This window comes from Streptomyces sp. NPDC046870 (assembly GCF_040704595.1).
GTDB classification, from domain to species: Bacteria; Actinomycetota; Actinomycetes; order Streptomycetales; family Streptomycetaceae; genus Streptomyces; species Streptomyces argyrophylli.
Genome location: NZ_JBEYXM010000002.1, coordinates 1 through 57073, shown reverse-complemented (window position 1 = coordinate 57073; position 57073 = coordinate 1). Strand labels below are relative to the sequence as shown.

The 57073-nt window shown below is 72.0% G+C and carries 50 protein-coding genes (1 of these 50 cut by a window edge); 22 read left to right on the top strand and 28 right to left on the bottom strand.

Translation table 11 applies throughout. The features are described 5' to 3' along the window. A protein-coding gene (gene nucS, locus AB0946_RS04705) for an endonuclease NucS (RefSeq protein ID WP_366759186.1) crosses the window boundary here: on the bottom strand, positions 1-207 show its 5' portion. The gene continues 465 nt to the left of window position 1, outside the view; only the first 207 of its 672 coding nucleotides appear in the window; the start codon lies at positions 205-207; its stop codon lies off the left edge, out of view. Between the two features lie 275 nt (positions 208-482). Between nucS and AB0946_RS04700 the strand changes: the two genes are divergently transcribed. Continuing rightward, positions 483-875: an SCO5389 family protein gene (locus AB0946_RS04700; protein ID WP_030656147.1), complete on the top strand. Its 393-nt coding sequence runs from the start codon at positions 483-485 to the stop codon at positions 873-875. 118 nt (positions 876-993) lie between these two features. Here the strand turns inward: AB0946_RS04700 and AB0946_RS04695 are convergent, their stop codons facing one another. Next, a complete protein-coding gene (locus AB0946_RS04695; protein ID WP_366759185.1) occupies positions 994-2022 on the bottom strand; it encodes an LLM class flavin-dependent oxidoreductase in 1029 nt (342 codons plus the stop codon). A gap of 233 nt (positions 2023-2255) precedes the next feature. Here AB0946_RS04695 and AB0946_RS04690 point away from each other — a divergent pair, with 233 nt between their 5' ends. Continuing rightward, complete coding sequence (locus tag AB0946_RS04690; RefSeq protein ID WP_366759184.1) at positions 2256-2588, top strand: ATP/GTP-binding protein; 333 nt, start codon at positions 2256-2258, stop codon at positions 2586-2588. Positions 2589-2613: 25 nt separating this feature from the next. On the opposite strand, the gene AB0946_RS04685 is transcribed toward AB0946_RS04690, so the two are convergent. From AB0946_RS04685 to mce, 7 genes are all read right to left on the bottom strand, one after another. Then, a complete protein-coding gene (locus tag AB0946_RS04685) occupies positions 2614-3498 on the bottom strand; it encodes an ABC transporter permease subunit (protein WP_366759183.1) in 885 nt (294 codons plus the stop codon). Continuing rightward, positions 3495-4814 (bottom strand): ATP-binding cassette domain-containing protein, encoded by a 1320-nt coding sequence (locus tag AB0946_RS04680; protein WP_366759182.1) that lies wholly within the window; start codon positions 4812-4814, stop codon positions 3495-3497. The genes AB0946_RS04685 and AB0946_RS04680 overlap by 4 nt, the downstream gene beginning before the upstream one ends. A 131-nt stretch (positions 4815-4945) precedes the next feature. Next, positions 4946-5719 carry an ABC transporter permease gene (locus tag AB0946_RS04675; protein WP_366759181.1) on the bottom strand — a complete coding sequence of 258 codons (774 nt, stop codon included), beginning with the start codon at positions 5717-5719 and terminating at the stop codon, positions 4946-4948. A gap of 4 nt (positions 5720-5723) precedes the next feature. Then, a complete protein-coding gene (locus tag AB0946_RS04670) occupies positions 5724-6677 on the bottom strand; it encodes an ATP-binding cassette domain-containing protein (protein WP_366759180.1) in 954 nt (317 codons plus the stop codon). A 600-nt stretch (positions 6678-7277) separates the two neighbouring features. Beyond that, positions 7278-8213: a cellulose-binding protein gene (locus AB0946_RS04665; RefSeq protein WP_171152757.1), complete on the bottom strand. Its 936-nt coding sequence runs from the start codon at positions 8211-8213 to the stop codon at positions 7278-7280. 187 nt (positions 8214-8400) lie between these two features. Continuing rightward, positions 8401-12501 carry a polarized growth protein Scy gene (gene scy, locus AB0946_RS04660; protein WP_366759179.1) on the bottom strand — a complete coding sequence of 1367 codons (4101 nt, stop codon included), beginning with the start codon at positions 12499-12501 and terminating at the stop codon, positions 8401-8403. A 206-nt stretch (positions 12502-12707) separates the two neighbouring features. Continuing rightward, positions 12708-13148, bottom strand: a complete 441-nt coding sequence (mce, locus tag AB0946_RS04655; protein WP_189891729.1) for a methylmalonyl-CoA epimerase — start codon at positions 13146-13148, stop codon at positions 12708-12710. Positions 13149-13297: 149 nt separating this feature from the next. Here mce and AB0946_RS04650 point away from each other — a divergent pair, with 149 nt between their 5' ends. The 3 genes from AB0946_RS04650 to AB0946_RS04640 all read left to right on the top strand — a co-directional run bounded on the left by AB0946_RS04650 (position 13298) and on the right by AB0946_RS04640 (position 17729). Continuing rightward, positions 13298-14506: an acetyl-CoA C-acetyltransferase gene (locus tag AB0946_RS04650; RefSeq protein WP_366759178.1), complete on the top strand. Its 1209-nt coding sequence runs from the start codon at positions 13298-13300 to the stop codon at positions 14504-14506. Between the two features lie 62 nt (positions 14507-14568). Continuing rightward, complete coding sequence (meaB, locus tag AB0946_RS04645) at positions 14569-15525, top strand: methylmalonyl Co-A mutase-associated GTPase MeaB (protein ID WP_366759177.1); 957 nt, start codon at positions 14569-14571, stop codon at positions 15523-15525. A 926-nt stretch (positions 15526-16451) separates the two neighbouring features. Beyond that, positions 16452-17729, top strand: coding sequence for an MFS transporter (locus tag AB0946_RS04640; protein ID WP_366759176.1), 1278 nt, complete (start codon positions 16452-16454; stop codon positions 17727-17729). A 50-nt stretch (positions 17730-17779) separates the two neighbouring features. Here the strand turns inward: AB0946_RS04640 and AB0946_RS04635 are convergent, their stop codons facing one another. From AB0946_RS04635 to AB0946_RS04620, 4 genes are all read right to left on the bottom strand, one after another. Then, positions 17780-18256 (bottom strand): MarR family transcriptional regulator, encoded by a 477-nt coding sequence (locus AB0946_RS04635; protein WP_366751848.1) that lies wholly within the window; start codon positions 18254-18256, stop codon positions 17780-17782. Positions 18257-18348: 92 nt separating this feature from the next. Next, the gene (locus AB0946_RS04630) at positions 18349-19158 is read right to left on the bottom strand and encodes an AIM24 family protein (RefSeq protein WP_366759175.1); all 810 of its coding nucleotides are present in this window, start codon (positions 19156-19158) and stop codon (positions 18349-18351) included. Then, positions 19155-19805, bottom strand: a complete 651-nt coding sequence (locus AB0946_RS04625; protein ID WP_366759174.1) for an AIM24 family protein — start codon at positions 19803-19805, stop codon at positions 19155-19157. The genes AB0946_RS04630 and AB0946_RS04625 overlap by 4 nt, the downstream gene beginning before the upstream one ends. A 1-nt stretch (position 19806) precedes the next feature. Beyond that, positions 19807-20439, bottom strand: a complete 633-nt coding sequence (locus AB0946_RS04620; protein WP_366759803.1) for an AIM24 family protein — start codon at positions 20437-20439, stop codon at positions 19807-19809. A gap of 153 nt (positions 20440-20592) precedes the next feature. On the opposite strand from AB0946_RS04620, the gene AB0946_RS04615 reads away from it, so the two are divergent. From AB0946_RS04615 to AB0946_RS04580, 8 genes are all read left to right on the top strand, one after another. Beyond that, positions 20593-20937, top strand: a complete 345-nt coding sequence (locus AB0946_RS04615; protein WP_366759173.1) for a DUF3817 domain-containing protein — start codon at positions 20593-20595, stop codon at positions 20935-20937. Next, positions 20934-21227: an MTH1187 family thiamine-binding protein gene (locus AB0946_RS04610; RefSeq protein ID WP_366759172.1), complete on the top strand. Its 294-nt coding sequence runs from the start codon at positions 20934-20936 to the stop codon at positions 21225-21227. Before AB0946_RS04615 ends, AB0946_RS04610 begins: the two co-directional genes overlap by 4 nt. A gap of 140 nt (positions 21228-21367) precedes the next feature. Next, entirely contained in the window at positions 21368-22120 is a 753-nt protein-coding gene (locus AB0946_RS04605; RefSeq protein WP_366759171.1) for a hypothetical protein, read from the top strand. Beyond that, positions 22117-22797: a DUF4166 domain-containing protein gene (locus AB0946_RS04600; RefSeq protein WP_366759170.1), complete on the top strand. Its 681-nt coding sequence runs from the start codon at positions 22117-22119 to the stop codon at positions 22795-22797. Before AB0946_RS04605 ends, AB0946_RS04600 begins: the two co-directional genes overlap by 4 nt. Further along, a complete protein-coding gene (locus AB0946_RS04595) occupies positions 22794-23444 on the top strand; it encodes a TetR/AcrR family transcriptional regulator (protein ID WP_366759169.1) in 651 nt (216 codons plus the stop codon). The genes AB0946_RS04600 and AB0946_RS04595 overlap by 4 nt, the downstream gene beginning before the upstream one ends. Positions 23445-23612: 168 nt before the next feature. Then, complete coding sequence (locus AB0946_RS04590; RefSeq protein ID WP_171152733.1) at positions 23613-24122, top strand: MarR family transcriptional regulator; 510 nt, start codon at positions 23613-23615, stop codon at positions 24120-24122. Positions 24123-24164: 42 nt separating this feature from the next. Further along, entirely contained in the window at positions 24165-24503 is a 339-nt protein-coding gene (locus AB0946_RS04585) for a DUF3817 domain-containing protein (protein ID WP_366759168.1), read from the top strand. A gap of 75 nt (positions 24504-24578) precedes the next feature. Further along, positions 24579-26279: a methylmalonyl-CoA mutase family protein gene (locus tag AB0946_RS04580; RefSeq protein WP_366759167.1), complete on the top strand. Its 1701-nt coding sequence runs from the start codon at positions 24579-24581 to the stop codon at positions 26277-26279. A 25-nt stretch (positions 26280-26304) separates the two neighbouring features. Here AB0946_RS04580 and AB0946_RS04575 read toward each other — a convergent pair whose 3' ends face one another. Further along, positions 26305-26985, bottom strand: coding sequence for a TetR/AcrR family transcriptional regulator (locus tag AB0946_RS04575; RefSeq protein ID WP_366759166.1), 681 nt, complete (start codon positions 26983-26985; stop codon positions 26305-26307). A 208-nt stretch (positions 26986-27193) separates the two neighbouring features. On the opposite strand from AB0946_RS04575, the gene AB0946_RS04570 reads away from it, so the two are divergent. From AB0946_RS04570 to AB0946_RS04555, 4 genes are all read left to right on the top strand, one after another. Beyond that, a complete protein-coding gene (locus AB0946_RS04570) occupies positions 27194-28165 on the top strand; it encodes a tetratricopeptide repeat protein (RefSeq protein WP_366759165.1) in 972 nt (323 codons plus the stop codon). Positions 28166-28841: 676 nt separating this feature from the next. Beyond that, positions 28842-29429, top strand: a complete 588-nt coding sequence (locus AB0946_RS04565) for a DUF6230 family protein (protein WP_366759164.1) — start codon at positions 28842-28844, stop codon at positions 29427-29429. A 117-nt stretch (positions 29430-29546) separates the two neighbouring features. Continuing rightward, complete coding sequence (locus AB0946_RS04560) at positions 29547-30137, top strand: DUF6114 domain-containing protein (protein WP_366759163.1); 591 nt, start codon at positions 29547-29549, stop codon at positions 30135-30137. A 94-nt stretch (positions 30138-30231) separates the two neighbouring features. After that, positions 30232-31638, top strand: coding sequence for a hypothetical protein (locus AB0946_RS04555; protein WP_366759162.1), 1407 nt, complete (start codon positions 30232-30234; stop codon positions 31636-31638). Between the two features lie 97 nt (positions 31639-31735). Here AB0946_RS04555 and pyk read toward each other — a convergent pair whose 3' ends face one another. The 3 genes from pyk to pta all read right to left on the bottom strand — a co-directional run bounded on the left by pyk (position 31736) and on the right by pta (position 36558). Next, positions 31736-33163: a pyruvate kinase gene (pyk, locus tag AB0946_RS04550; protein ID WP_366759161.1), complete on the bottom strand. Its 1428-nt coding sequence runs from the start codon at positions 33161-33163 to the stop codon at positions 31736-31738. An 84-nt stretch (positions 33164-33247) separates the two neighbouring features. Then, positions 33248-34456 (bottom strand): acetate kinase, encoded by a 1209-nt coding sequence (locus AB0946_RS04545; protein WP_366759802.1) that lies wholly within the window; start codon positions 34454-34456, stop codon positions 33248-33250. Beyond that, positions 34456-36558, bottom strand: a complete 2103-nt coding sequence (gene pta, locus AB0946_RS04540) for a phosphate acetyltransferase (RefSeq protein ID WP_366759160.1) — start codon at positions 36556-36558, stop codon at positions 34456-34458. Before pta ends, AB0946_RS04545 begins: the two co-directional genes overlap by 1 nt. Before the next feature lie 193 nt (positions 36559-36751). On the opposite strand from pta, the gene AB0946_RS04535 reads away from it, so the two are divergent. Then, complete coding sequence (locus AB0946_RS04535) at positions 36752-37777, top strand: ATP-dependent 6-phosphofructokinase (RefSeq protein ID WP_366759159.1); 1026 nt, start codon at positions 36752-36754, stop codon at positions 37775-37777. Here AB0946_RS04535 and AB0946_RS04530 read toward each other — a convergent pair. The 6 genes from AB0946_RS04530 to AB0946_RS04505 all read right to left on the bottom strand — a co-directional run bounded on the left by AB0946_RS04530 (position 37774) and on the right by AB0946_RS04505 (position 44156). Beyond that, positions 37774-38463 carry an XRE family transcriptional regulator gene (locus AB0946_RS04530; RefSeq protein WP_366759158.1) on the bottom strand — a complete coding sequence of 230 codons (690 nt, stop codon included), beginning with the start codon at positions 38461-38463 and terminating at the stop codon, positions 37774-37776. The two genes, AB0946_RS04535 and AB0946_RS04530, sit on opposite strands and share 4 nt — an antisense overlap. A gap of 116 nt (positions 38464-38579) precedes the next feature. Next, complete coding sequence (locus AB0946_RS04525; protein ID WP_366759157.1) at positions 38580-39407, bottom strand: carbohydrate ABC transporter permease; 828 nt, start codon at positions 39405-39407, stop codon at positions 38580-38582. After that, on the bottom strand, positions 39407-40267 hold the full coding sequence (locus AB0946_RS04520; protein ID WP_366759156.1) for a sugar ABC transporter permease: 861 nt from the start codon (positions 40265-40267) through the stop codon (positions 39407-39409). The genes AB0946_RS04525 and AB0946_RS04520 overlap by 1 nt, the downstream gene beginning before the upstream one ends. Then, entirely contained in the window at positions 40264-41649 is a 1386-nt protein-coding gene (locus AB0946_RS04515) for an extracellular solute-binding protein (protein WP_366759155.1), read from the bottom strand. Before AB0946_RS04515 ends, AB0946_RS04520 begins: the two co-directional genes overlap by 4 nt. Positions 41650-41844: 195 nt before the next feature. Further along, positions 41845-42540: a response regulator gene (locus tag AB0946_RS04510; RefSeq protein ID WP_366759154.1), complete on the bottom strand. Its 696-nt coding sequence runs from the start codon at positions 42538-42540 to the stop codon at positions 41845-41847. Beyond that, complete coding sequence (locus AB0946_RS04505) at positions 42537-44156, bottom strand: sensor histidine kinase (protein ID WP_366759153.1); 1620 nt, start codon at positions 44154-44156, stop codon at positions 42537-42539. The genes AB0946_RS04510 and AB0946_RS04505 overlap by 4 nt, the downstream gene beginning before the upstream one ends. Before the next feature lie 154 nt (positions 44157-44310). On the opposite strand from AB0946_RS04505, the gene AB0946_RS04500 reads away from it, so the two are divergent. Beyond that, complete coding sequence (locus tag AB0946_RS04500) at positions 44311-45699, top strand: cation:dicarboxylase symporter family transporter (protein WP_366759152.1); 1389 nt, start codon at positions 44311-44313, stop codon at positions 45697-45699. 129 nt (positions 45700-45828) lie between these two features. On the opposite strand, the gene AB0946_RS04495 is transcribed toward AB0946_RS04500, so the two are convergent. Next, on the bottom strand, positions 45829-46443 hold the full coding sequence (locus tag AB0946_RS04495; protein ID WP_366759151.1) for a TetR/AcrR family transcriptional regulator: 615 nt from the start codon (positions 46441-46443) through the stop codon (positions 45829-45831). A gap of 138 nt (positions 46444-46581) precedes the next feature. Between AB0946_RS04495 and AB0946_RS04490 the strand changes: the two genes are divergently transcribed. From AB0946_RS04490 to AB0946_RS04480, 3 genes are all read left to right on the top strand, one after another. After that, a complete protein-coding gene (locus AB0946_RS04490; protein ID WP_366759150.1) occupies positions 46582-48255 on the top strand; it encodes an MFS transporter in 1674 nt (557 codons plus the stop codon). Positions 48256-48359: 104 nt separating this feature from the next. Next, complete coding sequence (locus AB0946_RS04485) at positions 48360-49133, top strand: DUF2127 domain-containing protein (protein WP_366759801.1); 774 nt, start codon at positions 48360-48362, stop codon at positions 49131-49133. 181 nt (positions 49134-49314) lie between these two features. After that, the gene (locus tag AB0946_RS04480; RefSeq protein WP_366759800.1) at positions 49315-51555 is read left to right on the top strand and encodes an ATP-dependent DNA helicase; all 2241 of its coding nucleotides are present in this window, start codon (positions 49315-49317) and stop codon (positions 51553-51555) included. On the opposite strand, the gene AB0946_RS04475 is transcribed toward AB0946_RS04480, so the two are convergent. From AB0946_RS04475 to AB0946_RS04460, 4 genes are all read right to left on the bottom strand, one after another. Then, entirely contained in the window at positions 51542-52396 is an 855-nt protein-coding gene (locus tag AB0946_RS04475; RefSeq protein ID WP_366759149.1) for a hypothetical protein, read from the bottom strand. The two genes, AB0946_RS04480 and AB0946_RS04475, sit on opposite strands and share 14 nt — an antisense overlap. A 64-nt stretch (positions 52397-52460) precedes the next feature. After that, a complete protein-coding gene (glgB, locus tag AB0946_RS04470; protein WP_366759148.1) occupies positions 52461-54908 on the bottom strand; it encodes a 1,4-alpha-glucan branching enzyme in 2448 nt (815 codons plus the stop codon). Continuing rightward, on the bottom strand, positions 54905-56299 hold the full coding sequence (locus tag AB0946_RS04465; protein WP_366759147.1) for a maltokinase: 1395 nt from the start codon (positions 56297-56299) through the stop codon (positions 54905-54907). Before AB0946_RS04465 ends, glgB begins: the two co-directional genes overlap by 4 nt. A gap of 97 nt (positions 56300-56396) precedes the next feature. Further along, positions 56397-57073, bottom strand: a 677-nt coding sequence (locus AB0946_RS04460; RefSeq protein WP_366759146.1) for an alpha-glucosidase C-terminal domain-containing protein, incomplete at its 5' end; no start/stop codon positions are given.

Below are 57073 nucleotides of genomic sequence, written 5' to 3'. Positions count from 1 at the left end.
GACGGTCCACACGCCCTCGTCCTCGCCGGTGCCCTCCTTCAGCGTGCAGGGCGGCGACATCCAGTTGAGCGGCTTGTAGGCCCGGTCGTCGGCGTGGATGGAGACGCTGCCGTCCGCCTTGACCAGGATCAGTCGCGGGGCCGAGGGCAGGTGGGCGGTGAGCCGGCCGGCGTAGTCGACCGAGCAGCGGGCAATGACGAGACGCATGGTCGGCAACGCTACTCGACGCCCGCCGGTGCTCGCGATCCGTCCGCCCAGCTCCCAGTGGATCGCACCATTTGTCCCTTGAAACTCTTGTTCATCCCTGGCCGATTGTGGGCGTAACGGGATCGGTTCATATACGCATTCTGCTGGTGTGGTCACCTACGGTTGCCTACCGTAGGAACGGGAGGTTGCGGCCCCTGTACCGAGCGTGTTCGAAATCGCGAACTCCCTTATCTGTCCGGCAACCCCTGCTGTTCGGGGGTGCGAGAGGAGAACCCATGTCGCTCGACGTCTCACCGGCCCTACTCGAACAGGCCGAGCGAGGCGAGGTCGACGAAGCAGCATTCGTCGACTGCGTCCGGACCTCCCTGCCCTACGCATGGGAGATGATCAGCTCCCTGGTGGCCCAGCTGAAGGTGGACGGCGGACCCTTCGCCGACAACCAGACGCCCCCGCCGGACGAGCAGGCACGCGGTCAGCTGCTGCGTGCGCTCGCGAGTGACGCGATACGCGGCGCGTTGCAGCGGCACTTCGGTGTGCGACTGGCCTTCCAGAACTGCCACCGCGTGGCGGTGTTCCCCCTGGACGCCTCGGTGGACGAGACGTTGGCCCGCTTCACGTCGGTGCGCAGCCAGTTGCTCAACCAGTCGCCGGAGCTCCGGGACTGCTGACGCGCGGTTCCGGTACGGCCCGGACGGACAGCCGCCGGCTTGCCGCTCCACCCGCGGGGGAGGTGCATCGAGGACCAGGGCGGCAAGCCCCCCAGGTGGCCCCCGCGCGGCGGGCCGGTCAGCGCAGCTGGGGCAGCACCTCGGCGCCCAGGCGCCGTAGGTTCTCCTCCGTGGCCGCGAGGTCGCCCGAGCCCTCCACCAGGAGGGCGAAGCGGGAGATGCCGGTGCGCTCCGAGGTCGCCGCGAGCCGGTCGGCCGCGAGCCGCGGGGTGCCCACCGGGTGCAGTCCGCAGAGCAGTTCGGTGTAGGCGTACGGGTCGCGCATCGCGCGCGCCCGTCCGTCCACCGTCACATGGGCGTCCAGACCCTGCCGCAGCCAGCCGGGCATCGCCTTCAGCAGCGTCTCCACCGCGTCCGTGCGCCGGTCGGCGAGCTGGCAGACCCCGGCGGAGACATGGGCGGCGCCCGCGATCTCCCCGGCCGGCCGGCCCGCCGCGCGGGCGCAGCGCCGCCAGAGGGCGACCATCTCGGCCTTCTCCTCGTCCCCGACGTGCATGCCGAGCAGCATCGGCAGCCCGCGCTCGGCGGCCAGCCGTACGCTCGCCGGCGAGGTGCAGGCGAGGACGACCTCGGGGCCCGGCGTGTCCGTCAGGGCCTCCGTCGGGCGGGGGACGACCGGCACCTCGCGGAAGGTGTAGCGCTCCCCGGAGGCCGCCACGGACGGCTCGCCCAGCCAGCGCAACAGCAGATCGAGTGACTCCGGGAACCCGTGTTCGTACGCCTCCAGTCCCGCGCCGAACACCTCCAGGTCCACCCAGGGGCCGCCGCGCCCGACGCCCAGCGTGAACCGCCCGCCACTGGTCAGGTGCAGCAGGGCGGCCTGCTCGCCGAGGGCGACGGGGTGGGCCGTGGGCAGTACGCTGACGGCCGTGCCGACCCGGATGCGGCGGGTGCGGCCGAGCAGCAGCGCGGCCAGGGTGACCGCGGACGGGCATGTGCCGTAGGGCACGAAGTGGTGTTCGGCGAGCCAGACCGCGTCCAGCCCGGACTGCTCGGCGACCTCCGCCGAGCGGACGGCCCGGTGCAGGGCCTCGCCGGGACCCTGGCCCGGGAACTGGGCGGCCAGCACAAAGCTTCCTACGTGCATCGCATTTCCTGCTTCCTTGGCTCCGACCCGGAGCTCCCCCACCCGGCATAACCGTCTGACACGTGCCCAGGACACGGCCTGGCCGGAGGGATTTACGGATTGTCTGCAGAATAGGTCGCACGGGAGGGGGACTTGTACGGGTTGGTTCCCTACACGTACCCCACGCGTACCCGCCTCGGCGGCGCGTAGGCTGGATGGAGCCGAGCTTCCCGTACAGCCCCGAGAGGTGTCCCGTGTCCCCGCGTCGCAACCGACCGAAGGCAGCCGGATCGTCGGGCCGGAGCGCCGAGGACGACCCCGCCGGCCGGTACGGCGGCTGGCAGTCCACGGAGAGCTGGCAGGGCGAGGAGTGGAGCGTGCGCCACGTCGCCGGGGCCGGCGCGCAGGGCAAGACCTACCGCTGCCCGGGCTGCGACCAGCTGATCCCCTCCGCTGTCCCGCACGTGGTGGCCTGGCCGGAGTACGCGGGCGTCGACGACCGCCGGCACTGGCACAAGGCCTGCTGGAACGCGAAGGACCGCCGCACCACGCGGGTGCAGCGGTCCCGTAACGCGCCGAGGTTCTGAGCCGAACGGCCGCCCGTCCCGGCTCTTACACGTCCCGGCTCCGGAGCAGCGCGTACGCGCCCGCGTACACCGCCGCCGTCAGGCCGAGCATGATCCACAGCGGGTCCCAGCCGGACGGGCCGGACTCGGTCAGGGAGTTGGTGTAGAACACGCTCAGCTGGTTCGGGATCGAGTACTCGAAGAGCCACTGGCGGACCTTGTCCAGCGATTCCGTCGCCATGAACAGCGCGAGCACCAGCGGCGCGAGCACCACGCCGATCATGATCGTGATGGCGCCCGCCGAGTGCCGGATGACCGACCCGATGAGCAGCGAGAGCAGGCCGAGCAGCGCCAGGTAGAGGCTGACGCCGGCGGTGGCCTTGAACCAGTCGCCGCCGCTCGGGGTGCGGGCGCCGGTGTCCCCCAGCAGGGACGCGTGGACCATGGCCACGAAGGTGGAGGTGACCAGGGTGACGACGAAGGCGACGGCGAAGAACACGATCGACTTGGCGGCGAGCACCCGGGCCCGGCTGGGGCACGCCGTCATCGTCGTCCGGATCATGCCGGTGCCGTACTCCGACGCCGTCGTCAGCACACCGAGGGTGATGATGCAGATGCTGCCGAGGAGCAGGCCGAAGAAGCCGAACGAGAGCGGGTTCTCGCCGGACAGGCTGGTGGAGTCGGAGTTGGCCTCGACCAGTACGCCGGTCAGCAGGCCGATGCCGACGACGAGCAGCACGAACACGCCGAGCGTCCACATCGTGGAGCGCACCGACCTGATCTTCGTCCACTCCGAGGCCAGCGCGTGCCCGAGGTGGGTGCGCACGACCGGGATGGGCGAGGTGTAGCCGGGGTACGGCCCGCCGGGCGCCGCCTGCCAGTCAGGCGCGGCGGCCGGGGCCTGCGGCATGGGGGGCTGGTGGGTGCTCATCGGGCGTCCTCGGGCTGGGTCGGGTCGGCGGGGGCGGAGGCGGGGGCCGCGTCGGCGGCCGGGCTCGTGGCGGGGGCCGGGGGAGCCGCCTTGACCAGGGCGGGCGGCTGGCCCTGCGGCGCCTGCCCGGCCGGCTGAACCGGTGCCGGCGGCTGCCCCGGGGCGCTCGGCTGCGCGTACGGGTTGGCCGCTCCCGCCGGGCCACCGGGCGCCGTGCCCGGTGCGCCGTACCCGGCCGCCGGGGCGCCGCCGTACGGGCCCGCGGGAGGCGTACCGAAGGGCTGGCCGCCCTGCTGGGGCGGCGGCGGGGCGTACCAGCCGGGCTGGCCCTGGCCCGGTACCGGCATGGGCGGCTGGACGCCGGGCGGCAGCGGCTGCTGCAGGCCCGCCTTCTGGTCGACGGTGGAGCGGTAGTCCACGGCGCCCTGCGTCATCCGCATGTACGCCTCCTCCAGCGAGGCCTGGTGCGGGGACAGCTCCCACAGCCGGACGCCCGACTCGTGCGCGAGGTCGCTGATCCGGGGCAGCGGCAGTCCGGTGACCCGGAGCGCGCCGTCCTGCTCCGGCAGCACGTGGCCGCCGGCCTCGGTGAGCGCGGAGGACAGCTTCTCGCGCAGCTGCGGCTCGGTGTCCGGCGTGCGCACGCGCGCGAAGTCGGCCGAGTTGGCCGAGATGAAGTCCCTGACGCTCATGTCGGCGAGCAGCTGCCCGCGCCCGATGACGATGAGGTGGTCGGCGGTCAGCGCCATCTCGCTCATCAGGTGGGAGGAGACGAAGACCGTGCGGCCCTCGGCGGCGAGGGCCTTCATCAGGTTGCGGACCCAGAGGATGCCCTCGGGGTCGAGGCCGTTGACGGGCTCGTCGAACAGCAGCACCTGCGGGTCGCCGAGCAGCGCGGCGGCGATGCCGAGGCGCTGGCCCATGCCGAGCGAGAAGCCCTTGGAGCGCTTCCTGGCCACGTCCTGGAGGCCGACCACGCCGAGCACCTCGTCCACGCGCCGGGCCGGGATGCCGGAGAGCTGGGCGAGGCTCAGCAGGTGGTTGCGGGCGCTCCGGCCGCCGTGCACGGCCTTGGCGTCGAGCAGCGCGCCGACCTGCCGGGGGGCGTTGGGCAGCTTGCGGTACGGGTAGCCACCGATGGTGACCGCACCGGACGTGGGGTTGTCCAGCCCGAGGATCATCCGCATCGTCGTGGACTTGCCCGAGCCGTTGGGCCCGAGGAAGCCGGTCACGGCCCCTGGCCGCACCTGGAAGGAAAGGTTGTACACGGCGGTCTTGTCGCCGTAGCGCTTGGTCAGGCCGACAGCCTCGATCATGCTCCGCACCCATCGAAAGGTTCAGGACAGCGGGGCACACGCCCCCGTAAGGGTTAGGAGGATATCGAGGCGCTGACGGTTCCGCCCAAAAGAAAGTAAAGCCAGAGCACTACGGCGCGTGACGGCGTCGCCTACTGGGCGTCCCGGCGCCTGAGGAGGAGGTAGCCGCCCGCCAGCGCGGCGACCACCCACAGCGCCATGATCCCGAGCCCGGCCCAGGGACCGTAGGGCGTGTCGTCGGCCACGCGCGGCACCACCCGCATGATCCGGCTCCCGGCCTGGTCGGGCAGGAAGCGGCCGACCTTCTTGGTCGCGTCGACGTTGCCGAGGATGTTGGAGATCAGGAAGAAGAACGGCATCAGGATGCCGAGGGACAGCATCGGCGAGCGCAGCATCGCGGCGACCCCCATGGAGAACATCGCGATCAGGGCCATGTACAGCCCGCCGCCGAAGACCGCGCGCAGCACACCGGGGTCGCCGACGGCGGCCCGGTGGGAGCCGAGCACGGCCTGGCCGAGGAAGAACGCGGCGAAGCTCGTCACCATGCCGACGGCGAGCGCGAGCGCGGCGGCCACCGCGACCTTCCCGAACAGGAAGGTGCCGCGCCGGGGCACGGCCGCCAGCGAGGCCCGGATCATGCCGGTGCTGTACTCCGTGGAGACCACCAGCACCCCGAACACGATCATCGCGAGCTGGCCCAGGGTCATGCCCGCGAAACTGACCACCGTCGGATCGAAGGAGAGCCGCTCCCGCGCGGGCATGTTCGCGAACTGCCGGTTCGACAGCGCGCAGATGAGCATTCCGAGGGCGACGGTGACCACCACGGCCAGCGACAGCGTCCACACGGTGGACGCCACCGACCGGATCTTGGTCCACTCGGACCGGATGACCTGAACGGCCGCCATGCTCTCAGACCCCCTTCCAGCCGGCGCCCCAGTCCTGCGCGGCGGGACCGGGACCGGCCTGCGCGTGGTACTCCACCGCTTCCGCCGTCAGCTGCATGAACGCCTCCTCCAGCGAGGCCTGCCGCGGGCTCAGCTCGTGCAGCACGAGCCCGTACCGCGCGGCCAGCTCACCGATCTGCTCCGCCTTGCCGCCCTCCACCTCCAGCGCCCCGCCGTCCGCCTCCACGACGGTGATCCCGGCCTGGTGCAGCACGTCGAGCAGCCGCTCGCGCTGGGGGGAGCGGATGCGCACGTACGACCGCGAGTTGGTCCGGATGAAGTCGGCCATGGAGGTGTCCGCGAGCAGCCGCCCCTGCCCGATCACCACCAGGTGATCGGCCGTCAGCGCCATCTCGCTCATCAGATGACTGGAGACGAACACCGTCCGGCCCTCCGCGGCCAGCGACTTCATCAGGTTCCGGATCCAGTGGATGCCCTCCGGGTCCAGGCCGTTGACCGGCTCGTCGAACATCAGGATGCGTGGGTCCCCGAGCAGCGCGGCGGCGATCCCGAGCCGCTGCCCCATGCCGTACGAGAACCCCTTGGCCTTCTTCCGGGCCACGGCGGTCAGCCCCACGGTCTCCAGGACCTCCGCCACCCGGCGCTCGGGGATGCCGTTGCTCTGCGCGAGGCACAGCAGGTGGTTCCAGGCGCTCCGGCCGCCGTGCACGGCCTTGGCGTCCAGCAGCGCGCCGATGTACGTCAGCGGGTCCCTGAGCCGGTCGTAGTGCGTGCCGTCGATCCGGACATCGCCGGCGGTGGGGCGGTCGAGCCCGAGGATCATCCGCATGGTCGTGGACTTCCCGGCGCCGTTGGGCCCGAGAAACCCCGTCACGATGCCCGGCCGGACGGCGAAGGTGAGGTGGTCGACCGCCACCTTCGCGCCGTACCGCTTCGTCAGCCCCTCCAGCTCGATCATGCGGCCACGCTAAGACGGGCGCGGGGCGGCTGCCACCCGAGCGGAGGCGGCATGCTCCAGCCCCGCTGAACGGCCGCCGGTGCGGCGGCCGGGCGCGCGGTGGAGTTCCACGTGCACCGACCGGCGCCCCGGCAAGCTCCTGCCCGCCGGCCTCGCCGTCGCCGGCGTGCTGGTCGCGCTGCGGCCCGGGTGGCGGGCGTACCCGTGGACGCGCGGCCCGGGCGTGGTCCGGGTGCGCGGCGACGCGCTGGACGCCGCGGGCGCCGGTGTGCGAGGCGGTGAGCGAGGGCGTCGCGGGCGGCGCCGGCCCGCGTTCCCCTCCGGCAGCGACAGCCTGCTCGCGGCCGACGGCGACGTGGCCCTCGCGCCGACCGGCAGCGGGGTGCGGGCGTACGGCCTCACCGGCGGCCGGCCGCACCGGACCACCGGTCCGGGCCGCACGAACAGCGACGGGACGTGCGCGCCGAACGTGGTCTGCGCGGCCGGCGGCACCGCCCGGACCGTGGTCACCCGCGAGGACGAGGACGCCTGCGCCGGCGACGCCGAAGGGGCGGCGGGACCGGGTCCCACCGCCCCTCAGGGTCGTACGACTGCCCGGACCTACCGGGACTGCTGCGCCGGAACGCCCCGGGAGATCGGCTCGTCGTCGGTCGACGTGCCGGCCGCGGCCACCGCGGCACCGGTCAGCGTGGCGAGCATCTCGCGGACGTTCGTCAGCTGGGCGTTGATGCTGTCGCGGCGGTTGGTGAGCGCCGCCAGCTCACGCTCGGATTCCGAACGGATCCGGTCGGCCTTGGCGTTGGCGTCGGCCACGATGTCCTCGGCCTGGCGCTGGGCGGTCTCCACCGTCTGGCGGGCGCGGCGCTCGGCGTCGGTGCGCAGCTTCTCCGCCTCCAGGCGGAGCTGCTCGGCCCGGTGCTCGATCTCGGCGAGGCGCTTCTCGGCCTTCTGCTGACGCGAGGCCAGGTCGCGCTCGGACTGCTCGCGACGCTTGGCCAGGTTCGTCTCGAAGTCGGCGGCGGCCTGCGCGGCCTTGGCGCGGGTCTCCTCGAAGAGGGCGTCCGCCTCCTCGCGCTTGGACTGCGCGTCCTTCTGCGCCTCGGTGCGCAGCTGGGCCGCGTCGGACTTGGCCTTCTCGACGATCCGGACGCCCTCGTCCTCGGCCTTGGCCTTGCGCTCGGCCGCGTACGACTCGGCGTCGTTGCGGACCTGCTGGGCCGCCGACTCGGCGAGGTCGCGGTGCTGCTCGGCCGCCCTCCGGGCCTCCTCACGCAGCTCCTTGGCCTCTTCCTCGGCCAGGCGCAGGATCTTCTCGACCCGCGCGCCGAGACCCGCGTACGACGGCTCGGCGTCCGTGATCTGGGCCTGGGCGTTCTGCGTCTCGAGGTGGAGCTCCTCGATGCGCTTCTCCAGGGCGGTGATGCGGGCGAGAGCGCTGTCACGGTCGGAGACGAGCTTGGAGATACGTTCGTCCACCTGAGCGCGGTCGTATCCACGCCGCACAAGCTCGAAGCCGTAGGGGGAAGTGTCGCTCATGGGGTTCCTGTCGAATGAGACCGGTGAGTGAGGTGATAAGGGGAATCCTAGGGGCCGAAGCGGTGTGTCATCGAGCAGATACGGTTTTGATCTGGAGAATGGCACCCCATTCGGGTGGCTGACCGGCGGACGGCTTGCCGAGGAGTCGGGCAAAGCCCCCAGGAGACACCCGAACGTACCTCGTACGCTAGCTCTCTGACGACTTGCCACCCGAACGGGGGGCACCCACCGTGGCGCCCGCCTTGACTCCGCCGTCCTTGCCGGCCGCGGGGGCCTCGAAGGACTCCAGCGCCTCCAGCACGTCCTGGACCCGGGAGATCTCGGCGTTGATGTCCTCCCGTCGGCGCACCAGGACCTCCAGCTCCCGCTTGCCCTCCTCGACGGTGCGCCGGGCCTCGCGGATCGCCTCCGCCTTCAGCTCCTCGGCCTCCTTCACGAGGCTGGCCTTCTTCTGCTCGGCCTCCTTCAGAAGCCCCTCCGCCTTCTTGACCGCGGCGATGCGCACCTTGCCCGCTTCGGAGTTGGCGTCCGACACCAGCTCCTTGGCCTTCGCCTCGGCCTTCGCCAGCTGCTCCTCGGCCGCCTTGATCAGCGCGTCGCAACGGTCACCGGTGGACTTCATCGTCTCGGCGGCCTCGCGCCGGGCCCGCTCGTGCAGCTCCTCGATCTCGCCGGTGATGCGGTCGCGCAGCTCCTCCGCGCGCTGCCGGATCGCGGTGGCGTCCCGGCGGGCGCCGACCAGCAGCTCGTCCGCGTCCGTCCGGGCCTTCTCCACCAGGGAGTTGCCCTCGATGGTGGCCTCGGAGACGATCCGGTCGGCCTCGCTGCGCGCCGCGCCGACCATCGTGTCGGCCTGCGACTCGGCGTCCGCGGTGGTCTTCAGCGCCTGCTGCTGCGCCTCGGTGAGCAGCTTGTCGGCCTCGGCCGTGGTCTCCGTGATGAGCTTGTCGACCTGCTCCGCCGCCTCCGAACGCCGTTTGTTGGCGTCCTTGCGGGCCTCGTCCAGGGTCCGCTCGGCCTCCTGGCGCGCGGAGCCGACGAGCCGTTCGGCCTCCGCCCGCGCCTGCGCCTTCGTCCGTTCGGCCTCGGCCCGCAGCCGCTCCGCGTGCGCCTGCGCCGAACCGACGGTCTCGGCCGCCTCGGCCCGCAGCCGCTCCGCCTCGTCGGTCGCCTCCCCGAGCAGCTGCTCGGCGCTCGCGACCGCCTCGGCACGGACCCGGTCCGCCTCGCTCAGCGCCTCCGCGCGCACCCGCTCGGCCTCGGCGAGCGTCTCGGTCTGGAGGCGTTCGGCCTCGTTGCGGGCCTCGGTGATGAGGGTGTCGGCCTGGGTGGCCGCGTCGGAGCGGATGCGGTTGGCGTCCTCGCGGGCCTCGGCCCGGGCGCGGGTCGCCGCCTCGGTGGCCTCGGTGAGCGTCTCCGCCGCCTCCGTGCGGACGCGCTCGGCCTCCGCCGCGGTCTCCGTCTGGAGCCGCTCGGCCTCGGCGAGCGTCTCGGTCTGGAGGCGTTCGGCCTCGTTGCGGGCCTCGGTGATGAGGGTGTCGGCCTGGGTGGCCGCGTCGGAGCGGATGCGGTTGGCGTCCTCGCGGGCGTCCGCCCGGGTGCGGGCCGCCGCCTGGTCGGCCTCGGCCAGCGCGTCCGACGCCTCGGTGCGCACCCGCTGGGCGTACTCGCCCGCGTCCGCGCGCAGCCGTTCGGCCTCCGCGATGGCCTCCGCCATCGTCCGCTCGGCCAGCGCCTTCGCGGCCTCCGACTCCTCGTTCGCCTCACGCCGGATCCGGGAGGCGTCCTCGCTCGCCCGCTCCCGCTCGGCGTAGGCGTCGGCGCGGACGCGGTCCGCCTCCTCCTCGGCCTCCCGGCGGGTACGGTCCGCCGCGTGCTCGGCGGCCGAACGCAGCCCGGCGATCTCCTCCTGCGCCTGCTCGTGCAGCCCGGCGACGGAGTCCCGCACCTGCTGCGCGTGCTGCTCGGCGGCGCCGACCATCTCCGTGGCGCGCCGGTCCGCCTCCTCCACCAGCCGGGTGGCCTCGGCCTGCGCCTCCTCCACGCGCTTGCGCGCGGAGGCCAGCAGTTCCTCGCTCTGCTCGCGGGCCCGCTGCCGCTCCTGGTCGGCCTCCTCGCGGGCGGCGCCGAGGAGCTCCTCGGCCTCGCGGCGGCGACGGGCGGCCTCCTCCTGCGCGGCGGCCAGCGTCTCGGACGCCTCGGTGCCGAGGCGCTCGGCGGCGGCCTGCGCCTCCGCGCGCACCCGGTCGGCGGTGTCCTGCGCCTCCGCCTTCAGCCGCTCGGCCTCGGCGGCGGCCTCGGACCGCAGCCGTACGGCGAGGGCCTCGCCCTCGGCGCGGGAGGCGGACGCGTCGGACGCGGCCTCGTCCCGCAGCCGCTCGGCCTCGGCCTCGGCCTGCTGCTGGAGCGTGCGGATCCGCTCGGCGGCCTCCGCACGCAGCCGCTCGGTCTCCTCGGCGGCCTCCCGGCGGATCCGGGCCGCCTCGGCGCGGGCGTCGTCCAGCGCCTGCTCGGCCGACGCCAGCCGCTCCTGCGCCTCGGTCTGGAGCCGGCTCAGCTCCTCGGCGGCCTCGGCACGACGGGACTCGACGGCCTTCTCGGTCTCCTCGCGCAGCTCCCGCGCGGCCTTCTCGGCGTCCGAGCGGACCGTCTCGGCCTGCTCGGCGGCCTCGGCGCGCAGCCGCTCGGCCTCCTTGCGGGTGCGCTCCAGGGTCTCCTCGGCCTGCCGGCGCAGGCCGGTGGCCCGCTCGATGGCCTCGGTGCGGACCTTCTCGCTGTCGGCGGTCGCGGTCTGCCGCAGCTCGTCGGCGTCCGCCTTGGCCTTGGCCAGCAGCTCCTCGGCGGACCTGGCCGCCTCCTCGATCTGCGCCACCGCCTCCCGGCGGGCCTCGGCGCGGATCGACTCGCCCTCGGCGACCGCGTCGGCGCGCAGCTGCTCGGCCTCGCCGCGCAGCCGGCGGGCCTCCTCCTGCAGCTCGACCGTCTTGGCGCGGTACTCCTTGGTGTCGTCCTTCGCCGCGCCCTTGAGCTGCTCGGCGATGTCGTGCGCCTCGGCACGCAGCCGGTCCGCCTCGGCCTCGGCCTCGGAGCGGATCCGCTCGGCCTCCTCGGCGGCGGCCCTGGTGGTCTTCTGGGCGTCCTCGGACGCCTTGTTCAGGACGTCCTCGGCGGTCTTGGCCGCCTTGGACAGCTGGGTGGCCGTCTCCTCGGCGGTGATCGAGCGGGCCTTCTCGGCGGCCTCGGCGACGATCTTCTCGGCCTCGGCGCGGGCGTCCGCGACCAGTTGCTCGGCCTCGGACCTGGTGTGCTCGGCCTCCTTGGTGGCCTCCTCGACCAGCCGGGCGACCTGCTCCTTGGCGGTGCGCGTCCGCGTCTCGTTGGCGGCCTCCGCGGTGGCGAGGGCCTTGGCGGCGGCCTCCTTCGCCTCCGTGACCACCTTCTCGGCCTCGGCCTGCGCCTTGCGCAGCGCCTCCTCGGCCGCCGTCATCCGCTCCTCGGCGGTCCGGCTCAGCTCGGCGGCCTGCCGGCGGGCCGCGTCCGACTCGGTGACCGTGGCCGTGCGCAGCTGCTCGGCGTGCTCCGTGGCCTCCTGCGCCTGCGTGGAGGCCGCGTTCAGCAGCCGCTCGGCGTCCGCGCGGGCCCGGCGCAGGATCTGCTCGGCCTCCGCGCGCGCCGACTCGGCCTCGCTCTGCAGCCGCTCCCGGGCCTCCCGGGTCAGCCGTTCGGCCTCCGCGCGGGCGGCGGCCATCGCCTGCTCGGCCTCCGCGCGGGACTCCTCCAGCAGCCGCCGGGCCTGCTGCTCGGTGCGGGCGCGCAGTTGCTCGGCCCAGGCCACGTTCTCGTTGACGTGCGACTCGACGGTGGCCCTGCGCTCGGCCAGCTCCTGGTCGAGCTGCTGGCGCCGGGTCACCGCCTCCTGGTGCAGCTCGGCCTGGAGCCGCGCGGCCTGCTCGGCGTGCTCCTGGAGGATGCGCTGGGTCTGTGCACGGGCCTGGCTCAGCTCCCGCTCGGCGTCCTGGCGCAGCTGCTCGGCCTGCATCTGGGCGTTGCGAAGCAACTGTTCGGCCTGGTACCCGATGTCACCCGCGTCGTAGGCGGGCCGGGTCATGAGGGTGCGCCGCGCCTCGTGCAGCTTGGCGCGCAGCACCTCGACCTGGTAGCCGAGGTCCTCGGCGTGCTGGATCGCCTTCTCGCGCTCGGTCCTCAGCCGCTTCATCTCGGCCTCGAACCGAGAGAGGTGGTCGACGTCAGCCGCCGGCTCTCGCTCCTGGCTCTCGTAGCCCCGCACTGCGCGGTCCCATCCGTCCCCTGGTCAGCTTCTGCAACGAGCTCCGTCCATCCGCCGAACGGGGCCCCCGGGGAATGGTGTCAGACAGACGGCGGAGCACGGGCTGCTGCCCCGACGCTCGTCCCCCGAAACCCGGACCCCGGCATGCGGTCGTCCCCGTTTCGGGGACGACCGCCCCCAACCCTACCGGCCCTTATGTACGGGGGTCAGTGCTCAGGTGACTCAACAGGGGCCGAAGTGACCAGTTCTGTCAGAACGCCATGGCAATCCTTGGGGTGCAGGAAGGTGATCCGCGACCCCATGGAGCCGCGTCGTGGCTCGTCGTAGAGCACCCGGACGCCCTTTCCGCGGATGTCCGCGGCGTCCGCGTCGACGTCCGCGGTGCCGAAGGCGATGTGGTGGACGCCCTCCCCGTTCTTCGCGAGCCACTTGGCGACGGTGGAGTCCTCGCGGACCGGTTCCAGCAGCTGGAGGTAGGAGGCGCCGCCGTCCGAGGTGCCGTTGATCCTGAGCATGGCCTCCCGCACGCCCTGCTCCTCGTTGACCTCGGTGTGGAACACCTCGAAGCCGTACGTGGCCCGGTAGAACTCGACGGTCGCGTCGAGGTCGTGGCAGGCGATCCCGATGTGGTCGATTCGCGTCAGCATGGATTCAGTGCAGCGCTCCCGGGATGGTTACGCAACGTGCGCGCGATCACACCGACGGGCCGATGACGCCATGTCCAACCGCTCAGTACATTCGAAGTAAACCCTCGTTCACTCCTCGGCTGTGTGCAGCTGGAAGGGGATCGCACCTCATGTCTTCTGGATCTTCTGGAACGACCAGCTCGGTGATCGTCGCGGGCGCCCGGACGCCCATGGGGCGGCTGCTGGGCTCGCTGAAGTCCTTCTCCGGAGCCGACCTGGGCGGCTTCGCGATCAAGGCCGCCCTCGACCGTGCGGGGATCGGCGGCGACCAGGTGCAGTACGTCATCATGGGCCAGGTCCTCCAGGCCGGCGCCGGCCAGATCCCGGCCCGCCAGGCCGCCGTCAAGGCCGGCATCCCCATGAATGTCCCGGCGCTGACCGTCAACAAGGTGTGCCTCTCCGGCCTCGACGCCATCGCCCTCGCCGACCAGCTGATCCGCGCGGGTGAATTCGACATCGTCGTGGCGGGCGGCCAGGAGTCCATGACCAACGCCCCGCACCTGCTGCCCAAGTCCCGCGAAGGGTACAAGTACGGCGCGGTCCAGATGCTCGACGCGATGGCCTACGACGGCCTGACCGACCCGTGGGAGAACGTCCCGATGGGCGAGTCCACGGAGAGGCACAACACCCGCCTCGGCATCAAGCGCCCCGAGCAGGACGAGATCGCCGCCCTGTCCCACCAGCGCGCCGCCGCCGCCCAGAAGAACGGCCTGTTCGAGGCCGAGATCACCCCCGTGGAGATCCCGCAGCGCAAGGGCGAGCCCGTGCTGTTCAGCAAGGACGAGGGCATCCGCGGCGACACCACCGCCGAGTCCCTGGCCAAGCTGCGCCCGGCCTTCGCCAAGGACGGCACGATCACCGCCGGCTCCTCCTCGCAGATCTCGGACGGTGCGGCGGCCGTGGTCGTGATGAGCAAGGCGAAGGCGGAGGAACTGGGCCTGACCTGGCTCGCCGAGATCGGCGCGCACGGCAATGTGGCCGGCCCGGACAACTCGCTGCAGTCCCAGCCGTCGAACGCCATCCTGCACGCCCTGAAGAAGGAGGGCCTGGAGGTCTCCGACCTGGACCTCATCGAGATCAACGAGGCCTTCGCCGCCGTCGCCGTCCAGTCAATGAAGGACCTCGGCGTTTCCACGGAAAAGGTGAACGTCAACGGCGGCGCGATCGCGCTGGGTCACCCGATCGGCATGTCCGGCGCCCGGCTCGTGCTCCACTTGGCACTGGAGCTCAAGCGGCGCGGCGGCGGCGTCGGCGCGGCGGCGCTGTGCGGCGGCGGTGGCCAGGGTGACGCGCTGATCGTGCGGGTACCGAGGGCCTGAGACCCCGAGGTCTGTTTCCGGTACGCCGGTGTCCGGTACGTGGTGAACTGAACGGAGCTGTGATGCAGGACGTCTCCTCTCTGGTGGCCCAGGCCAGGGAAGGCCGGCCGCGGGCCGTGGCCCGGCTGATCTCCCTCGTGGAGGGGGCGTCCCCGCAGCTGAGGGAGGTCATGGCGGCGCTGGCCCCGCTGACGGGCAACGCGTACGTGGTCGGCCTGACGGGCTCGCCGGGCGTCGGCAAGTCCACCTCCACCTCCGCGCTCGTCACCGCGTACCGCAAGCAGGGCAGGCGGGTCGGCGTCCTGGCCGTCGACCCCTCGTCGCCGTTCTCCGGCGGCGCCCTGCTCGGCGACCGGGTCCGGATGTCGGAGCACGCCTCCGACCCCGGCGTCTACATCCGCTCCATGGCGACCCGCGGCCACCTCGGCGGCCTGGCCTGGGCGGCCCCGCAGGCCATCCGGGTGCTGGACGCGGCCGGCTGCGACGTGATCCTGGTCGAGACGGTCGGTGTGGGCCAGTCGGAGGTGGAGATCGCCTCCCAGGCGGACACCAGCGTGGTCCTCCTGGCCCCCGGCATGGGCGACGGCATCCAGGCGGCGAAGGCCGGGATCCTGGAGATCGGCGACGTGTACGTCGTCAACAAGGCCGACCGGGACGGCGCCGACGCCACCGCCCGCGAACTGAACCACATGCTGGGCCTGGGCGAGGCCCGGGGCCCCGGTGACTGGCGCCCGCCGATCGTGAAGACGGTCGCGGCGCGCGCGGAGGGCGTCGACGAGGTCGTGGAGGCGCTGGAGAAGCACCGGGCCTGGATGGAGGAGCGCGGGATCCTCACGGAGCGCCGCAAGGCCCGCGCGGCCCGCGAGGTGGAGACCATCGCGGTGACGGCCCTGCGGGAACGCATCGGCGACCTGCACGGCGACCGCCGCCTCAGCGCCCTCGCCGAACGCATCGTCACCGGCGAACTGGACCCGTACCGCGCGGCGGACGAACTGGTCGCGGGCCTGACGGAGAGCTGAGCGCGCCGCGGGATCGGCGGGCCGTGGGTGAACGGGGTTTCCGCCCGGGTCTCCGGTGCGGGGGATCTCGCTGGGCGGGCCGAAGGCGTCGACGGTTGGACGCCCCGTTCCCGTGCGGGGATGCGCTGGGCGCGCCAATGGCTGAGGGCGGTGTCACCACCTCGCGGCGGCCTTCCGCGCGGGGACGGGCCGGGCGTCCTGAGGACGGCTCCGGTGCGGGAGCGGGCGGTCGGCTGAGGGTGGCGAGTGGACCGTCGACGGTGGACCGGACCCGTACCGCGCGGCGGGGCGAACTCGTCGCGGGCCTGACGGAGAGCTGAGCGCGCCTCGGGATCGGCGGGCCGGCCGTGGGCCCGGGTGCGGGCCGCGGGTCGCTGGGGCGACCGCCTCCCGCGCCGGGACGGGCCGGGCGTCCTGAGGACGGCTCCGGTGCGGGAGCGGGCGGTCGGCTGAGGGTGGCGAGTGGACCGTCGACGGTGGACCGGACCCGTACCGCGCGGCGGACGAACTGGTCGCGGGCCTGACGGAGAGCTGAGCGCGCCGCGGGATCGGCGGGCCGGCCGTGGGCCCGGGTGCGGGCCGCGGGTCGCCGGGGCGACCGCCTCCCGCGCCGGGACGGGCCGGGCGTCCTGAGGACGGCTCCGGTGCGGGAGCGGGCGGTCGGCTGAGGGTGGCGAGTGGACCGTCGACGGTGGGCTGAACCCGTACCGCGCGGCGGGGCGAACTCGTCGCGGGCCTGACGGAGAACTGACCGCGCGGCTGGATCGGCGAGCCGGTCCGGGGGTCGCCGGGACGGTGATCGCGCTGCTACCTTGACCCGCATGTTCCTCTCCTTGGCGTAGAGCGCACCCGGGATCGCGGGGCCGGACAGACGGCCTTCGCGCCCTTCGGTGTCCCCTCTTCCGCCTCTCCCAGAGGAACCTCGCGTGTCCACGCCCCTTTCGCGGCCCTCGTACGCCGCCGTCCTGCGCGTCCCGCACGCGCGCCGCACCTTCACCGCGGCCCTGACGGCCCGCCTGTCCTACGGCACGGTCTCGCTGGCGGTGCTGCTGTCCGTCACCCACGCCACCGGGTCCTACGCGGTCTCCGGCACCGTCCTCTCCCTCTTCGGCGCCACGACGGTCTTCCTGATGCCGCTGCGGGCCTCCCTGATCGACCGGCACGGCCCGCGCCGGGTCCTGCCGCCCATGTCCGCGCTGTACGGCGCCCTGCTGGGCGCCCTGGCCGTCCTGATCTGGCGTCCCGGTGCACCGGCGGCCGCCATCGGCCTCACCGCCGCCCTCGCGGGCTGCTGCGCGCCCCCGCTGGGCCCGACCATGCGCGCCCTGTGGTCCGAACTGGTGACGGACCGGGACCTGTTGCAGCGCGCCTACAGTCTGGACGGCGTCGCGGAGGAACTGCTCTACGTCTCCGGCCCGGTCCTGATCGCCACGCTCGGCGGCTCCGCCCCGCCGGCTGCGGGAATCCTCCTGAGCGCGGCCCTGAACGTCGGGGGCACGTGCGCCTTCGTCACCTCCCCGGCGATGACCGCAAAGCGCCCGTCGCCCTCGAAGGAGGAGGCCGCCGGTGCACGGCTCGCGGGGGAAGGGATCACCGGCGCGCGGTCCGGCCGGGGACGGGCCGCCCTGGTCCGGGGCGTGCTGCCCCCGGTCGTGGTCGCCCTGGGTGCGGGACTGGCCCTCAGTGCCGTGGAGCTGCTGGTGCTGGCCTTCGCCACGGAACGTGGCTACGACCCCGCCCTGGTCCCGTGGGTCCTGGGCGCGCTCTCGGCGGGCAGTGCGCTGGGCGGCCTGGCCAACGGGGCGGTGCGGTGGCGCACGAGCGCCCGGACCCGTCTGTGCCGGTTCGCGGCGGGCCTCGGTCTGGTGCTCGCGGCGGCGGGACTGGCCCCCGGCCTGTGGACCCTCACGGCGGCCATGGCCTGCGCCGGAGCGTTCATCGCCCCGGTCCTGACGACGGCCTACCTGCTGGCCGACGAATCGGCCCAGGACAGCGCCCGTACGCAGGCCGGGGCGTGGGTGAACATGGCGGTGAACGCGGGAAGCTCGGGCGGGGCGATGGCGGCCGGGCTGGTGATCGGCCGTCTGCCGCTGCCCGTGTGCTTCACCCTGGCGGGCGGAACCGCACTGCTGGCCGCGGCGGCCGCGGCCAGTCGTGTCGCGGGAGCGGTACGGGTGGGCGCGGCGTCCGGCCTGCGCCGGTAAGCGCGTCCACCCCCCGCCCGGCTACCGTGATCCGGGCCGGACGGCCCGGATCACAGACGCCCCCGCTGCCCCCGCAGATGCTCGGCGATGGGCTTCAGCGCCTTGTCGAGTTCCATCAGCGTGTCCGGTGACAGCAGGTCGATGAAGTGGCGCCGCACCGACGCGACGTGGTGCGGCGCGACCTTCTTCATCGTCTCCATGCCGTGATCCGTGAGCACGGCGTACAGCCCTCGCCGGTCCGTGTCACAGTTCTCCCGGCGCACCAGGTTCGCGTTCTCCATGCGCGTGATCTGGTGCGAGAGCCGGCTCTTGGACTGCATCGTCGCGGAGGCGAGGTCGCTCATCCGCATCCGCACGTCCTCCGACTCGGACAGGTTCACCAGGATCTCGTAGTCGTTCATCGTCAGGCCGAACGGCTGGAGATCCTTCTCGAGCTGGTACGTCAACAGCCTGTTGACCTCCAGGTGGGTGCGCCAAGCGCACTGCTCCGCATCGGTCAGCCAGCGCGTGGCCGTCTCGGTCTCCATGAATGAAGTCTACCTAAGAAGTTGAATGGCGAACTACTTCGGGTGGTGTGACAGTGCGCACGCGTTCGACGTCACACTCCGCAGACTACCGCTCACAGCCCGAAGCGACGCTGGAGGTCCCCCAGCTGTCCGGGAAGGCGCGGTACGCCCGACGATTGCGGACCGTGTCCGCCCGGCCCCGTTCCGCCACCGCCCGGCACTCCCGGTTCGGGTGGAACAACCCCCGTGGCCCCCTCGGCCATAAGGGTCTCCGTCGACTGCAGCAGAACCGTCCCGGCGCCCACGAACTCGAACTGGTGCTCCTCCCCGGATACCCCGCCGAGGCCCGTCATCGCACGTAGACCGCCCAGCACACCCGTCATGTATCCGTGGTCGTAGTGATGGCACGGGGACGGGCAGTCGGCCCATCCGACGAGCGCCTGGGGGTCGACCCGGATCGGAGGTTCCAGGAACACCACCGGCCCGTTAGATGCGGCCACGAACTTTCCGGTTCCGATAAGGGTCAGAAAACCCGGCACGATCGACTGCTTGAGCGCGAGACTTGGCTGAAAAGCGAGCAGGTTGCCCGCGCGAATGGTCAAGTTCCCGTCGTCCAGGTCGTAGCTGTTGACGTCGAAGGCCCGGTCGGCCAGCAGCATCTTGCCGGAGCCGCCGGCCACGACCCAGTCGCTCGCGTGCAGTGGCGAATGGAAGGACGTACGGACAAGTCGGTCGAGTCGCCCGTGCCCGATGCCGTTGAAATCGATCGTCCCGTAGTAGGCGATCATCTTCCCCTTCTGCAGGAACCACTGCCCGCCCTTGAGCTCCACGCAGAAGGTGTACTTGTTCACGTTGTCGTCGGCGGGCAGCGTCACAGGGTCGTGCACGACCGGCCCGGCGCCCGGGCTCGCGTAGGTGCTCACAGCTTCTCCTCCGACGCCTGGACGTACACCGTGCCGTTGCCGCTCAGTTCCAGCTGGAAGGCCTCGCCGGAGCCCCGGCCCACCATGTCGCGCCAGCCGAGCGCGGTGGACAGCTTGTTGCGGACGTCGCCGTGGTGGGCGACGTAGGCCTGGGGGTCGACGTGGACCGGGCGCTGCGGGGTGACCGGGACCTCGAAGACCCCGCCGTGCGCCATCACGGCCACCGAGCCCTGCCCCTGGAGGGTCGTCGTGAACAGCCCCTGGCCCGTGACCTGCCCGCGCACCATGCCCATGACCCCGCCCTGGGAGCCCATGAACATCGTCCCCTGCCGCAGCGTGCCCTCGAAGGCGAGCAGCCGGTCGGCCTCGACGTAGAGCGTGTCGCCGGCGAGGGTGATCACATGGACATGGTGGCCGCCGTGCCCGAAGAACACCGTGCCGCTGCCCTCCACGGTCATCAGCGGGGTCGCCTCGCCGGCCACCCGGCGCCCGATCATGGACATCAGGCCGCCCTGTCCGCCCTGGAGGTTGGGCGTGAAGGACACGTCCCCCTTGTAGGCGAGCATCGCGCCGCGCTGACTGAACAGCCGCCGGCCCGGTGTCACCGTCGCCTCGACCATCTTGGAGTTGATCTCTCGGAAGGTCATCTCACAGGTCCCCCGCGATCGTGTTCCGCTCGCTCGGCTGCACGTACACCAGTCCGTCGCCCTCGAAGCGGATCTGGAAGGCCTCGCCGCCGCCCTCCCCGAGGAGTGTGCGGAACGTCACACCGGACTGGAAGGTCTGCCGGACGTCGCCCTGGTGGGCCACGTAGGCGCCCGGGTCGACGATCAGCGGGTACTGCGGACTGACCCGGAGCACGACCGCCGGCCCGTCCGAGACGATCGCCGCCTGGCCGTGGCCCTCCACGGTCGTCGTGAACAGGCCGTTGCCCTGCGAGGCCCCGCGCAGCCCCGTGAACGTCGTGCCCGTTCTGAGCCCCGCGTCCGTGGCCAGCAGGTTGCCCGCCTCGACGTAGAGCTTGTCGCCCCGGAGGCTCACCAGGTTGATCTCCGACGCACGGTCCGCGAACCAGCAGGTACCGTGCCCCTTCACCTCCATCACCGTCATCTGCTCACCGGTGAGCCGCCGGGTCACCATCCCGCGCAGCCCCTCGCCGCCACCGCTCAGCTTCTTGAAGGCCATCTGCCCGTCGTACGCGACCATCGAGCCGTTCTTCGCCTTCACGGCGTCCCCGGTCATGTCGACGGCGAGGACCTTGCTCCCCTGGAGCCGGAACATCGCCACGCTGTGAAAGTAGCGGCCGGGCGGGTGGACGGAACAGGGCCCATGGGTGGAGACCCACCCTGAGCGGACCCCTACGGGCGCGGTTTGCCACAATGGGGGAACGCTTGTGCGTGCGTTCACAAACGACTCTCCCACCGAAGGTGACCCGTGGACATCAAGACAGCCACCGCCCTCCGCCGTCTCCGGCTGGTCTCGGCCCCGGAGGCCGTGTCCTTCCTGATCCTGCTGCTCTGCTCGGTGCTGAAGCGGACCACGGACTTCAACGCGGTCCCCGTGATGGGCGCGGTCCACGGCGTCCTCTTCGTCCTCTACGTGATCTTCTGGGCGGACGCCTGGAACCGCGCCAAGTGGCCGCTGCGGACGGCGGCCCTCTACTTCGTCCTCTCGGTGCTGCCGACCGGGGGCTTCTTCGCCGAGCGCAAGCTGCGCCGCGAGGCCGAGGACGCCGTCATCGCCGCCCGTGCCCGCAAGGAAGGGGTCGTGAACGCATGATCGTCGCCTTCTCCGTGACGCCCCTCGGCGTCGGTGAGGACGTGGGGGAGTACGTCGCCGACGCCGTGCGCGTGGTCCGCGAGTCGGGCCTGCCCAACCGCACCGACGCCATGTTCACCTCGATCGAGGGCGAATGGGACCAGGTCATGGACGTCGTGAGGCGGGCCGTCGCCGCCGTCGAGGCCCGCGCCCCGCGCGTCTCGCTCGTCCTCAAGGCCGACATCCGCCCCGGAGTGACCGACGGGCTCACGTCCAAGGTGGAGACCGTCGAACGGCACCTCGCCCAGTAGCCGCACCCGTCGGCCGAACCCCGGTCCCCAGGGCCGGGGTTTTGTCGTACCCCTTCTTTGAGCGACCGCTCAAAAGGTGTACGTTCAGCGCCAGACGATTTGAGCGTTCGCTCAAACTCCGTGCTCACGTGGGGGAACACATGGGTCTCTACAGAGAGACGCACATCCGCGCCGGCCTCGACGAGCTGTGGGCCCGCACCCAGGACCCCGCCCGCCACCAACGCTGGGACCTGCGCTTCACCGAGATCGAGTACCTCCCGCGCGCGGAGGGCGAACCGCAGCGCTTCCGGTACGCCACGCGCGTGCTGCCGTTCCTCACCGTCTCCGGCACCGGCGTGGCCGCCGGCGAGAGGGAACGCCCCGACGGCACCCGCACCTCCGCCCTGCGCTTCTCCTCGCCCCACCCGCTCTCCCCGATCGCCGAGGGCAGCGGTTACTGGCGCTACGTCCCCGACGCCCACGGCGTCCGCTTCCTCACCGGCTACGACTACCGTCCCCGCTGGGGAGCCCCCGGCGCCCTCGCCGACCGCCTGCTGTTCCGTCCGCTCATGGGCTGGGCCACCGCCTGGTCCTTCGACCGGCTCCGCCTCTGGCTGGAGCGGGGCATCACCCCGGAGCGGGCGCTGTACCGCTGGCTGGCGGAACTGGCGGTCCGGGCGCTCCTCCTCGCCGCGTGCCTGACCGGACTGGGACGGGGCTCGCTCCCCGGCCCGGCCGGCCCCCTCGCGGACTCGCTGGCCTACCTCTGCCCGCTCCTGCTCCTGCTCGGCGTCTTCCTGGCCCTGTTCAAGTCGCCGCTCGCCGGTACCCCGGCCGCCCGCCGCTGCCTGCGCGCCCCCGCCACCCGGACCCGCGCGCCCCGTCTCCTGCGCACCCTGGAGAAGCACGGATGACCTCGATCTTCCAGAGCGCCCTGGGGCCGGAGTTCCAGCGCCTCCACCCCGCCCTGCGACGCCGCTTCTCGGTGGGCCTGGCCGGCGGCGAGGCCTGCACCGGCCGGGGCGTGATGGACCGGATCTGGCACGGACCGGCCTTCGTGAAACCGTTCCTCGCCCTGGGCGCCACCCGGAACATCCTGGTCCCGAGGGCCGGCCGGAACGTGCCCTTCGTGATCGAGAACGTGCCGTACCGGGACACCTTCGGGCGTGAGACGGTGAGCTTCGTGCGCACCTTCCACCTGCCCGGCCGCGCCCGCCGCTTCGACGCCCAGATGGTGCTCGGCCCGCGGGGCGACCGCGTCCTCGACTACCTCGGCACCCACCAGCACCTCGCGACCGACCTGCACTTCCACGCCGAGCCCGACGGCTCCCTGCTCATCCGCTCCGGCGCCCACCGGTTCCGGGAGGGCCCGGTGGACGTCCGCGTCCCCGAACTCGTCGGCGCCACGGCCGAGGTACGCGAGTCGTACGACGAGACGGCCGGCCGCTTCAGGGTCCGCGTCCGCGTGGTGAACCGCTGGTTCGGACCGCTCTTCGGCTACGAGGGCTCCTTCACGGCGTCGTACACCGACGTCCGCGCCCGTGGCGTACGGCCCGGCCTGCGCCCGGTGCGGGAGGAGGCGCGCGCGTGAGCCCCGAGACCGCGAAGGCGCAGGAGACCAAGGCCAAGCTGCTGGAGGGCGCGCTGCGCACGCTCACCGAGCAGGGCATCGCCAAGACGTCGGCCCGCACGGTGGCGGCGGCGGCCGGGGTCAACCAGGCGCTGGTCTTCTACCACTTCGGATCGGTGGACGAGCTGCTCGCCGCGGCCTGCCGGTACGGCGCGGAGAAGGCCGTGGCCCGGTACCGCGAGCGCCTGGCCGCGGTGGACTCGCTCTCCGAGCTCCTCGCCGTGGGCCGCGAGATCCATGAGCACGAGCGGGCCGGCGGGCATGTGGCCCTCCTCGGCCAGCTGCTGGCCGGCGCCCCGACGCACGCGGCACTGGGCCCGGCGACGGCCGACGGGCTGCGACTGTGGATCACCGAGATCGAGCAGGTGCTCCGCCGCGTGCTGGCGGAGACCCCGTTCGGCGAGTTCGCCGACCCGGCGGGCCTGGCGCGGGCGGTGGCCGCGTCGTTCGTCGGCATCGAGCTGTACGAGGGAGTGGACGAGGCCGGGGCGCACGCGGCGCTGGACGCCCTGGAACAGCTGGGCGCGCTCGTGGCCGCGGTGGAGTCACTCGGCCCGGTCGCCCAGCGGGCCGTCCGGCACCACCTGCGGCGGCGGGGACGCGGCTGACGGCCCGGACGGCGGGGGCCGCGCGGGTGGGTACGGGCGCGTGGTGGCCGCCGTACCCCCGGGTCCGCCGCCCCAGGAGGGGGCCTCGGCACGCGCTCGTGGGCGGCCGGGGACCGAAAGGCGAGACGGAGCTGACCGGCATATGACCGGCCGGTAGGGTCTGATGACGTGCCGAAGCCTCTCAGCCTCCCGTTCGACCCCATCGCCCGCGCCGACGAACTCTGGAAGCAGCGGTGGGGCAAGGTGCCGTCCATGGCCGCGATCACCTCGATCATGCGGGCCCAGCAGATCCTGCTCTCCGAGGTGGACGCGGTGGTCAAGCCGTACGGGCTGACGTTCGCCCGGTACGAGGCGCTGGTGCTGCTCACCTTCTCCAAGGCCGGCGAGCTGCCGATGTCCAAGATCGGTGAGCGGCTGATGGTGCACCCCACGTCCGTGACGAACACGGTGGACCGGCTGGTGAGGTCCGGGCTGGTCGCCAAGCGGCCCAACCCCAACGACGGGCGCGGCACGCTGGCCGTCATCACCGACAAGGGGCGCGAGGTGGTCGACGCGGCCACCCGCGACCTGATGGCCATGGACTTCGGGCTCGGGGCGTACGACGCCGAGGAGTGCCAGGAGATCTTCGCGCTGCTGCGCCCGCTGCGGATCGCGGCACACGACTTCGAGGAGCGGTGACCCGGGGCAAGATCTCCCGGAACGGGTGGTTACGCTCGCTCCATGAAAAAAAGCGTGCTGACCCGCTACCGCGTCATGGCCTACACCACCGGCGTGCTGCTGGTGCTGCTCTGCCTGAGCATGATCGCGAAGTACGGGCTGGACGTGGACGGTGCCGCCGACTTCACCCGGGTCGTCGCCATCGCCCACGGCTGGCTGTACGTCGTCTACCTGATCTTCGCGTTCGACCTGGGCTCCAAGGCCAAGATGCCGGTCGGCCGCCAGCTCTGGGTGCTGCTGGCGGGGACGATCCCGACCGCCGCGTTCTTCGTCGAGCGGAAGATCAGCCGCGAGCTGGAGCCCCGGGTCGCCGACGAGGCCCCGGCCGTCGCCAAGGCGTAGCGGGTACCGCCGTACGGACGCCGTACGGCGGTCTGCCATCGACATTTACTAGGACGTCCAAGTAAATTCGATGGCATGGACGCTCACGCCATCGAGGAGGGCCGCCGACGCTGGCAGGCCCGCTACGACGCCGCGCGCAAGCGCGACGCGGACTTCACCACGCTCTCCGGCGACCCCGTGGAGCCGGTGTACGGGCCCCGACCGGGCGACACGTACGAGGGATTCGAGCGGATCGGCTGGCCCGGGGAGTACCCCTTCACGCGCGGGCTCCATCCGACCGGCTACCGCGGCCGCACCTGGACGATCCGGCAGTTCGCCGGGTTCGGCAACGCCGAGCAGACCAACGAGCGGTACAAGATGATCCTCGCCGCCGGCGGCGGGGGCCTGTCCGTCGCCTTCGACATGCCGACGCTCATGGGGCGGGACTCCGACGACCCCCGCTCCCTCGGCGAGGTCGGGCACTGCGGGGTCGCCATCGACTCGGCCGCCGACATGGAGGTGCTGTTCAAGGACATCCCGCTGGGGGATGTGACGACCTCCATGACCATCAGCGGGCCCGCCGTACCCGTCTTCTGCATGTACCTGGTCGCCGCCGAGCGGCAGGGCGTCGATCCGGCGGTGCTCAACGGAACCCTCCAGACCGACATCTTCAAGGAGTACATCGCCCAGAAGGAGTGGCTGTTCCAGCCCGAGCCCCACCTGCGGCTGATCGGCGACCTGATGGAGCACTGCGCGGCGGGGATCCCGGCGTACAAGCCGCTCTCCGTCTCCGGGTACCACATCCGGGAGGCCGGGGCCACGGCCGCGCAGGAGCTGGCGTACACGCTGGCGGACGGGTTCGGGTACGTCGAGCTGGGCCTCAGCCGCGGTCTCGACGTCGACGTCTTCGCGCCCGGCCTGTCCTTCTTCTTCGACGCGCACGTCGACTTCTTCGAGGAGATCGCCAAGTTCCGGGCGGCCCGCCGGATCTGGGCGCGCTGGATGCGGGACGTGTACGGCGCGACGTCCGAGAAGGCGCAGTGGCTGCGGTTCCACACGCAGACCGCGGGTGTCTCGCTGACCGCGCAGCAGCCGTACAACAACGTGGTGCGTACGGCGGTGGAGGCGCTGGCGGCCGTGCTCGGCGGGACCAACTCGCTGCACACCAACGCCCTCGACGAGACCCTCGCCCTGCCCTCCGAGCAGGCCGCCGAGATCGCGCTGCGCACGCAGCAGGTGCTGATGGAGGAGACCGGGGTCGCCAACGTCGCCGATCCGCTGGGCGGCTCCTGGTACGTCGAGCAGCTCACGGACCGCATCGAGGCGGACGCGGAGAAGATCTTCGAGCAGATCAGGGAGCGGGGGCTGCGGGCTCACCCGGACGGGCGACACCCGATCGGGCCCATCACGTCCGGCATCCTGCGCGGGATCGAGGACGGGTGGTTCACCGGGGAGATCGCGGAGTCCGCCTTCCGGTACCAGCAGGCGCTGGAGAAGGGGGACAAGAAGGTCGTCGGCGTCAACGTCCACACCGGGTCCGTCACCGGGGACCTGGAGATCCTGCGGGTCAGCCACGAGGTGGAGCGGGAGCAGGTGCGGGTGCTCGCCGAGCGGAAGGCGGCGCGGGACGAGACGGCCGTGCGGGGGGCGTTGGACGCGATGCTCGCCGCGGCCCGGTCCGGGGCCAACATGATCGAGCCGATGCTTCAGGCCGTGCGGGCCGAGGCGACGCTGGGCGAGATCTGCGGGGTGCTGCGGGACGAGTGGGGGGTGTACACGGAGCCGGCCGGCTTCTAGACCCGCCTGATCCGAACGAAAGACCTCAGGCGCCGTCGGGCGTCGTCCCGTGCCCGGCCGGCCGGGAGGTGGCTGCCGCCCCCTGCTCGGCCGGCTGGGACGTGAGGCCCAGCAGCAGCAGCCGGGTGAAGCTGCGGACCCACTCCTCGTCCGCCGGTTTGCCGCTGACCAGGGTGCGGTGGACCACCGCGCCCGCGACCACGTCGAAGATGAGGTCGAGGGTGCGGGCGGACTCGCCGGGGTCCGGTTCCGGGGGGAGTTCGCCGCGGCGCTGGGCCCGGGCGCGGCCCGCCAGGACCAGCCGCATCTGGCGGTCCACGATGGAGGCGCGGATGCGTTCGCGCAGGGCGTCGTCGCGGGTGGCCTCGGCGACCACCGCCATCAGGCCGCTCTTGGCCTCCGGACGGGCCAGGATGGCCGCGAACTGCAGGACGACGCCCTCGATGTCGGCGGCGAGGCTGCCACGGTCGGGGAGTTGCAGCTCGTCGAAGAGCTCCGCCACCGCGTCCACGACCAGCTCGTTCTTGCCCGCCCAGCGGCGGTACAGCGTCGTCTTCGCAACCCCGGCCCGCGTGGCGACGTCCCCCAGGGTGAGCTTCGACCAGCCGAGTTCGACGAGGGCCTCCCGGGTCGCGGCCAGGATCGCGGCGTCCGCGGCGGCGCTGCGCGGGCGGCCGGTACGGCTGGCGGGAGTGCGGCTCGGCATGCCCCGACCATAACCGGCGGGATCTGTGCGGTCGTGAGGGAGATCACCGGGGTGTGGTGTCGCGCGGTGCCCTCATGGCATTACGCTACGGGTCGTAGCGAAAGCTCGTGTGGGACGTACACGGGCGACGACCACCAGGCGTGGGGTGGGGACCCGGCGCCGCACATCGGTTTTTTCATCAGGCGCGGGATCGGGGGAGGATAGACGCATGCAGCCACGGAACATGTCCATGAGCGGTGTCGTCGACCTCGCCGCGGTGAAGGCGGCCCAGGAGGCCAAGGCCAAGGCGGAGCAGGCGCGCGCCGAAGCGGCCCGGCAGGGCGGTACGGGTGCCGTCTCCCCGGCCGATCTCGTCATCGACGTCGATGAGGCGGGCTTCGAGCGTGACGTCCTGCAGCGCTCCGCCGAAGTCCCGGTCGTCATCGACTTCTGGGCCGAGTGGTGTCAGCCCTGCAAGCAGCTGAGCCCGGTCCTGGAGCGGCTGGCCGTCGAGTACAACGGGCGCTTCCTCCTCGCCAAGATCGACGTCGACGCCAACCAGATGCTGATGCAGCAGTTCGGGATCCAGGGCATCCCGGCCGTGTTCGCCGTCGTGGCGGGCCAGGCGCTGCCGCTCTTCCAGGGGGTGGCCGCCGAGCAGCAGATCCGGGAGACCCTCGACCAGCTGGTGGCCGTCGCGGAGCAGCGCTTCGGTCTGACCGGTCTGACCGTCGACCCGGAGGCCGAGCCGGGCGGCGCCCCGCGGGCCGCGGCGGCCGAGGGGCCGTACGACGCCGCGCTGAACGCCGCCGCGCAGGCACTGGACGCCGGCGACCTCGGCGGGGCCGTCCGGGCGTACAAGAACGTGCTGGCCGACGACCCGGCCCACCCGGAGGCCAAACTGGGGTTGGCGCAGGCCGAGTTGCTCCAGCGGGTACAGGGCATGGACCCGCAGAAGGTCCGTCAGGAGGCCGCGGACAAGCCGAAGGACCCGCAGGCGCAGATCGCCGCCGCCGACCTGGACCTGGTGGGCGGGCACGTCGAGGACGCCTTCGGGCGGCTCATCGAGACCGTGCAGCGCACGGCGGGTGACGACCGCGAGGCGGTACGCCTGCGGTTGCTGGAGCTGTTCGAGGTCGTGGGCCAGGAGGACCCGCGCGTGGTGGGCGCCCGCAGGGCCCTCGCGCGCGCCCTGTTCTGACCAGTCGCTAAACGCCACGGCATGTGATGCCGGGGTGAAAGGTTTGCCGACGACGCGTCACGGCGACCGCACTTTGCCAAATCTTGGTAATGGCGGTCGCTGTTACTCCGAGTAAATCGAGGCCGTTGGTCTGTCTGGATTCGTCCAGGGATCAACGGCTTTGCTCTGCCCTTCGGTGACACCCAGCGTCGCGGTCCGAGACCGGTCGGTCGTCCTCCGGTTATCCCGCCGTTACTAGCCAGTAACGAACCCCCTTGTGTCAGGGCCGAGAATGCACCACGATCGGCGACGCTCGGTCCATTCCCGTACCCCGGCAGCCGGTCGGGTCACCGGGAGACTCTGGGTCCCCACCGAGCAGAGCCGGCGGCAGTGGCGCCGGCTCTAGGGCAGGGGGGTCTTCGCCGGCCGGCGAAGCCTGTCCAGCAGGGTTGTGCGTGATGCGTGTCAGGCGCGACCAGTGGTTGTCGCTCGGGGGTGATCGCCGGTGATTCGGGCGCGTTTCGCGCCGCCGAGCGCGGGCGCTCTCCTTCCCGAGGACGTAGCACTTCTCCCATCCCTGCCCGGCTGAGCCGCTCATTCGGGGGCGAGTCCGGGCCAGGAGATGTACGTCCGAGAAGGAGGAAATATGGAGTCCCAGGTGCGTGGCGGGACCAGATGGAAGCGGTTCGCTGTGGTCATGGTGCCCAGCGTGGCCGCCACGGCGTGTATAGGTGTCGCCCTCGCGCAGGGTGCTCTGGCCGCCTCGTTCAGCGTGTCCGGCCAGTCGTTCAAGGTGTCCGCCGACCAGCTCGTCGGCACCGGCTTCTCGCAGTACGGCGCCATCGACAGCGGTTACACGCTGGACGGCAAGAAGACGGCGCACCCGGTGGCCGTCTCGGCGTTCAAGCACGCCGAGATCACCAACCTGTGCCAGTCCGTGGTCACGCCCGACGTGCCGATCTTCGGCAACGTCAGCCTGATCCTGCGGGCCGGCGGCGCGGGTGCCGACAAGGTCCAGGCCGACAACATCTACATCGACGTCGCCGACCTGAACGCCGACGCCACGTTCGAGAACATCGACATCGGTGTGGCCGCCAAGGACGCCTCCAAGGGTCCGGGCATGAAGGGCGGCGCCGAGCAGGCCAACCCGTACGGGTTCGCCCAGCAGGCCGACAAGGCCACGCTGTCCGGCGTGAAGCAGACGGCGTGGGCGACCACCGCCGGAACCTTCAAGCTCAGCGGCCTGAAGATGTCGCTGTCGACGGGTGTCAAGGAGTGCTACTAAGCACTCGCTGACGGGCGGGGGAGCCAGTGGCGCCCCCGCCCGTCCACACTCCGGCCGCGTCGTCACACGCGGCACACATCACCACCACAGCAACGCCGCACCAGGGAGCTGTTTTCCATGAGCGCCGAGAATCCTGCCGCCGTACCCGGCCAGTTCACCCGCCGGAGGCTGCAGTTCCGCGCCTGGCGGGGCACGCGGCCGTTCTGGGCCGGTCTGTTCGTCATGCTCGGCGGCTTTCCGATCATGTACTTCCCGTACGCCCACCTGCAGCTCGGGCACCTGACGCTGGCCATGGCGACCACCGCGGGAGCCGGGTCCCTGATCATCGGTGTGCTGCTCATCGTCCTGGGCATCAGCCTCTGGTTCCAGAAGCACGTACGGACCTTCGCGGGCGTCGCCGCGATCCTGCTGGCGCTGGTGTCCATCCCCGTGTCCAACTTCGGCGGATTCGTCGTGGGCTTCCTGCTCGCCCTGGTCGGCGGAGCGCTGGCCGTGGCATGGGCGCCGGGCACGCCCCCGCAGGAGCAGCCGCCGGCCGAGGCCACCCCGGACGAGGGCGGTACCCCCGACACGGCCCCGCTGCCGCACCAGGGCACGGACCCGGCGGCCGGCGCGGCCCCGGCCGGGCCGTACAAGGCGCCGTGGGAGAACGACCTGTCAGGAACGAGCCCGGCCAACGGGGCGAACGGGAGGCACAGTGCCGGCTGACGAGGTGACCCGCGGGACCGACGTGGACGGGTCCCGCGCGAGAACCGGGCCCCGCCACGCGGCCCCCAGAAAGCCGCTGTTCACCAGGTTCCACATGCCGGCCGGCAAGGCGATAGCCTCGGTGGCCATGCCCACGGCGGTGCTCATGGGCATGGGCTTCACCTCCACGCTCGCCCTCGCCGACAACAACGGCGGCCCGTCCCCGTCGACGTCGGCGAAGAGCCTGACGGCCGACGAGTACAAGGACTGCGTGAAGGCGCTGGACGACGGCTCCAAGGACCCCTCGGCCACGCCGTCGCCGTCGGCGTCCCCGAGCACGACGGCCGCGCCGTCGCCCACGGAGACCACCGGGAGCGGGAAGACGCAGGATCCGGGCGGCACCTCTTCGTCGGATTCAGGTTCCGACGACAAGGGCACGCCCGAGCCGACCGCGACCTCGGGGTCCTCCGACTCCGGCTCGGGCTCCGGCTCATCGGACTCCGGGTCGTCGGACTCCGGTTCCTCGGGTTCCGGTTCCTCGGGTTCCGGTTCCTCGGGTTCCGGGTCGTCGGGTTCGTCGGGCTCGGACTCCGGTTCGGGCTCGGGTTCCGGCGGTGACACGACCACCGGCGGCACGGCCACCCAGACCGGGAGCGGCGGAGGCGTCCTCGACACCATCGGCGACACGCTCGGTGACCTGCTCACCGGCGGCGGCAAGGACTCCGGCACGTCGTCGCAGACGCCGGCCCCGGCACCGTCCGCGTCCCAGTCCGCCCCGCAGACCCCGGACACCCCGTCCACGGACACCCCGTCCGGCGGGGACACGAAGTCGGGCGGGGACACGAAGCCGGGCGGCGGCACGGAGTCCGGCGGCACCACCGGCACCGTCGAGGACACGGTGAAGAAGGCCACGGACACGGCCAAGGACACCGTCGACGGCACCACCGGAACCGTCTCCGGGACGGCCGGGGACGCCGCGAAGACGGCCGGTGACGCGACCGGTTCGGCCACGCCGAGCCCGTCCGCGAGCGAGTCCGCCCCGGCCGACGACTGCCCGGTGGCCACGGACGACGAGGGCGGCGTCGACAACAAGGTGGCGGTGGCGAACGACCCCTGGTACCTGAACGCCAGCTCCCTGCTCCTCAAGGGCGCCGACTACCAGGGCATCGTCGAGGTGAAGACGGCGGGCGGCACCACCAAGAAGGTGCTGAAGTACGTCATCTCCGGCGGTACCGACATCGGTGACCTGCACCAGACGGTGAAGGACGCGCAGGCGAACAAGACGTACCACGTCCAGGCCGCCAAGGGCTCGACGTCCACCATCACCGGCGGCGACACGGTGATGTACACCGAGAGCATCTCGGGCAACCTGTTCGGGCTGATCCCGGTGACCTTCAGCCCCGACAGCCCGCCCCCGCTGAACATCCCGCTGATCTACTTCACCGACGTCAAGGTGACCCAGGCGGCGCAGTTCGGCGGCAACCTGCACGTGCCCGGCATGCACGTGTACACGACCGACTGAGCGGTCGTACGAGCCGGTCCGGGAGCCGCACGACACCGAGGGCGCCCCCCGTCGCGGGGGGCGCCCTCGGTGCCTTGCAAGACCCTTGCGGGACGGGTCACTTGCTCTGGGTGCCCAGGTGGTGGACGCGGAGCATGTTGGTGGTGCCGGGGACCCCGGGGGGCGAGCCGGCGGTGATGATGAGGGTGTCGCCCGTCTCGAACCGGCCGAGCCGCGCGATCTCCTGGTCGACCAGGTCGACCATCTCGTCGGTGGTGTTCACGAACGGCACGACGTGCGACTCCACGCCCCAGCTCAGGGTGAGCTGGTTGCGGGTGCCCTCGTCCGTGGTGAAGGCGATGATCGGCTGGATCGCGCGGTAGCGGGAGAGCCGGCGCGCGGTGTCACCGGACTGCGTGAAGGCCACCAGGCCCTTGCCGCCGAGGAAGTCGGCGATCTCGGCGGCGGCACGGGCCACCGAACCACCCTGCGTACGCGGCTTCTTGCCGGGGACCAGGGGCTGCAGGCCCTTGGAGAGCAGCTCCTGCTCGGCCGCGGTGACGATCTTCGACATGGTCTTGACCGTCTCGACCGGGTACGCGCCCACGCTGGACTCGGCCGACAGCATGACCGCGTCGGCACCGTCCAGGATCGCGTTGGCGACGTCGGAGGCCTCGGCGCGGGTCGGACGGGAGTTGGTGATCATCGACTCCATCATCTGGGTCGCGACGATCACCGGCTTGGCGTTGCGCCGGCACAGCTCGATCAGGCGCTTCTGCACCATGGGGACCTTTTCGAGCGGATACTCGACGGCGAGGTCGCCACGGGCGACCATCACGCCGTCGAACGCCATCACGACGTCCTCCATGTTCTCCACCGCCTGCGGCTTCTCCACCTTGGCGATGACGGGGACGCGGCGCCCCTCCTCGTCCATGACGCGGTGGACGTCGTGGATGTCCTTGGCGTCCCGGACGAAGGACAGCGCGACCAGGTCGCAGCCCATGCGGAGGGCGAAGCGCAGGTCCTCGACGTCCTTCTCGCTCAGCGCGGGCACGTTGACGGCCGCGCCGGGCAGGTTGATGCCCTTGTGGTCGGAGACGACACCGCCCTCGATGACGATCGTCTTCACCCGCGGGCCCTCGACGTCCACGACCTTCAGCTCGACGTTGCCGTCGTTGATGAGGACCTGGTCGCCGCGCGAGACGTCGTTCGGCAGCCCCTTGTACGTCGTACCGCAGATGTGCTTGTCGCCCGGCACGTCCTCGGTCGTGATGACGAACTCGTCACCGCGCTCCAGCTCGACCGGACCCTCGGCGAAGGTCTCCAGGCGGATCTTCGGGCCCTGCAGGTCGGCGAGGACGCCGATGGGGCGGCCGGTCTCCTTGGAGGCGGCCCGGACGCGGTCGTACCGCGCCTGGTGCTCGGCGTGGGTGCCGTGGCTGAAGTTGAACCGGGCCACGTTCATGCCCGCCTCGATCATGGCGACGAGCATCTCGTGGGAGTCGACCGCGGGGCCGAGAGTACAGACGATTTTCGAACGGCGCATGGGGCGATCCTATCGGTTTGTTTCGCTACGGAATATTCCGTCTGGCGGAAGATACAAATGAGTGCCACACCGCTCAGGTGGTATTCAGTTGTTCTTTCCGACCAGTGCGTAGGTCTGTGTCGCGATCTCCAGTTCTTCATCCGTCGGCACCACCGCGACCGCCACCCGGGCGGACTCCGGCGAAATCAGCCGTGGTCCGCCGCCGCGCACGGCGTTGCGCTCCGGGTCGACCGCCAGGCCCATGCCCTCCAGACCCGCGATCGCCGCCTCCCGCACCGGTGCCGCGTTCTCGCCGACCCCGGCGGTGAAGGCCACCGCGTCCACCGTGCCGAGCACGGCGTAATAGGCGCCGATGTACTTCTTGATCCGGTGAATGTAAATGTCGAAGGCGAGCGCGGCCTCTTCGTCGCCCTCGTCGATCCGGCGGCGGATCTCCCGCATGTCGTTGTCCCCGCACAGACCGAACAGACCGCTCCTCTTGTTGAGAAGAGTGTCGATCTCGTCCATGGACATATCCCCAACCCGGGCCAAATGGAAGATGACGGCCGGGTCCAGATCACCGGAGCGCGTACCCATCACGAGGCCCTCCAAGGGGGTCAGTCCCATGGAGGTGTCCACGCACCGGCCCTTCTCGACCGCGGAGGCGGACGCGCCGTTGCCCAGGTGCAGCACGATCACGTTGACCTCGGACGGGTCCTTGCCCAGCAGCCGCGCGGTCCGGCGCGAGACGTACGCGTGCGAGGTGCCGTGGAAGCCGTAGCGGCGGATGCGGTGGCGGTCGGCGATCTTCGGGTCGATCGCGTAGCGCGCCGCCGGCTCCGGCATCGTCGTGTGGAACGCGGTGTCGAAGACGGCGACCTGGGGCAGGTCCGGGCGCAGCGCCCGCGCGGTGCGGATGCCGGTGAGGTTGGCCGGGTTGTGCAGCGGGGCGACCGGGATCAGCCGCTCGATCTCGGTGAGCACCTCGTCGTCGATGACGGTGGGCTCGGTGAAGAACATCCCGCCGTGCACCACCCGGTGGCCGATCGCGGCCAGCTCGGGGGAGTCCAGGCCCAGGCCGTCCCGGGCCAGCTCCTCGGCGACCGCCTTCAGGGCGGCGTCGTGGTCGGCGATCGGCCCGGTCCGCTCGCGGGTGCCGCCGCCGGTGAGGCGGGTGTGCTCGATGCGGGAGGTCCGCTCGCCGATCCGCTCGACCAGGCCCACCGCGAGCCGGCTGCTGTCCCGCATGTCCAGCAGCTGGTACTTCAGCGACGAGGAACCGGAGTTGAGGACGAGGACACGGGTGGGGGAGATCACTGCTGGGACGCCTTCTCGCTGGGGTTCCGGGCGGGGCCCTGGGCCTGGATCGCCGTGATGGCGACGGTGTTCACGATGTCCTGGACGAGCGCGCCCCGGGACAGGTCGTTGACCGGCTTGCGCAGACCCTGGAGCACCGGGCCGACGGCGATCGCGCCGGCCGAGCGCTGCACGGCCTTGTAGGTGTTGTTGCCGGTGTTGAGGTCGGGGAAGATCAGCACGCTGGCCTGCCCGGCGACCTCGGAGCCGGGCAGCTTGGTGGCGGCGACGGACGGCTCGACGGCCGCGTCGTACTGGATCGGGCCCTCGATCTTCAGGTCGGTCCGGCGCGAACGGGCCAGCTCGGTGGCCTCGCGCACCTTGTCGACGTCGGCGCCCGACCCGGACGTGCCCGTGGAGTACGACAGCATCGCGATCCGCGGCTCCACGCCGAACCGCGCGGCCGTCGTCGCCGACTGGACGGCGATGTCCGCGAGCTGTTCGGCGTTCGGGTCCGGGTTGACCGCGCAGTCGCCGTAGACCAGCACCTTGTCGGCCAGGCACATGAAGAACACGGACGAGACGATCGACGCTTCCGGGTCGGTCTTGATGATCTCGAAGGCCGGCCGGATGGTGGCCGCCGTGGAGTGCACCGAGCCCGACACCATCCCGTCGGCCAGACCCTCCTGGACCATCAGGGTGCCGAAGTAGTTGACGTCGGAGACGACGTCGTAGGCCAGCTCGACCGTGACGCCCTTGTGGGCGCGCAGGGCCGCGTACTTCTCGGCGAAGGAGTCGCGCAGCTCGGAGGTGGCCGGGTCGATCAGCTGGGTGTCACCGAGGTCGACGCCGAGGTCGGCGGCCTTCTTGCGGATGTGGTCGACCGGGCCGAGCAGGGTCAGGTCGCACACGCCCCGGCGCAGCAGCACCTCGGCGGCGTGCAGCACCCGTTCCTCGGTGCCCTCCGGCAGTACGACCCGCCGCTTGTCGGAGCGGGCCTGCTCCAGCAGCTTGTGCTCGAACATCATCGGGGTGACCCGGTCGCTGCTCGGCGCCGAGACCCGGCGGGCCAGGTCGGTGGTGTCGGCGTACCGCTCGAACAGGCCGAGGGCGGTCTCCGCCTTGCGCGGGGTGGCCGCGTTCAGCTTGCCCTCCAGGGAGAACAGCCGCTCGGCGGTGGGGAAGCTGTTGCCGGACACCGAGAGCACCGGGGTGCCGGGGGCGAGGCGGGCGGCGAGGGTGAGGATCTCGTCGCTCGGCACCTCGTCCAGGGTGAGCAGCACACCGGCTATCGGCGGGGTGCCGGCGCTGTGCGCGGCGAGCGAGCCGATGACCAGGTCGGCGCGGTCGCCCGGGGTGATGACCAGGCAGCCGGGGGTCAGGGCGCCGAGGAGGTTCGGCAGCATCGCACCGCCGAAGACGAAGCCCAGCGCGTCCCGGGCGAGCCCGGAGTCGTCACCGAGGAGCACCTTCGCGCCGAGGGCCTGGGCGATCTGCGCGACCGTCGGGGCGGACAGGGCGGGCTCGTCGGGGACCACGTACGTCGGCACCGGCAGCCGGTCCGCGAGCCGTTCGGCGATCTCGTCGCGGTCCTCGCGGGCCACCCGGTTGGCGACCATGGCGAGCACGTCGCAGCCGAGGCCGTCGTAGGCGCGGTAGGCGTTGCGGGTCTCGGCCAGCACGGACTCGGCGGACTGCCCGCGGCCCCCGACCACCGGGATGACCGAGGCGCCGAACTCGTTGGCGAGCCGGGCGTTCAGCGACAGCTCGTCCGGCAACTGGGTGTCGGCGTAGTCGGTGCCGAGGACCAGGACCACGTCGTAGTCCCGGGCCACCAGGTGGAAGCGGTCGACCAGGGCGGAGACCAGTTCGTCGGTGCCCTGCTCGGCCTGGAGCGCGGACGCCTGGTGATAGTCCATGCCGTAGACGGTCGGGGGGTCCTGCGCGAGGCGGTACCGGGCCCGCAGCAGCTCGAACAGGCGATCCGGGCCGTCGTGGACGAGCGGCCGGAACACGCCCACCCGGTCGACCTGCCGGGTCAGGAGTTCCATGACCCCCAGCTCCACGACCTGGCGTCCGTCACCGCGGTCGATCCCGGTCACGTACACGCTGCGCGTCACGTGTCCACTCCGTTCCTCGTGTCGCCTTCATCGCCTCTGCGGCATAAAAATCGCTCACCGAGGTGAGCAGAACCCTCTTGACAATACCCCTGTCGACGGATAAGGCGCCCGTCAGGATCTCACCGGCCCGGTGGACGTGAAAGAATCGACACCGGCTCACCGGCACACGACAGCGAGCAGGAGACACAGCACGATGCGCATCGGAGTTCTCACCGCAGGCGGCGACTGCCCCGGCCTGAACGCCGTGATCCGGTCGGTCGTGCACCGGGCGGTGGCGCAGTACGGCGACGAGGTCATCGGCTTCGAGGACGGCTACCGGGGTCTGCTCGACCGTCACTACCGCACCCTCGACCTGGACGCGGTCAGCGGCATCCTGGCCCGCGGCGGCACCATCCTCGGCTCCTCGCGGCTGGAGCGCGACCGGCTGCGCGAGGCGTGCGAGGGCGCAGCCGACATGGTCGAGGAGTTCGGCATCGACGCGTTGATCCCGATCGGCGGCGAGGGCACCCTGACCGCCGCCCGGATGCTCTCCGACGCCGGCCTCCCGGTCGTCGGCGTGCCCAAGACCATCGACAACGACATCTCCTCCACCGACCGCACCTTCGGCTTCGACACGGCCGTCGGCGTGGCGACGGAGGCCATGGACCGCCTCAAGACCACCGCCGAGTCACACCAGCGGGTGATGGTCGTGGAGGTCATGGGCCGGCACGCCGGCTGGATCGCCCTGGAGTCCGGCATGGCCGCCGGCGCCCACGGCATCTGCCTGCCCGAGCGCCCCTTCGACCCCGCCGACCTGGTCAAGATGGTCGAGGAGCGGTTCGCCCGCGGCAAGAAGTTCGCCGTCATCTGCGTCGCCGAGGGCGCCCACCCCGCCGAGGGCACCATGGACTACGGCAAGGGCGAGATCGACCAGTACGGCCACGAGCGCTTCCAGGGCATCGGCACCGCGCTGGCGTACGAGCTGGAGCGCCGCCTGGGCAAGGAGGCCAAGCCGGTCATCCTCGGCCACGTCCAGCGCGGCGGCGTCCCCACCGCGTACGACCGCGTCCTCGCCACCCGCTTCGGCTGGCACGCCGTCGAGGCCGCCCACCGGGGCGAGTTCGGCAAGATGACCGCGCTGCGCGGCACCGACATCGTGATGGTACCGCTGGCGGAGGCCGTCACCGAGCTGAAGACGGTGCCGAAGGACCGGATGGACGAGGCGGAGTCGGTCTTCTAGGCGGTCTGCTTCTCCACCGCCGTCCAGAAGGTGTCCACGATCCGTTCCAGGTACTCCTGGCCGGACGCGCCGGCACCTGTGCCGCCGCCGCCCCAGGTGAGGGTGGCGGCCATGTGCCCCTGGTAGTCCCGGTGCAGTTCCCGGAGCACCGCTTCGAGGACACCGGTGCCGAGGGGGGCCAGTTTCCGCACCGGCCGCACATAGGCCTGCCAGCGGGTGGTCACCGCGCTGCGCAGCAGGCCGGCGAGCGTGGCCTCGCGGCCGGTGACGGCGAGGAAGTCGGGCAGGGCGAGGTCGAGGACCCGGGCGAGCGCGGCCGACTGGCGCCCGTTGCCCCGCCACTGCCCGCTCTCCTCCACGCGCAGGTACGAGCGCACGTCCATGCCCACGGCACGGGCGACGTCCTCGGGTGCGACGGCACGGGCGACGCGATGCTCGGCCAGGGTCCGCGGGCGGCCGAGGAGTTCGCCCGGAGCGCACCACAGCACGCCCGCGAGGGCGGTCAGTTCGGCATGGCCCGGGGTGACGGCACCGCGTTCCCAGGCGCTCACCAGATCGGGTGTGACGTACGGCAGCCCGTACAAGGCCCGCATGCCGTGGGCGACGTGCTCGGGGCCCATGCCGAGCGCGGCGCGCAGCCGGCGGGCCGCCGGGGCGTCGAACGGAGGAGCTGGGGGTTGGCGCACCCGGCACAAGCTAGGGGTGCGCCAACGGGATGGCTACGGTCCGTTCCGCCAGGACCACGGATTGTCGGAACGTACGTCCCGGTCGTTCGGCGGGCAGCGGCGGAACCCCCAACGGTTCACCCCTTGACCGCGCCGCCGAGCGCGAACCCGCCGCCCAGCCGCCGTGCCACCAGGACGTACAGGAGGATCACCGGCGTCGAGTAGATCACCGAGAACGCGGCGAGCTGGCCGTACGCCACCATGCCCCGGTTGCCGAAGAAGTCGTTGATGCTCACGGAGGCCGGCATCTGATCCGGGGTGAGCAGCAGCATGAACGGGACGAAGAAGTTCCCCCACATCATCACGAACGAGAACACGGTCACGACGGCGACCCCCGGCCCCATCAGCGGCAGCACGATCCGGACGAGGGACTGCGCCGCCGAGGCCCCGTCCGTCCAGGCCGCCTCCTCCAGCTCCGTCGGCACGCCGTCCATGAAGTTCTTCATCAGCCAGATGGCGAAGGGCAGTTGGGAGGCGGCGAAGAAGAGGACCGTGCCCTGGAGGGTGTCGATGAGGTTCACCCGCACGAACAGGGCGTACACCGGCACCATGATCGCCGTGATCGGCAGGCTCGTCGCGAACAGGATCGTCAGCAGGAACGGCCGGTTCAGCCGGGACCGGAACCGGGACAGCGGATACGCGGCGAGGGCGGCGCAGCCGACGGTCAGCGCCGTGGCGCCCCCGCACAGGATCAGGCTGTTGAGCAGCGGGGTGTAGGTGATGTCCGGGGTCAGGACGGCGTCGAAGTTGGCCAGGGTGAGGCCGTCGGGGACCTTGACCCGCAGACCGGCGTGCGGGTCCACGGCGGACAGCAGCACCCAGGCGAGGGGCAGCGCGAAGGCGGCGGCCACCGCCAGCAGCGAGACGTCGGCGGCGATCCGCCGCGAGGCACGGTTACGGGCCATCAGACCTCCGTCCGCAGCAGCCGCAGATAGACGACGGAGAACAGGGAACCGACGACCAGCAGGAGCAGGGCGACCGCCGTGCCGTAGCCGATCATGCTGTTCTGGAAGGCCTGTTCGTACATGAACAGCGGCAGCGTCTGGCTGCGGTCGCCGGGCCCGCCCCGGGTCATCACCCAGATCAGCCCGAAGACGGAGAGCGTCTGGAGGGTGTTGAGCATGAGGTTGGTGCCGATGGAGCGCCGGATCATCGGCAGCGTGATGTGCCACAGCCGCCGCCAGCCGCCGGCCCCGTCCACCTCTGCGGCCTCCGTGATCTCGGCGGGGATCTCGTCCAGGGCGGCGGAGTACACGAGCATCGAGAACGCCGTCCCGCGCCAGACGTTGGCGAAGGACACCGCGAGGATGGGCAGCGTGAACAGCCAGTTCTGGCGGGGCAGGTGCAGCCAGTCCAGGATCGCGTTCAAGGTGCCCTCGCGCCGGAAGAACGCGTAGAGCAGGAACCCGGCGACGACCTCCGGCAGCACCCACGCGGTGACCACGACCGCGCCGGTGAGGGTGCGGACGGGCTTCGACGCGCGTTTCATCAGCGCGGCCAGGGCCAGCCCGAGCGTGTTCTGCCCGACGAGCGAGGACAGCACCGTGAACACCAGCGTGAGCCGGACGGCGTTCAGGAACGCGTCGTCCCGGAACGCCCGGCGGAAGTTGGCGAAGCCCACGAAGGAGGAGTGGGCCTGGCCGGTCAGCTGGAGGTCGGTGAAGGCGATCCAGACGCAGTAGGCGATCGGCCCGGCGAGGAACAGCAGCAGGATCAGGGCGGGGGCGACCGGGAGGACCCGGACGGCCGGGTTCCGGCGCCTCACCTCCGGACCACTTGGCCGCCGGTGACGTCCTCGACCGTGGCGTCGTACGCGCTCGCCGCCTTCTCCACGGACAGGTCACCGGTCGTGACCGCCTCCATGGCCTCCTGCACGGCGGTCGAGACCTTCGGGTACGCCGGGTACGCGGGCCGGTAGTGCGTGCTCGCGACGAGATCGGTGAAGAACCTGATGCCGGGCTGGGCGCCGGCGTACTTCGGATCGGCGGCGACGTCCTTGCGTACGGCGATACCGGAGTTGGCGATGTACCACTTCCGGGCGTTGTCCTTCGTCTGCATCGTCCGGACGAAGTCGAAGGCGAGGCCGGGATGGGCCGCCTTGGCCGGGATGGACCAGGTCCAGCCGCCGGACATGCTCACCTTGCCGGGCGCCTGCCCGGCTTGCGTCGGCATGGCGGCGAGCCCCAGCCGCTTCGACCAGTCCGGCCACTCGTGCCCGCTGCCCGGCAGCCAGGCCTGCGGCAGCCAGGAACCGTCGAGGGCGATGCCGAGTCTGCCCTGGGGGAGGAGTTCGCCGTTGACGGTGGTGTTGAAGTTCGGGTCGAGGGCGTCGGAGACGTCGGGGCCGAGCTTGTCCTTGTAGACCGTCTCCACGAAGCGGAGGGAGTCCTTGAAGGCCCGCGACCCCGTGATCCACTTCTTGCTGCCGCTGTCGTACAGCGGGTCCTTGGTGCCGTCGCCGGTGCCGTACAGGAGCATCTCGAAGCCCTGCATGGTGGCCCGTTCACCGGCCGGCTTGCCGGTGTAGACGTTGAGCGGGATCACGCCGGGGACCTTCCGCTTGATGGTCCGGGCGGCGGTGAGGACGTCGTCCCAGGTCTTCGGCTGCCAGTCCAGCGGCAGCCCGGCCTTGCCGAACACCCGCTTGTCGAACCAGAGCCCGCGGGTGTCGGTCCCGTCCGGGACGCCGTACGTCTTCCCGTCCTGCCCCTTGGCCGCCGCCTTCGCGGTGTCGATGAACTGTCCCCAGTCCGGCCACTTGGCGAGGTAGGAGTCGAGTGGCTTCAGGTACCCGCTGGTGATGTCGGAGTTGATGAGGAAGGTGTCCTCGTAGACCAGGTCCGGAGCGGTCCGCGGCGAGCGCAGCATCTGCTGGAGTTTGGTGTAGTACTCCGAGTCCGGGGCCTTGATCGGCACGAACTCGACCTTCTTGCCGGGGTACTCGTGCTCGAACTGCTTCCTGATCCCGGCGAGGTAGGTGTCCATCACCTTGACCGAGTTGTCGGTGGACTGCTTGTACGACACCTTGAGCGTGTCCGGGCTGCTGCCGGAGCCGCTGCCGCAGGCGGTGAGGGCGGTGGCGGCGAGAGCGGCGGTGAGGAGGAGGGGGAGGCGGCGGGAGCGGGCGGCGGTGGGACGCACGGGCATGACCTCCTGAGCACACGTGGGGGTGGCGCGGAGATTGCTGCCGTGTGAAGGTAAGAGGAGTGGTCTAGTCAGGTCAATGTGTCTGCGCGGGATTGATCCGCGGCGGGTCACGGGGCAGACCCTCGGCGACCCGACGCCCACCCCGGGCCGACGCCCCCGGAGAAGCCGCCCGAGCCCGTGCCGCGGCCGGCGCCCTCACCGCCCCTGGGACACCCACCGGTACACCAGCTCAGGCCGTCCCACCTGTCCGTACAACGGACTCCGCCCGGCCCGTCCCGCGTCCACCAGGTGCTCCAGGTACCGTCGCGCGGTGATGCGGGAGATGCCCACCGCCTCGGCGACACCGGCCGCCGTCAGGCCCTGCGCGGCCGACTCCCGCAGCGCGGACGTCACCCGTTCCAGGGTCGGTCCGCTCAGGCCCTTCGGCAGGGCCGCCGGGGTCGGGGCGCGCAGGGCCGCCAGGGCGCGGTCGACCTCGTCCTGGCCGCTCGCCTCGCCCACCGCCGCGTGGAACTCGGCGTACCGGACCAGCCGGTCCCTCAGCGTCGCGAACGTGAACGGTTTCAGGACGTACTGGACGACGCCCAGGGAGACTCCCTCCCGCACCACCGCCAGGTCGCGTGCGGAGGTCACCGCTATCACGTCCGCGTGATGCCCGGCCGCCCGCAGGGACCGGGCCAGTTGCAGGCCGTGGACGTCGGGGAGGTGCAGGTCCAGCAGCAGCAGATCCACCGGCGTGCGGTCCAGGAGGCGCCGTGCCTCCGCCCCCGTGTGCGCCTTTCCGACCGCGACGAACCCCGGCACCCGGCCGACGTACATCATGTGCGCGTCGGCGGCCACCGGGTCGTCCTCGACGACGAGGACGCGGATGGGCTGCTGCTCGTCCGTCATGCGGCGCCGCCCGTGGCCGCGCGCAACGGCAACCGCACCTCGAACACCGCTCCGCCCTCCTCCGCCTCGGCCACCGTCAGGGTGCCGTCGTGGCGGTTCACCGCCTGCCGGACCAGGGCCAGCCCGAGTCCCCGTCCGCCGGGTTCGGCCGGCTTCGTGGAGAACCCCCGCTGGAACACCAGGTCGGCGTGGGCGGGATCGACCCCCGGACCGGTGTCCGACACCCGGAGCACCACTTCGGCGGCCGTAGCGTACGCCGTCACGGTCACCCGGGCCCGCACGCCGCCCTGCGCCGCGTCCACGGCGTTGTCGATCAGGTTGCCGAGGATGGTCACCAGGTCGCGGGCGGACAGGCTGTCCGGGAGCAGGCCGTCGTCCAGACGGCTGTCCGGTGAGACCTCCAGTTCCACGCCCCGCTCGTTCGCCTGTGCGGTCTTGCCGAGCAGCAGCGCGGCCAGCACCGGCTCGCCGACCGCCGCCACCACCTGGTCGGTCAGGGCCTGCGCCAGCTCCAGCTCGGCCGTGGCGAACTCCACGGCCTCCTCGGCCCGGCCCAGCTCGATCAGCGAGACGACCGTGTGCAGGCGGTTCGCGGCCTCGTGCGCCTGCGAGCGCAGCGCCTGGGTGAAGCCCCGCTCCGAGTCCAGCTCGCCCATCAGCGACTGGAGCTCGGTGACGTCCCGGAGCGTGACGACCGTGCCCCGGTGTTCGCCGCCCGACACCGGCGACGTGTTCACGACCAGCACCCGGGACGCCGTCAGGTGCACCTCGTCCACCCGGGGCTGGGAGGACAGCAGGGCGCCCGTCAGGGGGGCGGGCAGGCCCAGGTCGGCCACCGAGCGGCCGACCACGTCCTCCTCGGGGCCCACGCCCAGCAGGTCCCGGCCGCCGTCGTTGATGAGCGCCACCCGGTACCGGCCGTCCAGCATCAGCAGCCCCTCGCGGACGGCGTGCAGTGCCGCCTGGTGGTAGTCGTGCATCCGGCTCAGCTCGGTGGCGTTCATGCCGTGGGTGTGGCGGCGCAGCCGGGCGTTGATCACGTACGTGCCGACCGCGCCCAGCAGCAGGGCCACACCCGCCACCCCGAGCAGGGCCGTGACCTGGTCCTGGACCCGGGCGCTGATCGTCTCCACCTTGATGCCGGCGCTCACCAGGCCGACGATCCGGCCGTTGTCCGAGATGGGGGTCACCGCGCGGACGGACGCGCCGAGCGTGCCGGTGTAGGTCTCGGTGAAGGTACGGCCGTGCTGGGCGGGGCCGATGTTGCCGAGGAAGCGTTTGCCGATCTCGTTCCGGTCGGGGTGGGTCCAGCGGATGCCGGACGGGTTCATGATCGTCACGAAGTCGACGTCGGCGTCCCGCATGACCTGGAGGGCGTACGGCTCCAGCCGGGCCGTGGGGTCGGGGGTGCGGATCGCCTCGCGGACCGAGGGGGAGTCGGCGATCGACCGGGCCACCGCCGTGGCCTGCCGGGCGGCGGCGTCCTCGGCCTGCCGCTGGTCGCTGACGTAGGTGAACAGCGCGTACCCGGCCACGACCACCGCTATCAGCACGGCCTGCATGGCGAACAGCTGGCCGGCCAGGCTCCGGGGCCGCGCGAGGGTGGGGAGGCGCATGTCAGCAGTGTGCCTCTCCGGTTAAGCGTGAACTAAATGAACGGAAGGGTGACCGCCCTCACAGGCCGGGAGATAGTCACGGCATTCCCCAGAAACGCCCGGACGTGAGCCGCACGCCGGTTGTTCGCCGACGAAGACGTCAAGGAGGGCAGTCGTGGCCGCCAGCACTCCCGATACGGCACCTGCCGCACCCCGTGTGAAGCGGGACCGGACCCATTACCTGTACATCGCCGTCATCGTGGCGGTCGCGCTCGGCATCGGCGTGGGCCTGATCTGGCCCGATGCCGCGGTGGAGCTGAAGCCGCTGGGCACCGGGTTCGTGAACCTGATCAAGATGATGATCTCGCCGATCATCTTCTGCACGATCGTGCTCGGCATCGGATCGGTACGGAAGGCCGCCAAGGTCGGCGCCGTCGGCGGCATCGCCCTCGGCTACTTCCTCGTGATGTCGCTCGTCGCGCTCGCCATCGGGCTCGTGGTGGGCAACGTGCTGCACCCGGGCGACGGGCTGCACATCACCAACGCCATCAAGGCGACCGGGCACGACCAGGTGTCCCCGGACGCGCTGCCGCCCGTCGACTTCGTGCTGTCGATCATCCCCACCACGTTCGTCTCCGCCTTCACCGAGGGCCAGGTGCTCCAGACGCTGCTGGTGGCCCTGCTCGCCGGGTTCGCGCTCCAGGCCATGGGCTCGGCCGGACAGCCGGTGCTGCTCGGCATCGAGCACATCCAGCGGCTCGTCTTCCGCATCCTGTCGATGGTGATGTGGGCCGCGCCGATCGGTGCGTTCGGCGCCATCGCGGCGGTGGTCGGTTCGGCCGGCGTCGACGCGCTCAAGAGCCTCGCCGTGCTGATGCTGGGCTTCTACGTCACCTGCTTCCTGTTCGTCTTCGTCGTGCTCGGCGCGCTGCTCCGGATCGTCGCGGGCCTGAACGTCTTCTCCCTGTGCAAGTACCTCGCCCGGGAGTTCCTGCTGATCCTGTCGACCTCGTCGTCGGAGTCCGCGCTGCCGCGTCTGATCGCGAAGATGGAGCACCTGGGCGTCAGCCGGCCGGTCGTCGGCATCACCGTGCCGACCGGGTACTCGTTCAACCTCGACGGCACGATGATCTACATGACCATGGCGTCGCTGTACATCGCGGACGCGCTGGGCACGCCGATGTCGGTCGGCGAGCAGATCCCGCTGCTGCTGTTCCTGCTGCTGGCCTCGAAGGGCGCGGCCGGTGTCAGCGGCGCGGGCCTCGCCACCCTGGCCGGCGGTCTGCAGTCGCACAAGCCGGCGCTGGTGGACGGGGTCGGGCTGATCGTCGGCATCGACCGGTTCATGAGCGAGGCGCGGGCGCTGACGAACTTCGCGGGCAACGCGGTCGCGACGGTGCTGGTCGGCACGTGGACCAAGGAGATCGACAAGGTCCGGGTGCGGCGGGTGCTGGCCGGCGAGCTGCCGTTCGACGAGACCACCCTGTTGGATGAGGACGGGGCCGGGGCGCGGGAGGTTCCCGAGCCCCGGGAGGACGGCGAGAAGGAACTCGCCAAGGCCTGATCCACCCTGTAGTTCCGGACGTCCGGCCCCGCCTGAACCCGGGCCGGGCGTCCGGGTACCGCCGCCGGGCGGCCGGGGCTCCCCCGTACCCGGCCGCCCGGCTCCTTCTTCCCGGCTCCGGGACCTGCGCTACGACACCCCGGCCACCAGCTCGGTGGCCCGTGAGGCGGGCACGCCCGCCGCGGTCAGAACGGCGACCGTGGCGGAGCGGCCCGCCTCCTGCGCTGCCAGGAGTCCGTCGTTCACCGCCTCCATCACCGCGAACAGCATCTGCTCGTGCACGTACGCGAGGGCCGGCGCGGGCAGCGGGGAGCTGAAGACGCCTTCGTCCAGGCCGCGCTGGAGGAGCCGGATCTTGTTCTCGCGCAGGGGCGCGAGGCGTTCGCGGATGCCCTGCACGGTGACCGTGCGCTGGGCGAGCGCGATCAGCAGCCGGTAGCGGTCGGCGACCGGCCACAGGGCGAGCACCGAGCGGGCCACTCTCTCCGCCGGGTCGGTGACGCCGGCGCAGGCCCGGGAGTCCGCGTCCGCCAGTGCCTCCACGGCTCCGTCGACCAGGGTGCTGATCAGCGCCTCACGGCTGGGGAAGTGGCCGTAGACCGTCCGTCGGACGACCCCGGCCGCGCGTGCGATCTGGTCCATGGAGGCGTCCGGATCGCGCAGCAGTTCGGCGAGGGCGACGTCGAGGATGCGGCGCCGGTTGGCGTCGGCGCGGCTGGTGTTACCCGTGGTCATGGCGGTCATTGTGCCTCCCCGGAGGTTTGCCGGGCGTCTTCCGGTCGACTTGCACAGTGTTGTGCAGCGGCGTACATTGCACATGGTTGTGCAATTGCACGCCACTGTGCAAGTCCTGTCGCGAACCCGAGGAAGGCGACCCCTGCCATGCGACTCGTCATGACCGAACCGGTCGAAAGGACGGACCGCCCCTACCCCCGGCGGTGGTGGGCGCTGCTGGTGCTCTGCCTCAGCCTGCTGATCATCGTGATGGCGAACACCGCCCTGACGGTCGCGGCGCCCGACATGACCCGGGACCTCGGGCTCTCCAGCGCCGACCTGCAGTGGGTGATCGACGGCTACACCGTCCCCTACGCGGCGCTGATGCTGCTGCTCGGCGCCATCGGCGACAAGTACAGCCGGCGCGGGGCGCTCGTCCTCGGTCTGCTGGTGTTCGGCGGCGGGGCCGTCTTCGGGTACCTCGCCGACAGCGCGGCCACCGTCATCGCGGCCCGGGCCGTGATGGGCGTCGGCGCCGCGCTGATCATGCCCGCAACGCTCTCCCTGCTGGCCGCGACCTTCCCGCGCGCCGAGCGGGCCAAGGCGATCACGCTGTGGACCGCGACCGCCGGGCTCGCCATCGCCGCCGGACCGGTCGTCGCCGGCGCCCTGCTGCGCGACCACGGCTGGTCCTCGACCTTCCTGATCAACGTGCCCGTCGCGGCCGTCGCGATCGTCGCCGCCCTCGTCCTCGTGCCGCCGTCCCGGGCCGGTCACCACGACCGCATCGACTACGTCGGCGGGCTGCTGTCGGTGCTCTGGACCGGCGCACTCGTCTACATGATCATCGAGGGCCCGCACTTCGGCTGGGGCACCAAGGCCGTTGCTGCGGCGGTGACCGCCGGTGTGGGTCTGGTTGCCTTCGTGCTCTGGGAGCTGCGCCACCCGCGCCCGATCCTGGACGTGCGCCGCTTCACCGGCCGCCGGTTCGCCGGCTCCAACCTCGCCGTCGCCCTGTTCTTCCTCGCCGTCTTCGGCGCCTTCTACTACCTCACCCAGCACCTCCAGTTCGTCCTCGGCTACGACGCCCTCCAGACCGGTGTGCGCATGCTGCCGCTCGCCGGCGCCGTCTTCGTGGGCTCGGCCCTGACCGGCTGGCTCACCCCGCGGGTCGGCATGAGGTGGACCGTCGGCGCGGGCATGGCCGGCGGCACGACCGCCCTCGCCCTGCTCACCCGGGTGGACGCCACCTCCGGCTACGGCGACTTCGTGGCGCCCCTGCTCATCCTGGGCCTCGCCATCGGCCTCGCCCTCTCGCCCTGCACCGACGCCATCATGGGCGCGTTCCCCGAGTCCGAGCTGGGCGTCGGCGGCGCCGTCAACGACACCTCGCTGGAGCTGGGCGGCTCGCTCGGCATCGCCATCCTCGGCTCGCTGCTCGCCACGTCGTACGGCGACCACCTGTCCGACGCCACCGCCGGCAGCAGGCTCCCGGCGAGCGCCCTGGACACCGCCCAGGACTCGGTCGGCGCCGGGTACGCCGTCGCGCAGGGCATCGGCGAGAAGGCGCAGCAGGCCGCCGCACGGGCCCAGCAGGCGAGCGACCCGCAGCAGGCCGCGCAGCTCAAGCAGCAGGCCGGTGAGCTGGCCGCCGGCGCCCGGCAGATGGCCGACGCGGTGGGCTCCGCCTTCTCCGACGCGGTCGCCCACACCAGTCTGGTCGGGGCGGTGATCCTCGGCATCGGCACCGTCCTGGTGGCCGTCCTGCTGCCGGGCCGCGAGGGCGGTGCCGGGCAGGCCGCGACCGAGGAGAGGGAGCTGGTGGACAGCGCGGCCGAGTGACCGCCTCCCTCCCCTCGAACATGCCGTTCCGGGTCAACCGGAACGGCATGTTCGTGTACGGCGTCCGTACAGGTGGTGTCCATATGAGTGCGGAGGCATGGGGGATGAAGATCGACTGGGACCGGCGGACCTGCGCGCGCAAGGGTCATGTGACCTACGCGCCGGACGACCCCCGGCTGCGCGTCCGGCTGCACGCGCGGACCGTGCTCGGGGACGTCTGGCGGTGCCTGCGCTGCGGTGACTTCGTGCTCGGCGAGCCGCACGGCTCGGGGCCCGCCGCCGACGCACCGCTGGTGCCGCGCGGCACGGTGCTCCGGGACCTGTTCGTCCTGCGCTTCCTCGCCGTCGAGCGTGCCGTGCGCGGGGTGTTCATCGTGCTGGTCGCGGTCGCGGTGTGGAAGTTCAGCAACAGCCAGGACGCGGTGCGCCGCCTGTTCGACGAGTACCTGGACGTCTTCCGGCCGGTCTTCCGGCACTTCCACTACGACCTGGACCACTCGCCGGTCGTCGGTTCCCTGCAGAAGGCGTTCGGCTACCGGCACTCCACCCTGGTGCTGGTCGCCGGGCTCCTGCTGGCCTACGCGCTGATCGAACTGATCGAGGCGGTCGGCCTCTGGTACGCCAAGCGCTGGGCGGAATACCTGACGGTGGTCGCGACGGCCGCCTTCCTGCCGCTGGAGGTCTACGAACTCACCGAGCACATCAGCTGGCTGAAGATCGCCACGCTCGCGCTGAACGTCCTCGCGGTCCTGTACATCGCCCTGACCAAGCGGCTCTTCGGACTGCGCGGCGGGCGCCGGAAGTTCGAGGAGGAACGGCACAGCGCCTCACTGATGGAGGTGGAGGAGTCGGCGGGCGTGGCGCACGCACCGCTGTAGGGCCGGCCCCGCCCATCAAAAAATCCCCTGAGCAATTGCGCTCGGGGGATTGCTGTGCGTATATTCAATGGTTCGTGACTTCGTTTTGACTTTGTTTCGACGAAGTCCCGAAGTAATTCACTGAGCACAGTATATCCGGGCGGGAGCGGAATTGTCAAACACCGACTTTCCAGATGATGAAATCCGGCACGAGCAGGAATTCATCGACGGACTGTACGCGCGCGTGGACGTGCTGCGCGGCGAGGCCGAGACCTCCGTCGCCGACGCCCTCGCCCAGGGCGACAAGCCCATGCAGGCCCGGCTGGAGCGGGACATCCTGGTCGCCGAGCGCTCGGGGCTGCTCGCCGCGCTGAACGCCGTCGACGGCTCGCTCTGCTTCGGCCGGATCGACCTCGCCGACGGCACGAAGCACCACATCGGGCGGATCGGGCTGCGCGAGGACGACGCCGAGCGCACCCCGGTCCTCATCGACTGGCGGGCCGACGTCGCCCGCCCCTTCTACCTGGCCACCGGCCACACCCCGATGGGCCTGCGCCGCCGCCGGCACATCGCCTCCGAGGGCCGGACCGTCACCTCCCTGCACGACGAGATCCTCGACCTCGGCGACGCCACCCGCACCGGGCACGAGGACCCGAGCGGCGACGCCGTCCTGCTGGCCGCGCTGAACTCGGCCCGCACCGGCCGGATGAGCGACATCGTGCAGACCATCCAGGCCGACCAGGACCGCATCATCCGGGCACCGCACCGGGGCGTGCTGGTCGTGGAGGGCGGCCCCGGCACCGGCAAGACCGCGGTGGCCCTGCACCGCGCGGCCTACCTGCTGTACGAGCACCGCGAGCTGCTGGCCCGCCGCGCGGTCCTCATCGTCGGCCCGAACCCGGCCTTCCTCGGCTACATCGGCGAGGTGCTGCCCTCCCTCGGCGAGACCGGGGTGCTGCTGGCCACGGTCGGCGAGCTGTTCCCCGGGGTGAAGGCCACCGCCGCCGACACCCCCGAGGCCGCCGCCGTCAAGGGCCGCGCCGGCATGGCCGACGTGCTCGCCGCCGTCGTACGCGACCGGCAGGCCCTGCCCGACCCGGTCATCGCGATCGAGCACGACCGCGAGGTCCTCATGCTGGACGACGGCCTGGTCAACGTCGCCCGCGAGCGCACCCGCGCCGCCAAGCTGCCCCACAACGCCGCCCGCGAGTACTTCGAGGGGCATGTCCTCAACACCCTCACCGAGCTGTACGCCGAGCGCGTGGGCACCGACCCCTACGACGGCAGCAGCCTGCTCGACGCCTCCGACATCACCCAGATCCGCGACGAACTCGCCGAGAACCCCGAGGTCTGGGCGGCCGTCGACCAGCTCTGGCCGCGGATCACCCCGCAGCGGCTGGTCGCCGACTTCCTCGCCGAGCCCGACGGCTACCTGCCGAAGGAGGACGCCGACGCGATCCGCCGCCCGGTGACCCGCGCCTGGACCGTCGCCGACGTGCCCCTGCTGGACGAGGCGGCCGAACTCCTCGGCGAGGACGACCGGGTGGCACGCGCCCGCGCCGATCGCGAACGCGAGACGCAGGTGGCCTACGCCCAGGGCGTGCTGGACGTCTCCTACGCCTCCCGGACCTACGAGTTCGAGGACAAGGAGGAGGACGACCCGGACGCCTCCGAGGTCCTGTCCGCGCACCACATCATCGACGCCGAGCGGTTCGCCGAGCGGCACGAGGAGGCCGACCACCGCAGCGCCGCCGAGCGGGCCGCCGCCGACCGCACCTGGGCGTTCGGGCACATCATCGTGGACGAGGCGCAGGAACTGTCGCCGATGGCCTGGCGGCTGCTGATGCGGCGCAGCCCGGCCCGCTCGATGACCCTGGTCGGCGACCCCGCGCAGACGGCGGAGGCGGCCGGCGTCGGCTCCTGGGCGGACATCCTCACGCCCTACGTCGAGGACCGCTGGGAGCACACCCGCCTGGGCGTCAACTACCGCACCCCGGCGGAGATCATGGACCTGGCGGCGGCCGTGGTCCGCGCCCAGGACCCGAACTTCGCACCGCCGAGCTCCGTCCGCTCCACCGGTGAGCGCCCGTGGGTGCGGCAGGTCACCGACGACCTGCCCGGCGCGGTCGCCAAGGCGGTCGCCGAGCTGACCCCGGCGGAGGGCCGGCTCGCGGTGATCGCCCCGCGCGAACTGCACCGCGCCCTCGCCGCCCGCCTGGACGGCGTCACGGCCGGCGCCGAGCCCGACCTGACGCGAACGGTCGTCCTGCTCGACCCCCGGCAGTCCAAGGGCCTCGAATTCGACTCGGTCCTGGTGGTCGAGCCGGGCGCCTACGGCACGAGCGACCTGTACGTCGCCCTGACCCGGGCCACCCAGCGGCTCGGGGTCCTCTACACGGACGAGCTCCCGGAGGGGCTCGCCACGGGCGTCACCGCTTCGTAGCGGCCGGCGCCGGTGCGTGGCTCGGGTGCAGCGTGGCGGACAGCGGGGCCAGCTCCGCGCACAGGGCGACCGGGAACTCGGGGACCTGGCGGCGGACCGCCCCGCAGCCTCCGGCGGCGCTCTCGAAGACCGGTTTCCAGCCGGCGGGTTCCGCCCGGAAGAACCAGCGGTCGCCGAGCCGCGAGGAGCAGGCGGGGTCGCCGTCGTCGGAGCCGCACGCCGGGCCGGTGCGCCAGGAGAAGTCCAGGACCAGCCACCTGCCGTCACAGTGCTCGGCGTCCCGGTAGGTGTGCATGGGGGCGCCGGCCGCGGTCAGCGCCTGGTCGTAGGAGGCGGGGGTGCAGCCGGTGGCCGGCGGGTGACAGCCCAGTTCCCCGCACATCCGCAGGGCGGGCGGCTTCGCGCCGTCAGCGGTGAAGACCGTGTGGTTGTCGACCACCAGCTCCCGCCCGCCCAGCGGCTCGGGCAGCCTGACCCGGGCCGTGGCCGTCGTCTCCCGCACGCATCCGCTGCGCCGGTCGCCGGACGGGGAGCTGAAGGTGACCTGCACGTGCACGGTGCCCGGCACGGCGCCGTACTCGGCGTCGGTGTCGACCGCCTCGAGGTTCCGCACGCAAGGATGCTCGCCGCTGGGCACGTCCACGTCGATGCTCAGTGTGCGGTGGTCCGCGCCGATCCGGGCGGCGGAGACCCGGGACGGCTCACCGGGGGTCCACGGGACGGGACCGGTCGCCGTGGCGGACGCTTCCCGGCCCCGCCCCGCCGCCTGGGTGCCGCAGCCGCTCAGCAGGAGAGCGGCCACGGCACACAGCAGGACGGTCAGCGCTCTGTACTGCCGCATGTACCCCGGACCCCCCCGTGCTCCGCCCCGGTCGTGCGGCCACTATAGGGCGCGCGCCACCCGGTCAGGCCGGGCGCAGCCACACCGTCGCCAGCGGGGGCAGGGTCAGCCGGATGCTCGCCGGGCGGCCGTGCCAGGGCTGGGCCTCGGGCTTGACGACGTCCGGGCGGGTGACGTCACCGCCGCCGTAGCGGGCCGCGTCGGTGTTGAGGACCTCCGCCCAGGCCGGCACCTCCTCCGGCACCCCGAGCCGGTAGTCGTGGCGGACCACCGGTGCCAGGTGGGTGACGGCGAGCAGCGGGGTGCCCTCGGCGTCACGGCGCAGGAACGCGAAGACGTTGTCGTCCGCCGCGTCCCCGGTGATCCACTCGAAGCCCGCCGGGTCGGTGTCCCGCTGCCACAGCGCCGGGGTCGCCCGGTACACGGCGTTGAGGTCCCTGACGAGGTCCCGCACACCCCGGTGGTCCGCCTCGGCGCCGTAGGCCGGGTCGAGCAGCCACCAGTCGGGGCCGTGCGCCTCGGACCACTCGGCGCCCTGGGCGAACTCCTGGCCCATGAAGAGGAGTTGCTTGCCGGGGTGGGCCCACATGAAGCCGAGGTAGGCGCGCAGGTCGGCTCGCTGCTGCCACCAGTCGCCGGGCATCTTCGACACCAGGGACCGCTTGCCGTGGACGACCTCGTCGTGGGAGATCGGCAACACGTAGTTCTCGCTGTAGGCGTACACCATCGAGAACGTCATCTCGTGGTGGTGGTACGCGCGGTGCACGGGGTCGTGGCTCATGTACTGGAGCGAGTCGTGCATCCAGCCCATGTTCCACTTCAGTCCGAAGCCCAGCCCGCCGAAGCCGCTCGGGCCCTTGTGGTGGGTGGGCCGGGTGACGCCGTCCCAGGCCGTGGACTCCTCGGCGATGGTCACCACGCCCGGGCAGCGCCGGTACACGGTGGCGTTCATCTCCTGGAGGAAGGCCACCGCGTCCAGGTTCTCCCGGCCGCCGTGCTCGTTCGGCGTCCACTGGCCCGGCTCGCGCGAGTAGTCCAGGTAGAGCATCGAGGCGACCGCGTCCACGCGCAGCCCGTCGATGTGGAACTCCTCGCACCAGTACACGGCGTTCGCGACGAGGAAGTTGCGCACCTCGCGTCGGCCGAAGTCGAACTCCAGCGTGCCCCAGTCGGGATGGGTGGCCCGCTGCGGGTCGTGGTGCTCGTACAGCGGACGCCCGTCGAACTCTGCCAGCGCCCAGTCGTCGCGCGGGAAGTGCGCCGGCACCCAGTCCATCAGCACCCCGATGCCCGCCTGGTGCAGCTTGTCCACCAGGTACTTGAAGTCGTCGGGGGTGCCGAGCCGGGCCGTCGGCGCGTAGAACCCGGTGACCTGGTAGCCCCAGGAGCCGCCGAAGGGGTGCTCGGCGACCGGCATCAGCTCCACATGGGTGAAGCCCATCTCCTTGACGTACGCCGGGAGCTGCTCGGCCAGCCCGCGGTAGGTCAGCCCCGGCCGCCAGGACGGCAGGTGCACCTCGTACACCGAGAAGGGAGCTGCGTGCACCGGGGTGTCCGCCCGGTGGGCCAGCCACTCCCCGTCACCCCACTCGTGGTGCGAGGCGTGCACGATCGAGGAGGTGGCGGGCGGGACCTCGGTACGGCGGGCCAGCGGGTCGGCGCGCAGGGTGCGCGAGCCGTCCGGACGGGTGATCTCGAACTTGTACAGCTCGCCCTCGCCGATCCCCGGCACGAACAGCTCCCAGACCCCGGTGCCGCCGAGCGAGCGCATCGGGAAGCCGGTGCCGTCCCAGAAGTTGAACCCGCCGGTGACCCGCACGCCCCGCGCGTTCGGCGCCCACACCGCGAACCGGGTTCCGGTGACGCCCTCGTGCGTGGTGACGTGCGCGCCGAGCGCCTGCCACAGCTGTTCGTGCCGGCCCTCGCCGATCAGATGCAGGTCCAGCTCGCCGAGGGTGGGCAGGAAGCGGTAGGCGTCCTCGGTCTCGTGGACCGTGCCGTCGTACGTCACCAGCAGCCGGTAGGCGGGGACCTCGGTGAGCGGGAGCAGGCCGGAGAAGAAGCCGTCGCCGTCGTCGTGCAGCTCCGCCCGCAGCTCGCCCGAGACCACGGTGACCGCCCGCGCGTACGGCCGGAACGCGCGGAAGGCCACCCCGCCCGGCACCGGGTGCGCGCCCAGCACGGAGTGCGGATCGTGGTGGGTGCCGTGCAGCAGCCGCGCGCGGTCGCCGGCGTCGACGGCCGGGGACACGGCGACCTCCCCGACGGGGGCCGGCGCCGGCACGGGGACCCGCACGGCGGGGGCCGGCGCGGGCGGTTCCACCGCGGGGGCCTGTGCCGGGAGCTCCGCGGCCGGGGCCTGCGCGGGCACCTCCGCGGCCGGGGCCGCCGCCTGTGCGGGGACCTCCTGTGCGGGCGGCTTCCTGACGGCGGCCTTCTTCCTGGCCGCGGCCTCCTTCTTGGCCTTGGCTTCCTTGTGGGCCTTGGATTCCTTGTGTCCCTTGGGGGTCACGGACGAGCCTCCTGGTCGGGCAGGGCGAGGCGGCGCACCGCGCTCAGCGGTACGGGGAGCCAGTCGGGCCGGTGCCGGGCCTCGTAGACGACCTCGTAGACCGCCTTGTCGGTCTCGTAGGCCCGCAGCATCACCGGGTCGGTACGCGGATCGCGGCCGGCCACCTCCGCGTATCCGGAGCAGTAGGCGGCCCGGCAGGTGTGCGCCCAGTCCGGGGCGGGCGGGGTCGCCGAGTGGGCCGCGTAGTCGAAGGAGCGGAGCATGCCCGCGATGTCCCGCACCGGCGGCTGCGGCATGCGCCGCTCGGCCAGCGGCCGGGCCGGTTCGCCCTCGAAGTCGATCAGCGACCAGGCGCCGGACGGCGAGCGCAGGCACTGGCCGAGGTGCAGATCGCCGTGGACGCGCTGGGCGGTCCAGGTGCGGCCCTCGGCGGCGAGCGTGCCGAGCGCCTCGTACGCCGAGCGCAGCCCGCGCTCGTACGGCCGCAGCGCCGGTACCGCCTGCACGGCAGCCGCCAGCCGCTCGGTCATGCCGGCGACCAGCGACTCCAGCTGGGCGTGGCCGAGGGTGACCGTCGGCAGGGCACGGGCGAGCGCGGTGTGCACCTCGGCGGTGGCCCGGCCCAGCGCACGGGCCTCGGCGGCGAAGTCCTCGCCCTTGGCCAGTTCGCGCAGCGCCAGCTCCCAGCCGTCGGAGGCGCCGCTCACATACGGCTGGAGCACGGCCAGGACGTAGGTGTCCGCCGCCACCTCGGCGTGCAGCCAGGCCGTCGGCGCCGGCACCCTCGGGCAGCCCTCGCGGGCCAGGGCGAGCGGGAGCTCCAGATCGGGGTTGACGCCGGGCACCACCCGGCGCAGCAGCTTCAGAATAAACGTATCTCCGTAGACCACGGACGAGTTGGACTGCTCGGCGGTCATCAGCCGGGCCACGAGGCCGGCCCGGATCTCCTGCGCCGGGTCCCGCTCGAAGCGCAGCCCGCCGACGCGCGCCTGGGTGCGCAAGGCCTCCAGGAGCACTTCGGCGGGCCGGGTGTCGTGCAGGGCCTCGTACACCGTGCGTCCGGCGAGCGGGCCCTCGGTCACATGTCCGATCAGCGCGGGCGCCAGCCGGGGCGGCAGCGCCTCGCGCACGCCTATGAGGAGCTGGTAGCAGTCGCCGGGGTGCGGCGGGGCTCCCGGCACGTCGGCCTGGTGGACGCGCACCAGCAGGTGGTAGAGGCCCAGCCGGCCGTCGGGCGCCAGCAGTTCGGTGACGGACACCGGGGTGAACCCGGTGACCGGGCGGCCCTTGCCCGCGAACCAGCGCTGCCGGGGCAGCCAGGCGCGCAGCAGGGGGTCGAGCGAGGCGAGGAGGGTACCGGTGGTGCTGGAAGAGGTGACCGTTTCCGCCATGGGCGTCACGTCCTTTCCCCGGGGGGCGTCGGGGTGTTACTGATGCGTGCCCCGGGTGGGGCGGTGGAAACGCCGCAGCGCCCCACCCGGGCCCGTGCTATACGGGTTCCCCGCGCAGCCGGAACCAGTAGAAGCCGTGTCCCGCGAGGGTGAGCAGGTACGGCAGCTCGCCGATCGCCGGGAACCGGACCCCGCCGAACAGCTCGACGGGATGCCGCCCGCCGAACCGGCTCAGGTCCAGCTCCGTGGGCTGGGCGAAGCGGGAGAAGTTGTGGACGCACAGCACCAGGTCGTCCTCGTACTCGCGCAGGAAGGCGAGCACCGCCGGGTTCGACGACGGCAGCTCGGTGTAGGACCCCAGTCCGAAGGCGGGGTTCTGCTTGCGGATCTCGATCATGCGGCGGGTCCAGTGCAGCAGGCTCGAGGGCGAGGCCATGGACGCCTCGACATTGGTGACCTGGTAGCCGTAGACCGGATCCATGATCGCGGGCAGGAACAGGCGTCCCGGGTCACAGGACGAGAAGCCGGCGTTGCGGTCGGGGGTCCACTGCATGGGGGTGCGCACGGCGTCGCGGTCGCCGAGCCAGATGTTGTCGCCCATGCCGATCTCGTCGCCGTAGTAGAGGATCGGCGAGCCGGGCAGGGAGAGCAGCAGGGCGGTGAACAGCTCCATCTGGTCGCGGTCGTTGTCGAGCAGGGGGGCGAGGCGGCGGCGGATGCCGATGTTGGCGCGCATCCGCGGGTCCTTGGCGTACTCGGCCCACATGTAGTCGC

What these genes read in the sequence shown, in the direction of transcription:
- AB0946_RS04465 (WP_366759147.1), bottom strand. Translation starts at nt 56,299, where the DNA reads ATGGCGGAAACGGTCACCTCTTCCAGCACCACCGGTACCCTCCTCGCC.
- AB0946_RS04700 (WP_030656147.1), top strand. Translation starts at nt 483, where the DNA reads ATGTCGCTCGACGTCTCACCGGCCCTACTCGAACAGGCCGAGCGAGGC.
- AB0946_RS04625 (WP_366759174.1), bottom strand. Translation starts at nt 19,805, where the DNA reads ATGACCTTCCGAGAGATCAACTCCAAGATGGTCGAGGCGACGGTGACA.
- AB0946_RS04670 (WP_366759180.1), bottom strand. Translation starts at nt 6,677, where the DNA reads ATGATCGAGCTGGAGGGGCTGACGAAGCGGTACGGCGCGAAGGTGGCG.
- AB0946_RS04560 (WP_366759163.1), top strand. Translation starts at nt 29,547, where the DNA reads ATGAGCGCCGAGAATCCTGCCGCCGTACCCGGCCAGTTCACCCGCCGG.
- AB0946_RS04600 (WP_366759170.1), top strand. Translation starts at nt 22,117, where the DNA reads ATGACCTCGATCTTCCAGAGCGCCCTGGGGCCGGAGTTCCAGCGCCTC.
- AB0946_RS04580 (WP_366759167.1), top strand. Translation starts at nt 24,579, where the DNA reads ATGGACGCTCACGCCATCGAGGAGGGCCGCCGACGCTGGCAGGCCCGC.
- AB0946_RS04635 (WP_366751848.1), bottom strand. Translation starts at nt 18,256, where the DNA reads ATGGAGACCGAGACGGCCACGCGCTGGCTGACCGATGCGGAGCAGTGC.
- AB0946_RS04510 (WP_366759154.1), bottom strand. Translation starts at nt 42,540, where the DNA reads ATGACGGACGAGCAGCAGCCCATCCGCGTCCTCGTCGTCGAGGACGAC.
- AB0946_RS04505 (WP_366759153.1), bottom strand. Translation starts at nt 44,156, where the DNA reads ATGCGCCTCCCCACCCTCGCGCGGCCCCGGAGCCTGGCCGGCCAGCTG.
- AB0946_RS04585 (WP_366759168.1), top strand. Translation starts at nt 24,165, where the DNA reads ATGAAAAAAAGCGTGCTGACCCGCTACCGCGTCATGGCCTACACCACC.
- AB0946_RS04485 (WP_366759801.1), top strand. Translation starts at nt 48,360, where the DNA reads ATGAAGATCGACTGGGACCGGCGGACCTGCGCGCGCAAGGGTCATGTG.
- AB0946_RS04525 (WP_366759157.1), bottom strand. Translation starts at nt 39,407, where the DNA reads ATGGCCCGTAACCGTGCCTCGCGGCGGATCGCCGCCGACGTCTCGCTG.
- AB0946_RS04475 (WP_366759149.1), bottom strand. Translation starts at nt 52,396, where the DNA reads ATGCGGCAGTACAGAGCGCTGACCGTCCTGCTGTGTGCCGTGGCCGCT.
- AB0946_RS04675 (WP_366759181.1), bottom strand. Translation starts at nt 5,719, where the DNA reads ATGGCGGCCGTTCAGGTCATCCGGTCCGAGTGGACCAAGATCCGGTCG.
- AB0946_RS04650 (WP_366759178.1), top strand. Translation starts at nt 13,298, where the DNA reads ATGTCTTCTGGATCTTCTGGAACGACCAGCTCGGTGATCGTCGCGGGC.
- AB0946_RS04685 (WP_366759183.1), bottom strand. Translation starts at nt 3,498, where the DNA reads ATGAGCACCCACCAGCCCCCCATGCCGCAGGCCCCGGCCGCCGCGCCT.
- AB0946_RS04575 (WP_366759166.1), bottom strand. Translation starts at nt 26,985, where the DNA reads ATGCCGAGCCGCACTCCCGCCAGCCGTACCGGCCGCCCGCGCAGCGCC.
- AB0946_RS04565 (WP_366759164.1), top strand. Translation starts at nt 28,842, where the DNA reads ATGGTGCCCAGCGTGGCCGCCACGGCGTGTATAGGTGTCGCCCTCGCG.
- AB0946_RS04680 (WP_366759182.1), bottom strand. Translation starts at nt 4,814, where the DNA reads ATGATCGAGGCTGTCGGCCTGACCAAGCGCTACGGCGACAAGACCGCC.
- pyk (WP_366759161.1), bottom strand. Translation starts at nt 33,163, where the DNA reads ATGCGCCGTTCGAAAATCGTCTGTACTCTCGGCCCCGCGGTCGACTCC.
- AB0946_RS04555 (WP_366759162.1), top strand. Translation starts at nt 30,232, where the DNA reads ATGCCGGCCGGCAAGGCGATAGCCTCGGTGGCCATGCCCACGGCGGTG.
- AB0946_RS04535 (WP_366759159.1), top strand. Translation starts at nt 36,752, where the DNA reads ATGCGCATCGGAGTTCTCACCGCAGGCGGCGACTGCCCCGGCCTGAAC.
- AB0946_RS04515 (WP_366759155.1), bottom strand. Translation starts at nt 41,649, where the DNA reads ATGCCCGTGCGTCCCACCGCCGCCCGCTCCCGCCGCCTCCCCCTCCTC.
- AB0946_RS04570 (WP_366759165.1), top strand. Translation starts at nt 27,194, where the DNA reads ATGCAGCCACGGAACATGTCCATGAGCGGTGTCGTCGACCTCGCCGCG.
- AB0946_RS04620 (WP_366759803.1), bottom strand. Translation starts at nt 20,439, where the DNA reads ATGTTCCGGCTCCAGGGGAGCAAGGTCCTCGCCGTCGACATGACCGGG.
- AB0946_RS04610 (WP_366759172.1), top strand. Translation starts at nt 20,934, where the DNA reads ATGATCGTCGCCTTCTCCGTGACGCCCCTCGGCGTCGGTGAGGACGTG.
- mce (WP_189891729.1), bottom strand. Translation starts at nt 13,148, where the DNA reads ATGCTGACGCGAATCGACCACATCGGGATCGCCTGCCACGACCTCGAC.
- AB0946_RS04490 (WP_366759150.1), top strand. Translation starts at nt 46,582, where the DNA reads ATGCGACTCGTCATGACCGAACCGGTCGAAAGGACGGACCGCCCCTAC.
- AB0946_RS04605 (WP_366759171.1), top strand. Translation starts at nt 21,368, where the DNA reads ATGGGTCTCTACAGAGAGACGCACATCCGCGCCGGCCTCGACGAGCTG.
- meaB (WP_366759177.1), top strand. Translation starts at nt 14,569, where the DNA reads ATGCAGGACGTCTCCTCTCTGGTGGCCCAGGCCAGGGAAGGCCGGCCG.
- AB0946_RS04665 (WP_171152757.1), bottom strand. Translation starts at nt 8,213, where the DNA reads ATGAGCGACACTTCCCCCTACGGCTTCGAGCTTGTGCGGCGTGGATAC.
- AB0946_RS04495 (WP_366759151.1), bottom strand. Translation starts at nt 46,443, where the DNA reads ATGACCGCCATGACCACGGGTAACACCAGCCGCGCCGACGCCAACCGG.
- AB0946_RS04695 (WP_366759185.1), bottom strand. Translation starts at nt 2,022, where the DNA reads ATGCACGTAGGAAGCTTTGTGCTGGCCGCCCAGTTCCCGGGCCAGGGT.